Source organism: Neisseria shayeganii 871, from assembly GCF_000226875.1.
Lineage (GTDB): Bacteria > Pseudomonadota > Gammaproteobacteria > Burkholderiales > Neisseriaceae > Eikenella > Eikenella shayeganii.
In genome coordinates, this window is record NZ_JH164926.1 from 1,944,780 (window position 1) to 2,002,450 (window position 57,671).

The window sequence follows — 57,671 nt, forward strand, 5'->3', positions numbered from 1 at the left end:
GCAAAACAGAATCAAGGCTACCTGAAACCGTTTCAGGTAGCCTTGATTTCGCTGTGTCGCGCACCCTACGCATGAGTCTGAGACCTTTGCAAAACCTCCAGATGTGGATGCAGTTCAAGGCGTAGCAGCACAGCGAGTGCAGACATATCACATAGATAGGCAAGCGAGCGAGCAGCGCACAACGCAGAAATGCGCCGCAGATGGGGGTTTTGCAAAGGTCTCAACCTGCTCTCAGCACACATTCCCGCCGCGCCGGTGCACGCTCCATTGTTCTTCCCGCGCTTGCAAAGCCGCATACAGATGCGCCCGCGCCGCTTCCAGCTGCAAGGTACCGCAGAGAAAAACATCAACAGCGGCAAAACCGTATTCCGGCCATGTGTGGATGCTGAGATGGGATTCCGCCAACAGCAGCACGCCGGTGACGCCGCCCCCTTCGCCGAAGGTATGGAAGTGGCCGCCGAGTATGGTGGCGCCGGCGGCTTGTGCCGCGCCCTGCAGCGCGGTTTTCAGGTAGCCTTCGTCACGCAGCAGATGCGCGGGGCAGCCGTAAACATCCAGCAGGCCGTGCCCGCCCGGACGGTGGCTCATTTGTGTCCGCCCGTATAACCGCCGACAAAGCCGCCGCCGTGGGAACGGCTGCCGCCCTGCCCGTCGCTCACCAGACTGTAATTGGTCACGGTGCCGATGAACATCGCCGCAATCGCGCAGACTAAATACATACCTTTAGACATGGTTCCACCTTCCTGGAAAAACGGCCGACAAGGGCAGTTTACGCTTCATCATCTTGATTCGGCTCGTTCATCAAACCGGCAAACCGGCCGGCGCGGATAATAAACCAAGCCACGGCGGCCGTGATCCCAGCCACCAAGGCAAACCCTGTGAAGCCGTCTCTGTCCAGCGCGGTCAATATCGCCGGCAAATTGATGAGGACAAAGACATACTTCAGCAGCTTGGGCCAGCTGAAGGCTTGCCGGTCGGGCGTCATCTTGGCCTGATAAGCCGGCGCATCGGCCTTCAAACCGAACCACTCGCGGATATGCGCGTAGCTTACCGGCGTGCTCTTGCTCCACGCCACTTCGGACGGCGAGCGCTCGATGCACAACTTGCTCTGGCCTTGGTCGTAATCGGTATAGTAGTTCACGTCGTCGGCGCGGATGTGCCAGTAGAAAGCACCGACGGCATAACGCACCCGCCCGCCGTAGTCATACAGCTTGCGGCCGTTGCGCGGCACCAGCGACTGCCCCTGCAGAGTCGGCCAGCGGTTTAAGGTTTCCGACACGCTCCATTCGCCTTGGCGGGTTTCCACCAACCACAAAAAACCGCTTTGCGGTTCGAACAGCAGGTATTCCGTCCACTGCCCTTCGGGATAGAGCTCTTCTACATAGCCGCCGTGCAGCATCCGCCAAGCATCGTCGGGATCCAGCTCGTCTTTGCACACCGCACCGATCACGGTATAGGTTTTGCCGTTGATGCGGCCTTGCGCGCCCAAAGGCAGGGTCAGCCGCCGCTGTTGTTCCTGCCGCATTCCGTTTTGCCGCACCAGCTCGGCTTTGCCGCCGTCGGTGCTCAAATCGCTGTGGCAGCTGGGGCAGATGACGGTGGGCGTAAGGCCGGCAATCCACTGCACTTCCGAGCCGCAGTTGGGACAGCTTTCCGCGCGGCGCGTACCCTTCAGCCGGCCCGCGCTGTCGGCAATGGTCTCGCTGCTGCGGGTGTGGCCGAGTTTGAGCTCTTCCAGCGTCACGCCGCGGCCGACAAAGATTTCCGGCGGTTCGGCGGCGTAGTCGGTGGTCAGAAACAGGTGTTCGCAGCGCCAGTCGGCCACGCGGTTGGTCATTTGCGGCGGCAGGGCAAAGGGCAGCTCGCCTTCGGCCGCCGCCTGCGAAAGGGTGATGTGGCGCACATCGGAAGCGACAAACGCTTTGTCGCGGTACACCAAACGGCTCTCGCCGGCCGCCAATGCATCAAACGGCGGCGGTTCGGCGGCCGGACGCTCGGCAGCGGGCACGGTGAACACATATTGGTCGCCCGCTTCGGCCAGCCAGCCGCTGCTGCCGTCGTCGAACAGGACATACCATTCGTTCCACACGCCCACGTCGTAACGCGCCTGCAGGCGGCCGACCAAAGTGAAGTTTTGCGTGCCGAAGGTGCCGGTGGTGCCGATTTGCAGCGGGCTGAAGTCTTCCAGCAAGGCGGAGTCGCGGCCGGTGTCCACCACGCCGTCGTCCTGCCGCAGCAGCAGGCTGTTGCAGTAACCGCACACCAGCGTGACCGCCGTGGCCGAATGGGCGTGGACGGGGGCGCCGCAACTGGGGCAGTCGGTCTTGAAGAAGGGTTCGCTCATGGGGAAAATCCGTTTGTCGGCACGCCGTCTCACGGCGGCTCGGGCGGCACAGAGGCTACCTGAAACCGCCGGCAGCCAACATTTGCTCATGCTGCGGAGGCGGTTGGTTTTCAGGTAGCCTTTTGTTTAGCCGATCAGCTGTTTCAACACTTCGGCTTTAGCTTTTTCATAATCTTCGGCAGAAATCAAACCGCCGTCCAACAGGCTTTTCAGCTTGCCCAATTTGGCTTGCGGATCGTCCGCCGCCGGGGCGGGCGAAGTCACTTCGGCGACCGCAGCAGCAGCCGGGGCGGCAGGCGCGGCTTGTGTGGCGGGCTGCGGCGCTTGGCCGAAGCCGGCGGCCATCGCACCGGCCATCGCTTGCCCGATGCCGGCACCCACGCCCACACCGGCGCCGAGACCGGCCAGGCCGCCTTCGTTCTGTGCCGCCATCGGAATGGCGGTGGCGGTTTGGTATTGGGTGAACTTGCCCATGTCGCCGATGATGCCCATCGACATTTTGCTGTCCAGCGCCTTCTGCACGTTTTCCGGCAGGGTCACGCTTTCCACGGTGAAGCTTTCCAGCGTCAAGCCCAGCTTGGCAAATTCGGGCAGCAGCAGCTCGGTCATTTTTTGCGACAACAGCACTTGGTTGGCCGCCATGTCCAAAAACGGAATACCGGAAGTGCCGAAAGCGGCGGCCAGCTGAGTCATCGCGATATTGCGCAGCTGCTGTTCGAGCTGTTCGCCGCTGTAAGACGACACCACGCCGCTTACCTCTTTAAAGAAGGCGGCCGGATCGCTGATGCGGTAGGCATACATGCCGAAAGAGCGCAGCTGGATCACGCCGAAATCGCTGTCGCGCACGGTAACCGGTTGGGTAGTGCCCCAACGGCGGGCCAGCTGTTGGCGGGTATTGAAGAAATACACGTCCGACTTGAAAGGCGATTGGAACAGCTTGTCCCAGTTTTTCAGGTTGGTCAGCAACGGCAGGGTTTGCGTGGTCAGGGTGTAGCGGCCGGGCGCAAACACGTCGGCAGTCACGCCTTCGTCCACGAACATCGCCATCTGCGCTTCGCGCACCGTGAGGCTGGCGCCGTTTTGGATTTCCTGATCGGCCACCGGGAAACGCCACACCAAGGTGGCCGGATCCGGATCCGGCCATTGGATCACATCGATAAACTGCTTCTTGATAAAGTTGCCCAGCATCTTCTTTTCCTTTTTTGTCAAACGTGTTCAGGTAGCCTCAAGTGGCGCCGACGCGCCGAAACTCAACCCACCAGACAGGCCGCGTTCAGCAGCCCGACCGACACCGACACCGCCGCACACAAAGTGCCCACCGCCACATTATTGGCGGCCAACTCGCCCGAAGCATCCGGCACCAGGCGGGTAGCGGCAAAATACACGATGATTTGAATCACTGCGGCGGCGGCCCCCCACAGCATGAAATCCAGCAAGTGGATGTTGTTGGCAATGCTGGTGGCCAGCGGCAGGCAAAATCCCACCAGCGCCCCGCCGAACGAGAGGGCGCAAGCCAAATTGCCCTCCTTAATCAGGCGCAGCTCGGCCGCCGGCGTGCAGCGCAGATAGACGGCGGCGAACACCACCACCATCACGATGCCGACGGCCAGATATTGCAGATACAGCACATATTGGCTCAGGGAAATACTCACGGTTTGCTCCCACAAAACTCTGTTGCAGATGCGGTTGATTATGCCATATCCGTCCGCCGCCTGCAGAATGGATGTGGCCAGAGACCTTTGCAAAACCTCCAGATGTGGATGCAGTTCAAGGCGTAGCAGCGCAGCGAGCGTGAACGTCAGGAATCCCCGTGGGAAAGACATATCACATAGATAGGCAAGCGAGCGAGCAGCGCACAACGCAGAAATGCGCCGCAGATGGGGGTGTTGCAAAGGTCTCGGCCGGGTGGAGACCGCCACGCGCCGCATCCAAACACAAAAAAAGCCGAAACTGCCTGAATCAAGCAGTTTCGGCCCGTTTAAGCCGGCCTCAGTCGCGGCGGGTTTCCACTTGCTGCAGCGCCTCGGCCAACGGCGGTTCGACGGCGGCGGGCGGCAAATCGCAGCGGCGCAGACCGCGCGACGGCTCAGGCACGGCTTCAAGCGGCGGCAGATCGGTTCTGGTCTGCACCCACACCAAACTGCCCAAATCCAAGCTGTCCACGGTTTCTTCCACCTTGGCCGCCACCGCATGACGCGATACGGGCTGCTGGCGGGACAGAAACTCGGTGCTGGCCCAGCTGCGCGGCTTGTCGGCTTCGGCAGGCGACACCGCTGCGGCTGCCGGCTCCGCTGTCGTCGCCCGGGTGGCGGCAGCAGGCACTTCAGTCTCCGGCACCAATGGCTCGGCGGCCACCGCGGTTTGTGCGCCAACAGTCGGCTCATCGGCCGGCGTTGATTCAGGCTGCGCCGCTGGCTCAGCTTCAGCGGCCGGGGCCTCCTCTGGCGCGGCGGCAAACACAAATGTCGGCTGCGCTTCGGCGGCTTCGTCCTCATGCATCACCGGCAGGCTGATGATTAAGGGCGCTTCGCTGTCCGCCGATGCAGATGCCGGGTTTTCAGGTAGCCCGGCCGGCTCGACAGACGGCTCGGCCACCTGAGGATGGATGCCGAAGACGTGATCGGCAGCGGCGCGGACCAAATCGGCCTGCAAGCGGATGTCCAAATACTGGATGATTTTTTGTGCCGAAGCGATATTCCGCTGACGGCCTCTGCCTTTTTGGTTGCGCCGTTCGTTGCCGCCGGAGCGATCCTGACGCTCGCGGTTGCCGGAGCGGCGCTCACCGTTGCGGCCTTTGGCCTGGCCGCCCTCTTGGGCAGCCGGTGCAACTGCCGGATTCGGCTCGGAAGCGGCGGGCGCATCGACTTGAGAAACGGCTGGTGTCTCACCCTGTGACAAGGTAAGCGCCGCTTCAGGGGCTACCTGAACAGCTTCGTCCTTGCGCTGCTGACGGCGTTGGCGGCGGCGGTTGCCTTCCTGCTGATTGCCCCCTGCTTCGGCGCGGTTTTCCGCTGCTCGTTCGCGGCGGTTTTGCTCTTGCGGACGGCCGCGGCCGTTATGGTCGGCTTGCGCCTTGTTGTCGCGCTTGGGCGCACGGTTTTCGCCGCCTTCTGCCGAAGGCTGCACACGGTTTTCCGCTTCCGCTGCTGGACGGGGCGGCTGCTGGCGGCTGCGTTGGCGCTGATGCGGCGCTTTACGCGAACGGTTGCCGCCCAGATGGCGGTTGCCGTTGCGCTCGATTTTCGGCTCTTCAGCAGCACCGCCGAATACTCGGCCGAACCAAGCACAGATTTTGTCCCATAAGCCGATGGTTTTCTCTTCCACCACCGGCGCAGGCTGGCTGTGTTTCACGCCTTTCACCGCCGGCTCGGGCTTGGCCGGTTTGGCCTGACGGCCCACCTCCAAAGTCGGCTCGCCGTTTTCCGGCTCTTCCACCCGTTGGTAGCTCGGTTCGGGATCGTCTTCCACATTGTCGGGGCGCACACGGGTAACGGTGTAGTGCGGATTTTCCAAGCGCGGATTCGGAATCATCAGAATCGACACGTCCAGGCGCTCTTCCAAACCGAACAGCTCGGCGCGTTTTTCATTCAGCAGGAAGGTGGCCACGTCCACCGGCACTTGGGCATGCACCTCCTCGGTGTTGTCCTTCATCGCCTCTTCCTGAATGATGCGCAGCACATGCAGGGCGGTGGATTCGATGCCGCGGATAAAGCCGGTGCCGGCGCAACGCGGGCAGGCGGTGTGGCTGCTTTCGCCCAAAGAGGGCTTCAGGCGCTGGCGGCTCAATTCGAGCAGACCGAAGCGGGACAACTTACCCATCTGCACGCGGGCGCGGTCTTTCTTCAAGGCATCGCGCAGGGTGTTTTCCACATCGCGCTGATGCTTGGGGTTTTCCATATCGATGAAGTCGATCACGATCAGGCCGCCCAAATCGCGCAAACGCATTTGGCGTGCCAGCTCTTCGGCCGCTTCCATATTGGTTTTGAAGGCGGTGTCCTCGATATCGGCACCGCGGGTGGCGCGTGCGGAGTTCACGTCCACCGACACCAAAGCCTCGGTGTGGTCGATCACAATCGCGCCGCCGGAAGGCAGGCTGACCGAGCGCGAAAACGCGCTTTCGATCTGATGTTCGATCTGGAAACGGGAAAACAGCGGGATGTGGTCGTCGTAGTGTTTGAGCTTGCCCACATTATTGGGCATCACATAGCTCATAAACTCCTGAACCTGCTCATAGACTTCTTGATTGTCAATCAGGATTTCGCCGATATCGGGGCGGAAATAATCGCGGATGGCCCGAATCAGCAAGGAGCTTTCCATAAACAGCAGGTAGGGCTCGTGGTGGGCTTGGCCGGCGGCCTCGATATTTTGCCAAAGTTGAAGCAGGTAATTGAAATCCCATTGCAATTCTTCCACGCTGCGGCCGATGCCGGCAGTGCGCGCAATCAGGCTCATGCCGCGCGGCACGTCCAATTCGGCCATCGCCGCCTTCAGCTCTTGCCGCTCCTCGCCTTCGATGCGGCGCGACACGCCGCCGCCGCGCGGATTGTTCGGCATCAACACCAGATAACGGCCGGCCAGGCTGATGAAGGTGGTCAGCGCGGCGCCTTTATTGCCGCGCTCGTCTTTTTCCACCTGCACGATGACTTCCATGCCCTCGCGCAGCACGTCCTGAATGCGGGCGCGGCCGCCGTCATAATCTTGAAAATAAGAACGGGACACTTCTTTGAACGGCAAAAAGCCGTGGCGGTCGGTACCGTAATCGACAAAGCACGCCTCCAAAGAGGGCTCGATGCGGGTAATCACGCCTTTATAGATATTGCCTTTGCGCTGTTCTTTGCCCAGCGTTTCGATATCGAGATCGAGCAGGGTTTGCCCGTCCACGATCGCCACGCGCAGCTCTTCGGCCTGCGTGGCATTGAATAACATACGTTTCATTGGTGTTCACCTTCAATTGGCAGACACCCGAACGGTAATCAGTTTTTGAGCTTTTGAAGAAGCTGTTCCAAATCGGCCCCTGACCGCGCCCAAGGCTGGCCCGGCAAACCCATCGGTGGAAGGGCCTCAGGCTACCTGAAGCGTCTTATGCCGCCGACAACAGCCCAAACGGCATGGCGGCAAACCGCAGCCAACCGCCTGAGCGGGCAGAAATGAAACATGGTTTCCGTATGGAAAGAAAGAATAAAGAACAATGCCGCCTGCGGCCCGGGCCGCAGGCAAAAAATCGGTGCCGTATCTTCTCATATCGTCCGCCGCCGCAAGACGGAACCGGCGGCACAGGCAAAGCTTGCGTCTTAGGCCGGCGCGGCAGGGCGGATAAAGTCAAACTTAATTACCCGTTTCCCGGCAGGCTTTGGCGGGCCGGCCGAAGAATATCGTTGCGGGTGGTCTTTTTGCGCTAAAATATTTCAACAATACATCTTGTTTGCCGGCTACCGTTTTCTTGTTTTCAGGTAGCCTTTTCATCTTTGGTTCAACAGCCAAACAAGACCGCGCGGATTATAGAGAAAATGCCCACGATTAGCAAAGATTCAGTCAACTATTTCCACATCGGAGAAGCCGATGCCGGCCAGCGGCTCGACAACTACTTGGCCAAAATCCTCAAAGGCGTCCCCAAGAGCCACATCCAACGCATCATCCGCGCCGGCGAAGTGCGCATCAACAAAAAGCGCGCCAAACCCGAACAACGGCTGAATCCCGGCGACCAGGTGCGCATTCCGCCCGTCCGCACCGCCCGCAAAACAGCCGCCGCGCCGGCACCGGCGCGCGAATTCGATACCGTATTTGAAGACGACGCCCTGCTGGTGATCAACAAGCCCGGCGGCGTCGCCGTACACGGCGGCAGCGGGGTCAGCTTCGGCGTCATCGAACAACTGCGCCGCGCCCGCCCCGAAGCCCGCTATCTGGAATTGGTGCACCGTCTCGACCGCGACACCAGCGGCCTGTTGATGATTGCCAAAAAACGCAGCGCCCTAGTCAGGCTGCACGAAGCCCTGCGTCAAGACCACCCCAAGAAAATCTACCTCGCCCTAGGGGTAGGCCCTTGGCCGGCCGACAGCCGGCACGTCCGCCTGCCCCTGCTCAAATACACCGGCGCACAAGGCGAAAAAATGGTGCGCGTTTCCGAAGAAGGGCAAAGCGCGCACACCATTTTCCGCGAACTGCAACGCTTTTCAGGTAGCCTGCTGCACAGCATCGGCCTCTCCGAACTCAGCTATATGGAAGCCACCCTGAAAACCGGCCGCACCCACCAAATCCGCGTCCACATGCAGGCACAACAGTGCCCGATTGCCGGCGACGAACGTTACGGCGACTACACCGCCAACAAACGCCTGCAAAAACTCGGCCTGAAACGCATGTTTCTGCATGCCTACCGCCTAGAAATCCAGCACCCCCTCAGCAACGAGCCGCTCAAGCTGCAAGCACCGTTGCCGCAGGAGCTGCAAAATCTGTTGGATATACTGTCCGCACCAAATACCCCATAGCAACATAACCATAAGTGTCCGCACGCATTAGATCTTATGTCTTTACACCTTCCCCGCCTATCCCTGTTCGGCTGTATCTGCCTGCTCCCCGCCCTGCTGTACGCCCAAACGCCGCCGGCCCTGCCTAGGCCGCAACCGGAAACCCGTTTCGACATCAGCCCCGAAATCCGTTCCGACGCACCGCCTGCCGCACACACTACAGGTAGCCCGGACCCTCAACAGCCGCTCAACATCAGCCCCGAAGAGCTGCTGCAAAACCCTGAGTTGCTGCATCGCGCCCTGCAGTCTTCCGTACTGCTCAACAACCTCGAAGGCGTGCGTCTGCTGCTGCCGCTCTACCGCCAGCTGCCCCCGCCGCACGAAGAAATGCTGCTGGTGCTGGCCGATGCCATGATCGCCCGTGCAGATGGAAAATACAATCAAGCCGTTACCGCCTACCGCCGGGCCCTTTCGCTGGAGCCGGATATGCCCGCCGTGCGCCTGTCGCTGGCGCAATCCCTGTTTGAAAACCACGAAAACGAAGCCGCCCGCGACCAATTCACCCGCCTGCGCGCCGACGGACAACTGCCGCCCGAAATCCGCCAACTGGTCGACCATTACCTCACCGCCCTCGATCAACGCAACACTTGGTCTTTCTACGGCAGCCTCCACTATCTGCGCGACGGCAACATCAACAATGCCCCCGCCAACCGCACCTTCCGCACCGCCAACGGCGAATTCACCTTCCCCGAACCCGAATCCGCAGAAGGCCTGGCCTACCGCCTCGGCGGCGCACGCGACTGGCTGCTGGGCGGCCATTGGTCGCTGCGTACCGCTGCCGACGCTTCCGGCAAATGGTATTGGAACAACCGCCCATACGATGACGCCTCAGCCCGCCTGACCGTTGGCGGCGCCTACAAAACCGCCCGCGCCGAAGCCGCCCTGCTGCCCTATTTCGAACGCCGCTGGTTCGGCAACCGCGCCTATTTGCGCGAAGCCGGCCTGCGCGCCGAATGGCGCTACTGGCTCGCACCCGGCCACCAGCTTCTGCTGGCCGGCGAATGGGGGCAGCAGCAGCACGACCGCCGCACCTTTCTCGACGGCCCCAACCGCAATGTTTCCGCCACTTGGCTGTATATTCAAAACCCGCGCCAATACTGGATTTTGGGCACAGACTACGCCCGCAAGAGCGCCCGCGACCGCAGCGACACCTATCAGCGCAACAGCCTGCGTGCCGGCTGGACCAGGGAATGGTCGTACGGCCTCTCCACCGCCCTCACGGCCGAAGCCGGCTTGCGCCGATACGACGGCCCGGATTTCCTCAACATCCGCCGAGAAGACAAAGAATACGCCGCCAGCCTGTCTGTCTGGCACCGCCGCGTCCACTTCTGGGGCATCACCCCCCGCTTGGTGGGCACCTGGCAAAAGAGCGACAGCAACCACCCGCTTTACCGTTTCCAAAAAAGCAATCTGTTTATCCAAATCGGCAAAACCTTTTAGCCCGATACTCTATTTTTTCCACACACAAACTTTCAGGTAGCCTCTCAAAATCCATATGAAAAAACCCTACCAACTGCTGATATTCGATTGGGACGGCACACTGGCCGACTCCACCGCCCAAATTGTTGAGGGCGTGCAAAACGCCTTCCGCGAACACGGCCTCAACCAGCCGACAGAAGAAGACATTCGCCAAATCATCGGCTTAAGCTTAAACGAAGCGATTGCCCGCCTGCATCCCGGCTTGCCTGCCCGGCAAACCGAAGCCCTGATTGACGCCTACCGCCAACACTATTTCCACCGCCGCCCGCCCACCATACTGTTTGCCCAAGCCGCCGCCGCCCTGCCCAGGCTGCAGCAGCACTACTGGCTGGCCGTGGCCACCGGCAAAAGCCGGCGCGGACTGGACCTCGCCCTACAGGAAACCGCCAGCGCCCACTACTTTCTCAGCACCCGCACCGTAGATGAATGCGCCGCCAAACCGCAGCCCGAAATGGTGCTGTCGATCTGCGACGAACTGGGCGTAGCGCCGGCCGACGCCTTGGTGATCGGCGACACCACCCACGATTTGAATATGGCTTATAATGCCCGCTGCCACGCCGTCTCCGTCACCACCGGCGCCCACGCCGCCGCCCAGCTGCAAACCGTGCCCCATCAGGCCATGCTCGGTGGCATACAAGACCTGCTCCGCTGGCTCAACATCCCTAACGGCTAAACAAACGGCCGCCCCACCACAACATCAGGCTACCTGAAAGCCTTTTCAGGTAGCCTGATGCACACAATCCCCACATCGAGGAAACCCACCGTGAAATACACCGTCTCCCCTCCCGAAAAGCGCACCGAAAACTGGGAACGCGACACACTGGAAAAAGTACTGCTCGAAGCCTACCGCGAACAGCGGCGCGCCCGCATTTGGAAGCTCGTCTTCCGCCTCATCCTGCTTGCCTTCTTCGCCCTCTACCTCGTCGCCATCTTCGGCAAAGTCAACCAATTCAACCCGCACAGCCAACAGCCGCACACCGCCGTCATCCAGCTCGACGGCGTCATCACCAGCCAGGCCGACCAAGTGGCCAAACTGCGTGAAGGCTTGGCCGCCGCCTACAAAAACCCGCACGTCAAAGGCGTCATCATCCGCGCCAACAGCCCCGGCGGCTCGCCCGTGGTGTCCAACATCGCCTACCAGGAAATCCGCCGCCTCAAAGCCGAACATCCGAAAATCCCGCTGTATGTCGTGGCTGAAGACGTCTGCGCCTCCGGCTGCTACTACATCGCCGCCGCCGCCGACAAAATCTACGCCGACCCCACCAGCATCGTCGGCAGCATCGGCGTGGTCGGCAGCAGCTTCGACCTCACCGGTCTGATGGACCACCTCGGCATCAAACGCCGCAACCGCACCGCCGGCGAACACAAAGGCATGGGTGACCCCTTCAGCCCGGAAACCCCCGAACAAGCCGCCATGTGGCAAGCCATGCTCGACGACATCCACCGCCAATTCATTCACGCCGTACGCGAAGGCCGCGGCAACCGCCTGAAAGAAGCCGAACACCCCGATCTCTTCAGCGGTCGTGTTTACACCGGCGGCGAAGCCGTCAAAACCGGCCTCATCGACGCCACCGGCAACATCTACAGCGTTTCCCGCGACATCATCAAAGCCCCCGAGCTGGTGGACTACACCCCGCAAGACAGCCTGAGCCGCACCCTCAGCAAAAACTTCGGCGCCAGCATCCGTCAAAGCGTACAGGAAATCAGCCGCGACAGCGTGTGGTAGCCCGCTCGCAGCCCAAGATGTGCCATGGGAATCAAACCGGCAACAGTCCGCGCTCCACGCCAGATTCCACAGCATAAACTCGTTAGCCATACCGCCCGAGACCTTTGCCAAGGCTACCTGAAAAGATTGTCAGGTAGCCTTTGCCTCGGCATCCCAAACCATTTCCGCCATACGTAAAAATTAATTTCTTTTAAAATCATCAGCCCAAAACTCCATCAAACAAACCAACTTGACAGAACAACAGCCAACTGGTTTAATTACATTCTTTCAAAGCAAGGCCAGATAGCTCAGTTGGTAGAGCAACGGATTGAAAATCCGTGTGTCGGCGGTTCGATCCCGCCTCTGGCCACCACACTGCCGCATTTCGCGGCTTTTTTGTTGTCTAACGCCGTCTAATAAAATCTACCAAATCCATAACAGGCAAGGCTTTCAGAGAAAAATCCCCCCGTTTTGTCGTCTAATACCATCTACCGCCGTCTAATTGAATCTACCGTAAATTTACGGTATTTTTTACGGTATGGTATTTTTTACGGTATCCTGAAAGCACCACTGAAAAATACCGTAAAAATGCCCTTAAACAACCGCCGGATAAGGAATGCAAAGCCATCCGTCAAACCCTACAAACTGACTGACGGCGGCGGCCTGTATCTGCACGTTATCACGGTGGAGATAGGCTGAGACCCTTGAAAACCCCCATCTGCGGCGCATTTCTGCGTTGTGCGTTTATGCCCTATGGGTACTGCTCGCTCACTTGCCTATCTGTATGATATGTCTGTCCCATAGGGATTCCTAGCGTTCACGTTCGCTGCGCTGCTACGCCTTGAACTGCATCCACATCTGGAGGTTTTGCAAAGGTCTCAGGCTAGATGTAGAAAATGAGCCGGGTTGTTTACACCACAGGTTGAGAAAAATAGCTGTAGAAATTTGTAAAATGTCCCTATATCTTCTGAATGTCCGGGCGACAATTTAGGGAATATAAGGAATATTTTGCAAAGGTTTTAGCCTAAAAAGAAACGAGCCTAAGCATTTTGCTTAGGCTCGTAAAGCTGGTGGGTCGTGAAGGATTCGAACCTTCGACCAACGGATTAAAAGTCCGCTGCTCTACCGACTGAGCTAACGACCCGAATGTTGAATTATATCTATATATATAAATCCTGTCAAAGTCATCGGGAGAATCTGAATTTAATACAATGCAAAACTATCGGGGCGGCTTAGATAACTACTGTCTGAAAAACACTGAGGTGCCCAGTAAACAAAATAGCAATAGGAAACTTAATCGGGGCCAGACTCACAAAATAAGAAAGCAATATGGCATTTTGGGTACCATATTGCTTTCTTTTTGAATTAAAGATCATTGATTCTTACGAGAACGTAAGTAATCCAAAGCCTTCAACTCCGCGATTGCAGCTGCCAATGCAGCCTGTGCTTTGGCCAAAGATTCAGCATCTTCAGCATTAACCATTTTGGCTTCGGCGGCCTTTTTCGCCTCTTCTGCACGGGCCTGATCCATTTCCGCACTGCGTACGGCCACATCCGCCAGAATGGTTACTTTATTGGGTTGTACTTCCAGTACGCCACCAGAAATTGCCACCAACACTTCTTCAGCCTCACCGGGAACGCGTAAACGCAGCACACCCGGACGCACCAAGCTCATAATTGGAACGTGCTGAGGATAAATACCAAGCTCACCACTCACAGTCGGCACCACAGCAAACTCAGCTTGACCGGAATAGATGTTTTGCTCGTTACTTACCACTTCAACTTGCATGATACTCATGCCCGTCTCCTTAGCTTAAGGTCTTGGCTTTTTCCACAGCCTCTTCAATACCACCTACCATATAGAAAGCCTGTTCGGGCAAGTGGTCATATTCACCGCTCAAAATAGCTTTAAAGCCAGCAATGGTATCGCGCAGAGACACATATTTGCCAGGGGAACCAGTAAATACTTCGGCTACATGGAAAGGTTGTGACAGGAAGCGCTGAATCTTACGAGCGCGCATTACGGTCAACTTATCCTCATCAGACAATTCATCCATGCCCAAAATAGCAATAATGTCACGCAACTCTTTGTATTTTTGCAGTGTGGATTGCACGCCACGGGCCACATCGTAATGTTCTTGGCCCAATACCATGGGATCCAGCTGACGTGATGTGGAATCCAAAGGATCTACTGCAGGGTAGATACCCAATGATGCGATATCACGGCTCAATACCACCGTCGCATCCAAGTGTGCAAAAGTAGTTGCGGGAGAGGGGTCGGTCAAGTCATCCGCCGGTACATATACGGCCTGAATGGAAGTAATTGAACCAGTCTGAGTAGAGGTAATACGTTCTTGCAAGCGGCCCATTTCTTCCGCTAATGTCGGTTGGTAACCTACTGCAGAAGGCATACGGCCCAGCAATGCGGATACTTCTGTACCTGCCAAGGTATAACGGTAAATATTATCCACAAAGAACAAAACATCACGACCTTTGCCGCTGGCGTCTTTTTCATCACGGAAATGTTCAGCCATAGAAAGTCCTGTCAAGGCCACACGCAAGCGGTTGCCAGGAGGCTCATTCATCTGGCCATATACCATGGCCACTTTGTCCAAGACGTTGGAGTCTTTCATCTCATGGTAAAAGTCATTACCTTCACGAGTACGTTCACCAACACCCGCAAACACAGACAAACCACTGTGTGCTTTTGCAATGTTGTTGATCAATTCCATCATGTTTACGGTTTTGCCTACGCCGGCACCACCGAACAGGCCGACCTTACCGCCCTTGGCAAAGGGACAAAGCAAATCGATCACCTTAATACCGGTTTCCAGCAATTCGGTTGTACTGGACAACTCATCAAATTTGGGCGCCGGCTGGTGAATGGCGCGAGTTTGGTCGGCATTGATTGGACCAGCCTCATCAACCGGCTTGCCCAAGACGTCCATAATACGACCCAACGTTGCTTGTCCAACCGGAACCGTAATCGGGGCACCTGTATTTTGTACAGCTAAGCCGCGTTTTAGGCCGTCCGTACTGCCCATCGCAATGGTACGCACCACACCGTCGCCGAGCTGCTGTTGCACTTCTAATGTTAAATCGGTGTCAACCAATTTCAGAGCATCGTATACACGCGGGATAGCATTACGCGGAAATTCCACATCCACTACTGCGCCAATAATTTGTACGATCTTACCTTGGCTCATTATTGAATCCTATTTTAATCCGAGCAGTATGCAAGCTTATACGGCAGCTGCACCCGCCACAATTTCTGACAATTCTGTGGTAATAGCCGCTTGACGAGATTTGTTATAAACCAAACGCAGCTCTTTAATTGCATTACCGGCATTATCCGTAGCGGCTTTCATCGCCACCATACGGGCTGCCTGTTCGGAAGCCATATTTTCACATAATGCTTGATAAACCACAGACTCCAAATAACGGCGAACCAAATATTCGAGAACGACTGCCGGTTTGGGTTCATAAACATAATCCCAGCCATATTCTTTGCTCTCGGATACTTCGTGCAACACGTTCTGGCCAATCGGCAATAGAGTTTCCAAATGAGGTTCTTGCCTCATTGTATTAACAAACTCCGCATAAACCAAATGGATTACATCCAACTGACCTTCGGTATAACGTTGGAAAACTTCGGTAACTGCCCCCAAAAGCTTTTCCATTTTTGGGGTATCACCCAAGTTCACTGCACTGGCTACGACATTAATGCCTACGCGGTTACAGGCAGCCAAACCTTTGCTACCTAAACAAACAGCCTCAACCTCAACACCTTGCTGCTGGTATTCTTGCACTTTTGCAAAAAACCTTTTCAGCAAATTGGCATTCAAGCCTCCGCACAAGCCTTTATCTGTCGTAATCAAAATAAAACCGGCTCGCCTTACTGCTGTACGGCTCTCTAGGATTGGCAGATTATGCTCCGTTTCACTTTGAGCCAAATGACTCATCACCAAGCGGACTTTTTCTGCATAGGGCCGAGCCAAACGCATACGGTCTTGAGTCTTCCTCATTTTGGAAGTTGAAACCATCTGCATGGCTTTGGTAATTTTTTGAGTATTCTGAACACTACGAATCTTCGTCAGAATTTCTTTTCCTACCGCCATTTCAGACTCCTTTCTTCAACAACTTACGCTGTATAGTTGTAAGAGGTTTTGAAAGTTTTCATGGCTTCGGTCAAGACCTGTTCATTTTCATCAGACAATGCTCCAGAAGCATTAACGGCATCAAGCACAGCCGGATGCTGAACACGAATATAGTTCAAGAATTCAGCCTCAAAAGCCAGTGCTTTACTTACAGGCACATCGGCATAAGAACCGTTGTTAATGGCCCACAAAGTCAGCGCCATTTCAGCCGTATTCAAGGTGTTGAATTGTTTTTGCTTCATCAACTCAGTCACCACTTCGCCATGCTGCAATTGTTTGCGCGTCGCTTCGTCCAAATCGGATGCAAACTGCGAGAACGCAGCCAGTTCACGGTATTGGGCCAATGCCAAACGAATACCGCCACCTAATTTTTTAATGACTTTGGTTTGTGCCGCACCGCCGACTCGGGATACAGAAATACCGGCATTAATGGCAGGACGGATACCAGAGTTAAACAAATCAGTTTCCAAGAAGATCTGACCGTCAGTAATAGAAATAACGTTGGTCGGAACGAATGCAGAAACGTCGCCAGCTTGGGTTTCAATGATTGGCAAAGCAGTCAGAGAACCTGTTTTACCTTTTACTTCACCATTGGTCAGCTTTTCTACTTCATCTGCATTGATACGGGCAGCACGTTCCAACAAGCGGCTATGCAAATAGAAAACATCACCCGGATAGGCTTCACGACCGGGAGGACGACGCAGCAACAAAGAAATCTGACGATAGGCAACAGCTTGCTTGGACAAATCGTCGTAGACAATCAATGCATCTTCACCGCGGTCACGGAAAAATTCACCCATGGTACAGCCGGCATAAGGTGCAATAAACTGCAAGGCGGCAGCTTCCGATGCCGTGGCCGCCACGACAATGGTGTGCTCCATGGCACCATGCTCTTCCAATTTACGAACAACGTTCGCAATAGAAGAGGCTTTTTGGCCAACTGCCACGTAAATACAAACTACGCCCGTACCCTTTTGGTTCACAATCGCATCTAAAGCAACTGCCGTTTTACCGGTTTGCCGGTCACCAATGATCAACTCACGCTGACCACGGCCTACTGGCACCATTGAATCGATTGCTTTTAAGCCGGTTTGCATCGGTTGGTCTACAGATTGACGAGCAATCACACCGGGAGCAATTTTTTCAATCGGCGCAGTTTGCTGAGTGTCAATCGGACCTTTGCCATCAATCGGCTGTCCCAAGGCATTCACCACGCGACCGATCAAAGCACGGCCAATCGGCACTTCCAAAATACGACCAGTACACTTAACCTCATCACCTTCTTTGATGTGCTCATACTCACCCAGAACGATCGCACCTACTGAGTCGCGCTCCAAGTTCATGGCCAAACCAAAGGTGTTGCCGGGAAACTCCAGCATTTCGCCTTGCATTACGTCTGACAAGCCGTGTACGCGAACAATACCATCAGTCACAGAAATCACACTGCCTCGGGTGCGGACTTCTTGTTTGGCGTTTAAGTTCTCGATTTTGGCTTTCAGCAAATCACTAATCTCAGCAGGATTAATCTGCATGAAAACTCTCCTAATTCGTCATGGTCGCGTACAGTTTTTTCAATTTAGCCTGCACGGACAGATCCAATACTTGGTCACCCACTTCAACTTTAACCCCACCGATCAATTCCGGCACAATTTCCAAAGTCGCCTCTAAATTGCTGCCGAAGTGCTTTTGGCAGTCGGCCAAAACTTTAGCAAACTGACCTTCACTCATGGGGTAGGCACTATATACAATAGCTTTTTTCGTATCGTTGCGGGATAAAGCCAAATCTTGGTATTGAGCGTAAATTTCAGGTAGCACTTGCAACCGCTTTTCAACAGCCACCACCTGAACGAAATTTTGGAACTCGGCATCGTGCGTAGCCGAATTATCTGACAAAAGCGCCAATAAGCCATTTGCTTTTTGTGCCGCATCAGAATCGGACTCCTCGATCAGCAAAGCAACCTGAGGCTGCTGAACCGACCATGCCAGTTCTTTCAATCCGCCCAACCAAGACTCGATTTGATTTTTTTCAACAGCCAGATCAAACAATGCCTTGGCATAAGGTCTGGCTACGGTTGCGAACTCAGCCATAAATTACAGCTCCTGTTTCAGCATGCCTAACATTTGCGCATGTTTTTCAGCATTCACTTCGCTACGCAAAATTTGCTCGGCACCTTTCACGGCTAAAGCAGCCACCTGTTCACGCAATGCTTCTCGTGCGCGATTGGTTTCTTGTTCAACATCTGCTTTGGCCTGAGCGGTAATACGGGCAGCTTCCGAAGAGGCCTGTACTTTTGCCTCTTCTACTATTTGTGCTGCACGTTTTTCTGCATTAGCCACCATTTCGGTAACTTGGTTACGACCTTCGGCTAAGAGTTCTGCAACCCGCTTCTCAGCTTGCTCGAAATCGCTCTTGCCACGCTCGGCAGCAGCCAAGCCTTCAGCGATTTTACCGGCTCGCTCATCAAGCGCTTTCGCAATCGGCGGCCATACGAAACGCATGGTAAACCAAACCAATATAGCGAAAACAATGATTTGGACGATTAACGTTGCATTAATATTCACTTTACTTAACCTTCGTATTAGGGTTAATCAACAAACATTGACAAAGTTTGTGTGCGATTAGCCTGCGAAAGGATTAACGAAGGCAAACAGCAGAGCGATGGCAACGCCGATCAGGAAGGCAGCGTCAATCAAACCAGCAATCAGGAACAACTTGGTTTGCAGCGGGCCAATCAATTCAGGTTGGCGAGCAGAAGATTCCAAATATTTAGAACCCACCATGGCGATACCGATAGAGGCACCCAAAGCGCCCAAAGCAACAATCAAACCACAAGCGATAGCGATTAAACCACCCATTTCAAACTCCTTAAAAAAACAAGGTTAAAGAAAATTACAGCAAAAAATTTTAGTGTGCATCATGCGCTTGGCCGATGTAAACAAAAGCCAAAGCCATGAAAATAAATGCCTGCAAAGTGATCACCAAGATATGGAAAATCGCCCAGATGACACCAGCCAGAATATGGAACAGCACCATAATCGGATCCATCAAACTGAAACTTTCCCCAGGCAGGGCCCAAGCGCCGCCCAACAAGGCAATCAGCAAGAACACCAACTCACCGGCATACATATTACCGAACAACCGCATGCCGTGCGACACGGTTTTAGACAAAAACTCGACAATATTCAGAATAAAATTCGCCGGCGCCAACATCGGGCCAAACGGGGCGGTAAACATTTCATGCATCCAACCGCCGAAGCCTTTGATTTTGACATTGTAGAATAAGCAGACCAACAACACACCGATTGCCAAGGCCAATGTGGTATTCAAATCGGCAGTCGGCACCACGCGCAAGAGAGCATGATGATCACCGGTCACGCCCTGCCACAGCCAAGGCAGCAAATCCACCGGCAGCAAGTCCATGGCATTCATCAGGAAAATCCACACAAACAAAGTCAAACCCAAAGGGGCAACCACTTTGCGGGACTGCTCGTTGTGAATGATGCCTTTGCACATATCATCCACAAACTCATACAGAATCTCAATCGCAGCCTGGAAACGGCCAGGCACGCCGGCCGTCGCACGCTTAGCCCCCATCCACAACACAAATGAGCCTACCACGCCCAGCAGCACGGCAAAAAATATTGCGTCGATATTGATAAATGAGAAATCAGCAATATTTTTCAGGCCCTGCCCTTGGGTAACGTCCGACAAACTGGTCAAGCTTTGCAGGTGGTGCTTGATATAGTCGGCAGCGGTTATATTTTCACTTGCCATTTCTTTGCACTTTCCAAGATATCAAAAAAACCAAATGACTGACCGCAACCAATCCCGCAAAAAACGGAATAAAAACAATCTGCTGATGCCAAAAATAAAACAGCAGCAGCATAATGATCAAAGCCAGTACTATTTTTAAACCCTCTCCGATCAAGAAACCGACACCCGCCAAGAGCGGAAACGGTCTAAGAACGCTTAAAATCAGCACCGTAAAAATCGTAGGAATGATATAGGCCAAGCCGCCCATCACGGCAGACACAGCAAATTGCTGCCCGCCCCAAAACCAAGCAACAGCGGCAACAAGCAGCATAAACACAAACTGCAGACAGACGGTTACCGCCATTGCGCAAACCTCAAAGGGCAAAATTGAGCCGCGCTAATATAATCAAGTCGCCGTCCATCGTCAAGGCGAAGCGTTAAGCTTTGTCAAAAATAAAACCAAACCATTATTTTATCTATATATTCGCAAACCCGATTTATTAAGATACACACAGGCTACCTGAAAGCCCTTTAATCCGGGAGCTCCACACCCAAACGCTTCATCAGAGCGGCAAATGTTTCAGGATTATCGAAATGCAACACCACTTTGCCCTTGCGATTGTTGCCGGTTTGCACTTCCGCATTCACCCCCAACGCCTCAGTGAGCACTTCGTTCAAACGGCGGATATCGGGATTCACGGTTTTGGGCTTTTCCGTTTTTTTCTCCTGCTGCGCCAACTGGCTGCGGCGTTCCACTTCGCGCACCGACCAGCCGTTTTTCACCGCCTTCCGCGCCAACTCCAACTGTTCCACCACCGGCAGCGGCAGCAAAGCCCGTGCATGGCCCATTTCCAAATGACGGCTATAGAGCAAATCCTGCACCGGCTCCGGCAAAGCCAACAGGCGCAGGCTGTTGGACACCGCACTGCGGCTGCGCCCCACGGCCTTGGCCACGGTTTCGTGAGTCAAGCCGAACTCATCCACCAAGCGTTTCAAGCCCTGCGCTTCTTCAATCGGATTCAGGTTTTCGCGCTGGATGTTTTCAATCAAACCCATTGCCAGCGCGGCTTCGTCGCTGATGTTTTTCACCACCACCGGAATTTCGCTCAAGCCGGCCAACTGGCTGGCGCGCCAACGCCGTTCACCCGCAATCAGTTCGTACTGCGACAGGCCGTGTTCGCGCACAATCACCGGCTGGATAATGCCCTGCGCACGGATGGACTCGGCCAACTCCTGCAAGCTTTCGTCGTCCATTTGCGAGCGCGGCTGATAACGGCCCGGCTTAATGTCGTCCACCGCCACCGTGGTCAAACGGTCGCCCGCCGCATCTTCAATCGTGCCGGCCAGCAAAGAATCTAAACCGCGGCCGCCGAGGCCGCCTTTGGGTTTTGCCATATCACTGCTTTCTGTCTGACTACCGAAGCCCAGGCTCTGCAAAACAGCAGACCACAGCTCCCAATAATTGCTCAATGCGCTCATGAGGATCCGCTTTCGGATAAGAGCCGAACCATAAACGGCCGCCATTTTAGCCCATAATCGGCAGGCTGACGACCAAGCAACAGGCTACCTGAAAGCCCTCCGACTGCTTTCAGGTAGCCTGTTGGCCACCGTTAAAAATCGCCCCACAAAGTCTGCATCGCCGCCAACGCCGCCAACGAGGCCGTCTCCGTGCGCAGGATGCGCCGCCCCAGCAACACCGCTTGAAAACCGTGCTGCAAGGCCAGCTTTTCTTCTTTCTCGCTCAAACCGCCCTCGGGTCCCACCAGCAGCACGACCCGCTTTGGCGGCGGCAAATCGGCCAAGCGGCCGGCCCGATGCGGGCTCATCAGCAGACGAAGCCCTTCTTCAGGCAGCGCAGCGAAAGCCTGCGCCAAACTGCCCAGCGGGGCCACTTCCGGCACCTGATTACGCCCGCACTGCTCGCAAGCGGCAACCACAATCTCCTGCCAACGCTGCACCTTTTTTTCCGCCCGCTCGCCCTGCAAGCGCACCGTGGCGCGCTCCGTCAGCACCGGCACAATACGGCTGACGCCCAACTCGGTGCTTTTCTGCAGCGTAAAGTCCATGCGCTCGGCGGCCGACACCGCCTGCACCAGCACCACTTCCAAAGGCGATTCGCGCGACTGTGCCGATACCGCCAGCACGGTTGCCGCAACCTGTTTGCGGCCGATGTCGGCCAACACCGCCCGGGCGCACACGCCGCGGCCGTCGAACAACTCCACCTCATCGCCCGCCCGCAGGCGCAACACCTGCACATGACGGCACACATTCTCGGGCAGCATCACAGTTTCGCCGACAGCAAACGCTTGCGGCACATAAAAACGCGGCATTTGGTATTTAGGTAAAAAATGGTTACTATCGCGTTTTATCAGAAAATCCGCACAAAAGGAAAGAATTTGTTACCCGATCTGATGGCCTTGGTCCGAGAAGTGGCCCAAACCGAAGTGATGCCCCGTTTCCTGCAGGCGGCCGTCAGCAAAAAAAGCGACGGCTCGCAGCTGACCGAAGCGGACTTAGGCGCACAAGCCATGTTTGCCGCCCGCCTGCCGCAGATCATCAACTGCCCGATGCTGGGCGAAGAAATGGAAACGCCCGAACAGCTCGAATTGTGGCAACACTCCGAACACGGCCTGTGGGTGGTCGATCCCATAGACGGTACCAACAACTTCATCAACGGTCTGCCGCACTTCGCCCTCTCCGTGGCTTATATCCGCGCCGGCCTGCCGCAAGCCGGCGTCATCTACCAGCCCGTTACCCAAGAAATGTTTTACGCCACCCGCAACGGCGGCGCTTTTCTCAACGGCCAACGGCTGCCCTTGCGCAGCGTGCCGAAAAACCTCAGCGACGCCATCGCCGGCGTCGAAGTGAAATATTTGCGCTCCGGCAAACTCTCCAGCCGCATGCAAACCCTGGCTCCCTGCGGCTCCCAGCGCAGCATGGGCTGTAGCACCCTAGACTGGTGCTACCTGGCCGCCGGCCGCTACGACGTTTACGTGCACGGCGGCCAAAAACTGTGGGACTACGCCGCCGGCGCCCTGATTTACGAAGAAGCAGGCGGCCAGCTGGCCACCCTTGAAGGCGACGCCTTCTGGAGCGGCGAACACGTTTTCAAACGCTCCGTGATTGCCGGCCTGCAGCCCGCTCTGTTTGAGCGCTGGCTGAAATGGATACGCGCCAACCAATAATCTTCCCTTTTCAGGTAGCCTTTCCGCTGCTGCTTCTCCAAAAAGCACGCCATCCGGCTGCCTGCTTCCTTTCCCCATCCCATTCTTGATCAGATTAAAGGCTACCTGAAACCATGCGAGCCGTGATTCAAAAAGTCAGCTATGCCAACGTGGCCGCCGCAACCCAGGCCGACCACCCCTTCAGCCAAATCGAACACGGCCTGTGCGTGCTGCTCGGCGTCACCCACAACGACACCGAAACCGACGCCCGCTACATCGCCGACAAAACCGCCGGCCTGCGCATTTTCGAAGACGGCGACGGCAAGCTCAACCTTTCGGTCAAAGACACCGGCGGCAGCGTACTGCTGGTTTCCCAGTTCACCCTCTACGGCGACGCCCGCAACGGCCGCCGCCCCTCCTTCACCGAAGCGGCCAAACCCGAACAGGCCGAAGCCCTCTACCGCCGCACCGCCGAGCTGCTCCGCGCCCACGGCCTCACCGTGGCCGAAGGCCGCTTCCGCACCCACATGCTCGTAAGCCTGTGCAACGACGGCCCGGTCACCATATTGCTGGATTCGCAAAAACAGTTTTGACCTACCCCACTCTGCCGCCCAGGCTGAGACCTTTGCAAAACCCCATCTGCGGCGCATTTCTGCGTTGCGCGTTTATGCCCTATGGGTACTGCTCGCTCGCTTGCCTATCTATATGATATGTCTGTCCCACGGGGATTCCTGGCGTTCACACTCGCTGTGCTGCTACGCCTTGAACTGCATCCACATCTGGAGGTTTTGCAACGGTCTCAGGCTACCTGAAAGCGCTCTCCGCATTTTCAGGTAGCCCACTCTAAACAAAATCGGCAGCCCGTGCCGCACTGTGGCACAATCTGCCTTCCTCACAGAAGCCACGCCCATGCACACTTTGAAACAGAACATCATCGTCGGCCTCTCCGGCGGCGTCGATTCTTCCGTTACCGCCTATCTGCTCAAGCAGGCGGGTCATCACGTGCGCGGCATCTTCATGCAAAACTGGGAAGACGACGACAACGACGAATACTGCAGCATCAAGCAAGATTCGCTCGACGCCATTGCCGTGGCCGACCTCTTGGGCATCGACATCGACATCGTCAACTTCGCCGCCCAATACAAAGACAACGTCTTCGCCTACTTCCTGCGCGAATACCAGGCCGGCCGCACGCCCAACCCCGACGTGCTGTGCAATGCCGAAATCAAATTCAAATGCTTTTTGGAATACGCCATCGCCCAAGGCGCCGACGTCATCGCCACCGGCCACTACGCCCGTAAAGAAGAGCACAACGGCCTGCACTGCCTGCTCAAAGGCCGCGACAACAACAAAGACCAGAGCTACTTCCTCTACCGCCTGCAGCCGCACCAGCTCGAACGCGCCATTTTTCCGCTCGGCGACTTGGAAAAACCCGAAGTCCGCCGCCTCGCCGCCGAAGCCAAACTGCCCACCGCCGCCAAAAAAGACAGCACCGGCATCTGCTTCATCGGCGAACGCCCCTTCCGCGAATTCCTGCAGCAGTACCTGCCCACCAACCCCGGCGACATGGTTACCCCCGAAGGTAAAACCGTCGGCCAACACATGGGGCTGATGTATTACACCATCGGCCAGCGAAAAGGCTTGGGCATCGGCGGCCAAGGCGAGCCGTGGTTTGTCTGCGGCAAAGACTTGGGGCAAAACCGCCTGATCGTGGTACAGGGCCACGACCACCCCCTGCTGTTTTCGCGCCGCCTGAGCATGAACGACCTCAGCTTCACCCTGCCCGAACCGCCTCCGGCCGGGCGCTACCGCTGTAAAACCCGTTACCGCATGGCCGACACCGATTGCGAACTGGTTTACACCGGCAACGGCGAAGCCGAACTGCATTTCGACCAAGCACAATGGGCGGTTACCCCCGGCCAGTCTGCCGTGCTCTACGACGGCGACCTCTGCCTGGGCGGCGGCGTCATCACCGCCACCGACCAAGACATCATCCGTCTGTAAGCCGCAGACACCCCAATCAACACAGGCTACCTGAAAGCCTTTCAGGTAGCCCGCACACAAAGGAGACACACATGGAAAAAATCTGGCTGCAAAGTTACCCCGAAGGCGTGCGCCCCGAAATCGACGTGCGCCAATACGAATCCATCAGCGCGGTGTTCCGCGAAACCGTGAACCAGCACGGCAACAAGCCCGGCTTCACCAATATGGGCGTGGTGCAAACCTATGCCGAAACCGCCAAGCTGGCCGACCAATTCGCCTCCTATCTGCAAAACGTGCTGAAGCTGCAAAAAGGCGACCGCGTGGCCGTGATGATGCCCAACGTCTTGCAATACCCCGTGGCCGTGTTCGGCATCTTGCAAGCCGGCGGCGTGGTGGTCAACGTCAACCCGCTCTACACCCCGCGCGAACTCGAACACCAGCTCAACGACAGCGGCGCCACCACCATTGTGGTCTTGGAAAACTTCGCCAATACCTTGGAATTGGTACTGCGCCGCACGCCGGTGAAAAACGTCATCATCGCCTCCCTCGGCGACCTGCTGGGCGGCTTCAAAGGCATGCTGGTGAATTTCGTGGTGCGCAAAATCAAAAAAATGGTACCCAACTACCACCTGCCGCAAGCCGTCGGCTTCAAAGACGCCCTGCAGAAAGGCGCCGCCCACCCCTTCCGCGAAGTGCCGCTCACCCTGGAAGACCCGGCCTTCCTGCAATACACCGGCGGCACCACCGGCGTCGCCAAAGGCGCGGTGCTTTCCCACGGCAATATTTGCGCCAATATGCTGCAAGCCGGCGAGTGGATTAAGTCTAAACTGCAAGGCGGAGAAGAAGTCATCGTCACCGCCCTGCCCCTCTACCACATCTTCTCGCTGACGGTGAACCTGATGATTTTCACCCGCATCGGCGCGCAGAACATTCTCATCACCAACCCGCGCGACATCCCCGGCTTCGTGAAAGAGCTGAAAAAATACCGCGTCACCGTTTTCCCCGCCGTGAACACCCTGTTCAACGCCCTGCTGCACAACGAAGAGTTCAAAACCCTCGATTTCTCCAGCTGGAAAATCTGCCTCGGCGGCGGCATGGCAGTGCAAAAAGCCGTGGCCGACAAATGGAAAGCGCTCACCGGCCAGCCGATTGTGGAAGCCTACGGCCTCACCGAAACCAGCCCCGGCGCCTGCGTCAACCCGCTCACCATCACCGACTACACCGGCACCATCGGCCTGCCGATCTCCAACACCGAAGTCGAAATCCGCGATGCCGACAACAAGGCCCTGCCGGTGGGCGAAACCGGCGAATTGTGGATCAAAGGCCCGCAAGTGATGCAAGGTTATTGGAACCGCCCCGAAGAAACCGCCAAGGTGCTGGACGAGCGCGGCTTCCTCGCCACCGGCGATATCGCGGTGATGAACGAAAAAGGCTACATCAAGCTGGTTGACCGCAAAAAAGACATGATTGTGGTGTCCGGCTTCAATGTTTACCCCAACGAAGTGGAAGACGTGGTGGCGCAACACCCTGGCGTGCTGGAAGTGGCCTGCGTGGGCGTGAGCAGCGACAAAACCGGCGAAGCGCTGAAGCTGTTTGTGGTGAAAAAAGATGAGAATCTGACTGCCGAAGAGCTGATTGCCTTCTGCCGCAAAGAGCTGACCGCCTACAAAGTGCCCAAAGACATCGAATTCCGCAAAGAATTGCCCAAGTCGAACGTGGGCAAAATCCTGCGCCGCGAGCTGCGCGAGGAAAGTTAAATCCGAATGTTCCGGCCAAGCAAAAGGCTACCTGAAATCTTTTCAGGTAGCCTTTTGTGATTGGGTGACGGCCTAAAGACCTATTCAAAGTATCCGTTACGGCGATATTTTAAGTTTGCCAATCCACTTCGCTACGCGCGCAAAAAGCGACGCCTGCCGCCTTAAGGCTGACAAGGTATCCAAGCTTGTGCGCATTGCCGGCTGAGATACGCGGTTTGTACCGCGAAAAACCGCTTCACCCACCAACACCGCTGCACGGTCAATAACCCTCAGAGGCGTTGGGAAAATCCATCGCAAGCCGCTCTCTCGGGCGCGTCCGAATTGGGCAGCAAATGCCGGACTGGATGCTTATTTCTTAAAGCCTTCGGGTACCTCTGGTGCAGGCAGCCGTTTCAGCGGCGTGCCCGCCAAGTCAATCTCCCGGCCGAAACGCGGGCTGCCGGCATTCCAGTCTGCCACGGCACGGCAAAGCGCCTCCCGGCTGTCTGCCACAAAATTCCACCACATCACGGTAGGATGGGGCAAAGGCTCGCCGCCCAGCAACAGCAGATGGCTGCCGGCCTCGGCCTCAATACGGAACCGCTCAGCTTGGTCGGCCGCAATAAAGGCCAGTTCATCGGGACCGAATGTCTCACCGCCTATGACCGCCTTACCGGCCAGAACCAATACGCCGTATTCCCATGACTTCTCAGCCGGAATATCAAGAGCGGCGGCATGCGCACATCGAATATCCACCCCCAAAAGCGGGCTGTGTTGCGTGGTGGGGGCTGTTCGGCCTCGGTAGCTTCCGGTGGTCAGCAGATAGCGCACCCCATCCTCTTCCCATTCCGGCAATTCGGGATAGTGTTGGAAATCCGGCTCAATGACCTTGTTCATCGGCAAAGCAATCCAAAGCTGCACCGCATGGATTTCGCCCACACCCTCCGGCGTTTGTTCGGTATGGGCAATGCCCCGTTCGTCACCGGTACCTGCCGTCATCAGGTTCACTTGCTTGGGCCGGATCAATTGCCGGAAACCCAAGCTGTCCTGATGCCAAATCTCTCCCGCCAACATCCAAGTGAATGTTTGCAGATTGGTATGCGGATGCGCCCCTACCTGCATCCCCTTGGAACCGGCCTCGAAAGTTGCCGGACCAATATGGTCCAGAAAACACCAGGCACCAATGGTGCGCCGGCCGCCCTGCGGAATCAGGCGGGTAACAAACAACCCGCCCACATCTTGTTTTTTAGCCAACAACTTTTGCACAATCATAGAGCACCTCCCAATCGAACGGATCAATATATTCACTTTAGCTCCACACCAAACGCTTTCCACCACCATGTGTATTTCTTATTGCGACAGCTCATCAGTCTCTTCCTCCTAACTACATGATCTGAAATCAGAGATTCTTTGTATTCACGATCGTTGCACTGTTACACCCTGACCTACATCCATATTGGGGTTTTGCAAAAGTCTCAATCTGCCAACAAAACAGAGAATCATCAGGATGCGGTGCTATTATCCTACTACTCTCCTGTAAATCTCATAATTTTGGGCTTACCATGCTGCGTTTTGTGATATAAGGAGTGCGCTTGACTTCTAGGAAATAGGTAGCGGCGAGCTAAAGTTTTCATTCGCAAACTATCTCCGAACGGGGCAAACCAGTCGATGAGCCATATTCTGTTTCCACTTTGCCAATTGGCCGGAATATGTAAAACATTATCAGATTGCAAGTATTGTGCTTCCGTTTCTTGGTTGAATGCGGCCCATGATAGATAACCGAACACTCTTCCTTGTTCAGTAAATAAAGCAAACTGGCCGTTATCTAAAACAGGCAGTACATATTTATCCAACTCAGACAACGGTGCTTCTCTGTAAGGCGAGGTTCGTAGCCACAACCAAGTAATGGCACCCAAAGTTTCTGCTCGATTCCAGCTATCATGGGGGAACATGGCAGGAGCAGTGATATCAATACCTTCAAATTGCATCATGGCTAAAATGAATAATTTAAGTTAAAGCCGAAAATCAAGTTTTTCGCTGGGAAATATGTTGGCTTATGAAAAGGCCGCCCAGTAAACATATCATAATAAAGATTACCACCTAGATTAAACTGGCCTTTCAGCCCCAACACTCCACCGGCCAAGGTCTGTCCGAACAACCGCTCGGCCGACAGGCCTGATACATGACCAACATCAGTGCCGATATATATTTGGTGGCCATCTCGGTAGTGCCAAGCTAGAGTATTTTGCCAATACCAACCTCGCTCTGCAGATAAAGAAAGCTCACCATCGAAACCACGTACGGTATAGCGCCCTCCAATAGCCATTTTGTCTTGCGGAGTAAGCGTACTTTTATTCCACTGTGCGTGAATCGAAGTATCGTAGCTAAAAGCTTGCCTACCCAGCAGGAAAGGCAGATTTAAATCTGCGGATCCACTGATAATCTTCATACGGGAAGTACCTTCACCGAATTTCTCTTCCGGGGCCGGCAACGCACCTTGCATTCCGGTGCCACGCTTGTAGTTTACGACCAAATTTAAAATAGCATTTCCTAAATATTCCTTATGACTCAGGCTGGCGGACCATCCCGCAGTACGACGGCGTTGTACTTCAATTTCTGCATCATTAACAAAGCTCTGCGATTCTCGCCACCAGATTTTCATACCCAAATGTGTTTTACGACGGGCATCACGGTACAACAGCCGGGTAAAACCAATATCGACATTGCGACTTTTACCGTTGTAATCATAGTTTTCTGACAAACCGGCAACCGCCTGATGATAACGGTGGTAGTTGTGATTAATCGCCCAGAGCCAATTGCCAAAAGGAACGGAATAATGCAGGGCATAGTTATGAGTTCCGCTGTCGGTAGAAGTGCCGTTGTAGTCGGTTAATGTGCTTTTATGCCCCAAGTCATGGCCGTATGAAGCATAAAGCAAATCACTCAACCCAAGCGGATTATCGAGCGATAGAGCAACATTTCCTTGATATTTACCTGTAGATTTACTACCAGAATCATCTAGTCCGAGACTCAAACGAAGCGGTAATGCGCGTTGCCTCCACACAATAACGACGTCACTCTCGTGCGGTTGAGAACCCGGCTCAATCCGGATATCCGCCTCAGCAGTAGGTATCCGTTTGAGATTTTCTAACCCTTGCTCCAGATCACGCAAATTGAGAATATCCCCTGAAGTGGTTGGAAACTCATTCTGAAATGCCACAATTCTTTCGGCATGAGTGGCATTTTTATTGGCCAACTCGACTCGTATTCTGCCAATTTTCCCAACAATCACCGTTAACTCCAGCTTGCCAGATGTTAAATCTTGCGGCGCTGCCAAAATGCGAGTCGTGGTATAACCTTTACCGATTGCAGCATTTTGGGTGAAGGTCATTATCTGATTAATGTCTTGTGCATCCAAGCAGATTCCTGGCTGAAAATTAATTAACCTCAAAGCACTATCCAAGGCAAATTGAAATTTTGCTGCCGACTCACCTACTAAGGATATCTGCTGAATAGGAAAACATACCTCATCTCCGACAGCTGACTGCGTTATGCCTGATTGAACTTGACTATTTGGAACTGCATCTAAAAAAACATCCTGCAGATGCTGTTGCTGCTGCTGTAATTTTTGCTGTTGCTGCTGTTGCAAGAGATTTTGCTGAGCTTGCTGCTGTACTGAGCGGTCAATTACGTCTTGAGAAAAAGGAGCAGCAAGAATAGATGGGGTAGATAATACCGATAATGCAAAAAAGCAGGCTTTTTGATCAAAAGAAAAATACTTCATATATCAATTACTTGAAGGGAATGCAGGATAAATATGATAACAGTTGTGTCTGGAGAATTGTACTCAATTCCAGCGCAAGTAAACAATGTAGTAGCTGAAAGATATTAAACCCATTGTCAATATGAGACTTGAAGATTGATTAGAGTCCGTCAACAGCTCATAACGGTAGCCAAATAACGATGCCGCCCAAACCCGCCTTACTGTGAAATGGCCCTTGAGCTTTGTTTGGAGACGTGGCGGCTGCCGTCTGCCCGGGTGACTCTGTAGTAGCCGCTCGCTTCCCAGGTGGCGCCGAAGGTAAAGGCTACCTGAAAAATAAAGATCCCGATATTTTTCAGGTAGCCTATTTAATTGGCAAGCCTTGTTACTGGGTTCTGACTTTTCTCAGTAACTTGCGCACCTCTTCCAAAGCGTACCAACCTTCATCCTCCTCTCCAGCTTTATAGTGCTGATAAGCCTTATCAACTAGTTGTTTGCATTGCTCGAATACTGGCTTGGCTCCTTTTTCCTCCACGGCCATATTCAAGCCAAATCGTAAGCCTTCAAAACTTAAGTCTAAAGTCCAATTTTCTCTAGAGATAGTTGGTTCTTTAGGAAAGTTATCAGGAGCACACATTTGAACAAATGTAATGTAATCCTTAAATCCATGTAAATCATCAAAAGGGAAAATGTTCATTTTTATTTCCTTGAAATAATAAGGCTATCTATTGCCAAAATAAGCAACAGGCTACCTAAAAAAATAAAGATATATTTTTCAGGTAGCCTGGTCAATTTGCAAGCTTTATTATTGAGTTCTAACTTTTTTCAGTAATTTATGCACCTCTTCCAAAGTATACCATCCCTCGTCCTCCTCTCCAGCTTCGTAATGTTGATAAGCCTTATCAACTAGTTGTTTGCATTGCTCGAATACTGGCTTGGCTCCTTTTTCCTCTACAGCCATATCTAAGCCTAGACGAAGATCGTGAAAGGCCTTTTCAAATGTCCATCGATACTCTGGGGGCTCATCCTCATATACAGGAAAATTATTTGGCGCGCATAGTTGAACAAACACAACAAAATCTTTGAAACCATGCAAATCATTAAATGCCCACGGCTTATTCATTTCTATCTCCTTGGAGTAATACTATACGACCCTCTATCGCCAAAGCCAGATGGTACTATAATCGTAGTGTTTGCACCATTGCCAAATTTATAGAAGTCCCGAATTTGTGGGCTGCTATTGGTTTTAAAACCTAATGAACCATCTAGAATTAAATTTTCACTGGGTATATGCACATCAGGTACGCGATATCTCCCAGAACCAGATGGATCATATAACCTACGATTGATCCGAACAATTTCATTTGGACCTTCTGGAATCCCGTTTCTTTGTAACCATTTTCTTAACTCCACCCTAGCATAAGCATCTGTCTTATTACCGATAACACGATTATTATTAGGTAAACGACCTCTTTGTACCTCTCGCATGGTATTTGCATAGCCCTGATCATAGAACTCTTGATATTTACTACGTATCATATCTCCTAATGATTCGACTGGTTTGGCAGCTTGCTGAGTCTGTCCTAACGCTTGGCCAGTATTTGTTACGCGATTCGTGCTTGCAGCCGGAGACAGCGGATTAGTCGGCGAGGTAGCGGCGACTCCAACGTTTGTTGATATTGTGCTATTCCCTGTTTGTAAAGAAGCTTGGGATATCGCTCTTCCTGCTATCTGTCGGTCATTGGTTGTGCCGCTACTGCCTGAAGACGGATGCTGTGAACGACCAGAATTTGGTTTGCTTGTCGTTGAACCGACAGTATTGCTAGACGTAGCTGATGAGTTCGAAGCTATAAATCTTTCCCCTAACCGTTGAACAAGTCCGCCAAGATTTTGCGCTCCTTGTCTGACAGTATTTCCCGTCTGTCCGGAACGTGATGATGACTGGACTTCTCCTCTTACAGAAGTACGACCTCCTGTTCCCATGCGGCCTATATAGGCAGCTACATTATTTGTTGCGTGAATGCTATCTGCAGATACGCCTCGTTGCATAATTCTTTCATCGCGTAGCCCCCATTCAATACGCGCATCTGCAAGCCCAATAGAGTCTACTAAAAAGGATTTTAGCGGAAGTCAGTCTCTTCTTTCCACATTGATATATTTGGCTCTATCGTCATACGGCGGGATGCTTAAAAGAACATTTGGCATTTTAGCGGCAATGTTGTCTATTATTGTTCGATCTTTGCTTCCTAAAGGTAAGCTTGCAACAGCAGCCATCATCCTCCTGCTGGCTTCTTCGTGTTCTCTTTGCAGGGCTCTTTGCATTCTCCTTTTAGCGGCGTCACTACGCGGAGAATTAAGAATTTCTTGCTCCTTACGTATGAAGTACTCAATACTGGGAGCATTAGCTTCCCTGGACAATCTATCAGCTAATGCCTGTTCCTCGGCAGTCAACCACCCTTTGATTCGTGCTGTATCTGAAAAAAGAAAGTTATTCTCCACCGCATTCCTGCCCACCACACCGCCGGTTTACCCACCCAGCTGTCGCTGTAGCCGCCGCTGCCTTTGGTGCGGTCATAGGCGGTTTGGGCCGCAGTATAGGGGTCGTAGGTGATGCCGACGGCAAAACCGGATTGCTTGCTGCGCTGTTCGGTCTCGCGGCTGCCGCTGATATGCGAAGCATCGCCTGGTACAGTTTAACGGTGTGCCGAAGTATACGTTTTACCTGCATTTAAAAGAAACCGAGTTCCGCTTCAATCACAGGCATGGCGATTTGTATAAAGTGCTGTTGGGAATGTTGCGCGAGAATCCCTTAAAATGAATTTTGCTTCCTAAGCCCCTATATTTTTAGATACTTATATATTAAAAGAAAAAAAATAATCCAGTTTTCCTATCGATAGCAATTAAAGATAAAGCGTATATTTTTTTATATATAGAATAATTTTTATATTTAACTGAAAATAAATAAGACAGCTCCTTTATTCCGTATAACTCATTATTTCCAATGATTTCTTCATATTCAAAATCATCTATAATAACATTTAAGTTTTGATTAACCTTATCAACAAATCCACTATTAAAAAGATGATATATTTCTTTATCATCCACGTTTATTTTAAACAGATCTTCATCAGGAGCCTGATCAATATCCAATTTCTTCATCGTATCAAGATCTCTAGGTACTAAAATTGACTTCATTATTACTTAATCCTAAAGTGAGTTGCTTCATTATATTCGCCTTGACTTCTTCCTGATTGTGAACCATCGGAATTAATTTTATTATTAGGAACTCGCCCATCTAAATCCAAATATTTCCTTCTCCCCGTCAAACCTGTATGCTCTATTCGAAAATAACTTCCTCCAACATCATGAATAATACGGATCTGACCTTGTCCTTGATAGATAGCTTTACCAGAAGGTGTAAAAGAAACAGAAGGACTTGAACCAATAAATTTTCTAATAGCATCTTCCAAGCTAGCCTGCTGCCAATTTTGCTGGTAGCTCTGCGCTCTTATCGCTCCTCTTGGCGCAGATTGGGGTTTAAAAACCATCTCCCCATCCACCGGAGACGGCGTTCTGGCCGCAGGCGGTGTTCTGCCGCTCCCCCTGCCCGCTAGTCCGGGTATGCGGCCGCGGATGGCCGGCCGACCGGTAAACGCACCGACCGCCATACCCCCGGAACTGCCCAACAGCTCTTGCTTGGTGTTCAGTTCATAAGGGGCGGGACGCGCCCATTGGTTGTCGCCGAAAGCGCCTACCGGCGAGCCGTAAAGCAGTTCTCCCGGTATTTGTGCATTCCGGGCGGCACCGGCCAGAGATTTCAAGACGCCTGTCAGGTAGCCCATTTTGTCGCCGGATGGCAGGTGTTCGCCCTTCTGGCTGCTGACAATTACGCTGCCCATTCCCCGGTTGTAATCCGACCACCTAAATGATTTGACCTCCGGAATCCGGGGGAATCTGGCCAAATTATTGCCGGCTTCCCGCACTTGGTCGGGAAAGTAGTGCATGGCGTCGGGGTGGTTGACAACGGCCAGGGTATAGCGGGCAGCGTCCCACATCTTGTACTACCTTGGTTAAATCTATTCTTATTTTATTAGAAGAATGCCTATATTTAATAAGCTTTCAGGTAGCCTGATAAAAATATAGGCCACCTGAAGTATATAGCTACTCGAAAAATAAAAGGCTTGCAATCTGCTTATAGCTTACTCTAAAAAGAGTAAGTTAATCTTGCAACGGATAAACAGTTTCATTCAATTGTTCCTCCTCATCTTTTCCATGATAGTCTTCTGTAAATTTCCCATCCTTTATTGCCCAAAACCAGCCCGCATATAGCTCAAAAAAAGCCAAATCAACAAACTCCAATCGATCAGGAATACTTTCATGTCTACGTAGTGTAATCAAGGCATCAGAATATATCCACCATGGGCCGCCCACTCCTATTGGAGAATAATGTCCTATTCTATTGATATCAAAATCATTGACTTCCAGCTTAATATTTTTCCATCGTTCTTCTGAGAAAAATATTTCGAATAAGCTGGGCTTTGCTCTGCAGAGACAAGGTATATATTTTCTTTCAAAAATAAATTCGCTGAGTGGATACAATTGATTGTTAATTTTTTTTATAATATGCATATATCTAATCCTTATCTTGTAATAATGACATCACCAGTAAAACTCTGTCTGAATGTGTCAACAGGACTGAAGTATTGGATGCCATGAGGATCTCGTACAGCAACAACCCTTTTTCCGTTCCTCATAGTTACACCATCTACCACCACAAAATGTGAAAAATCATTTTTTTGAATACGTACGATAACTGACTCTCCACGAGCTGTATAGCGAGCCAAATCATCGACATTTCTCCGTGTAACAGATAAGGCATCAAGACCATTTTGTTTTAGAAGTGTTGCCACGTCATACCCATGAATTCCTCTATTGGAAGGAGGAATCGATTGAATCAAACTACCCACATCAACCGCCTTGCCGTGTTGATTGAGTATCAGAGTAGCGCAATTATGACCACACGTTGGCAAATTACCCTGATAAATAGTCGGTCGGCTCAATGTACCTGCTCTTTCAAGTGCGTCATCCAATAGGGGATGCCGTGCCAGATGTTCTGCCGCCTCCCGAGAGGGAGCCGCATTAATAGCAGATCTTTTCAAAGTGCTATTTACAAGTCCCCGAGCGCCACTGCGCACTCCTGAGCCAACTGCCCCCAAGGCTGGTAAATCATTCAATACACCAACAATGAATCGAGTGCTGCCTTTATCAAAGCTGTCCGCTGCCTCTGCGCTATATCTCCTAGCTGCTGCTAAAAGATCTTGGTGTGAGGCGTGAGGGTAATGTTTTCTCAGTTCCGCAACAACATTGTGAATACCTAAGGAATGAGCCCATTGCCGATTCATGGCATTCAATTCATCGCAGGAACCCCAAGCAGTACAACTGATTTTTGCCCATGTTAGGCGGGTATCTTGAGATTGGCTAAGTGTTTTGGCAGCATCAATCACTCTTTGTTTACAAACCTCATCAGAGCCACACGCTGCATGGGCTTTATCAAACTCTATGAGCTGCTTGGCAGACAACCAATTATTCTCCGCCGCATTCCTGCCCACCACCCCGCCGGTTTGTGCATCGGCCAATACACCGGCTGCAGTGTTATCGCTGTTGCTGTTGCTCACTACGCCGCCCACCACCGCCGCTACGGCGCTGCTCAGGCTGCGGATCTGTTCTTTCTCCCGTTCGGGCAGCAGGTCGGGGCGTTTTGCCGCTTCTTCTCCGTACAGGGTGCGGGTCAGCACCTGGGCGGCGGCTTCTGCGCCGGCGCCGGCTGCGGCTCCTGCTTTGGCGTCGCCGCCGTTGGCATAGGCCAGTGCGGCGCCGAGTATGGCGTGGCTCAGCAGTTGGGCGGCTTGGTTGGGCTGACTGCCGTTTTGCCCGAAGGTGTCGCCGATAACGGTGGCGGCATAGGGGGCGAGGGCATTAGAGGCTACCTGAAGGCCGTTTTGTCCGCCTAAGCTGCCGGTGAGGACGGTGGTGACGGCGTTGAGGGCGCGGCTTTTACCGCCGCCTACGCCCCAGGCGGCCAGGGTGTGTTCGGCTTGTTGTTTGCGTTGCTCGGCGGCGGCGTAGGCGGTGGCATCGCCGCTGTCTTTGGCCTGCTGCATTTCCTGCTCCGCCTGCTGCTTGTGCGCCTCGGCGGCTTTGGCGCGGTTGGCACTATAGGTTTGGGCGGCGCTGTAGATCTCGGCGCTGGCTTGGGCGACGGTGCGTTGGCGGTGGAGGATGCGCTGTAAATCGGGTAAGGCGGCAAGCTGTTCGTTGGCGCCGTCTGCTTGGCTGCGAATGCCGAGTTGGGCGGCGCTGCTTGGCTGCCCGCCGATGCGGATGTTGCCTTCGCTGAGAACGGCGTAGGTGGTGCTTTCGCTGCTGCCCTGTGCGCGTTGCGGCAGGCTGGGGTTGAATTGGGGGCCGTCGCTATAGCCGGCTTCGGGCCGGTAGCTGCCGTCGGGCTGCTTGACGCCGGGGTTGTGGCCGTAGCTACCGGAAATGGTGGCGCTTTGGGCGCTGTAGTGGCTGCGGTTGTGCAGGTTTTCAAAGGTGAGGCGCTGGGTGGTGAGTTCGTTTTGTGCGGCCGGGGCGGTGGAGGTAATGGCTCCGCCTTTGAGGTGCACTTGGCCGGCGTTGATGTGGTAGCCGCCCTCTCCGGCAAACAGGCCGCTTTGTTCGGCAACCCGGCTGCTGCTGCCGTCTGCGCGGGCAGTGCTGTAGTGGCCGCTCGCTTCCCAGGCGGTGCCGAAGGAGATTTGGACGCGGACGCCGCCTTGGCTTTGTTTGCTGTGTTGCTCGCTGTGTTCTTGTAGGCTTTCGATGTGCAGTTTGCCGCCGATGTCGGCGTCGATGCGTTCGGCTTGGGCGCGGGCGCCGGCGAGAATGGTGTCGCGGCGGCTGTTGAGGGTCAGCCGTTCGGCCTGCAGTTCGGTGTGGCCGTGGCTGCGGGCATCAAGGCGGTGTTCGCCTTTGCCGCCGCCGGCTTCGGCGTAGGCGTAAAAGCCGGTTTGGGCGCCTACCGATACGCCGACGCCTACGCTGAGACCGGCATGGCTGTTTTTACCTTCGGCGCGTTCGCGGTGGTGTCCGGCTTCGAGAATAATGTCGCGGGCGGAATCGAGGGTCAGGCTGTCCCCGGCTTTGGCGCGGGTGTTTTGCAGACGGATGTCGCCTTCGCTGCTGCCCAGACGCAGATTGCCGCCTGCGGTCAGGGCGTTGCTTTGGCTGTGTTCGTAGCTTTGCGCTTGTCTGCTGTTGGCGGTTTTGAAGCCGAAGCCGACTTCGGCTTTGAGTAGGGCGCCGTTGCCGGCAACGGTATTGTAGCCTTTGGCGGCGGCGGCCATGCCTTGCAAGGCACGGGTGCGGTCATCCTCCCGGCTCTTGACGGCGCCTTCGGCGGCGTTGATTAGATCAAGAATGGGGGAGGAAATCTTGGCGAAGTTGCCGATTTTGAGGTCGCGTTCGGAGGACAGCCGGCTGCCATGGTTGTGCCCGGTAAGGATGTCGATGTGTTTGGCATCGATTTCGATATCCTTGGCCGCCACCACGTCGGCCACCTGCTGCACGTAGTTTGCGCCGGCGCGTATGCGGACGTTGCCGCCCAAACTGCCGATCTGGCTGCGCACCTGCTCCACTTGCTGTTGTTCGTCGCGCCGGCTGTGCTTCATCCAGCCGTTGAAGTGTTCGGTGTCGGAAATGACGGCGGAGCCGATGCCGCTGCTGATTTCTTGCTCTTGGCTGCGGCTGCGGTTTTGGCTGGACAGCAGACGGACGTCGCCGCCGGCTTGGAGGGTAAGATCTTGTTCAGCAACGGCGCTGCCGCCGATCAGGCTGATGTCGCCGCGTTCGGCCTGCAGAAAGGCCTGTCCGCCGGCAGACAATTGGGTGCCGGTGATGCGGCTGCGCTCGGCGTCGCCCTGCGAATGGTCATTAAAGGTACCGCCGGGGGTGAGGTGGTCGCGGTTATCGATGGAGAAGCCGCTACGCCGGCTGTGGGCCTCTTGGCTGTGTTGATCGGCAGCGTAATCCAAACGGATGTGCTCTTGGGCATTCAGGTAGGCATCACCTTCGGCTCCCAGCTTGGCACCTTGGCTGGTCAGGCTGCCTTGTGTGGCCGCAATATGCAGGTTTTTACCGGCAGTGGCCGAAGTGACGACGGCTTCACTGTGTTGCCGGCTGTTTGCCGATAAGGAACGGCTGGCGCCACCGGTAATGACCAGTGGGGTGGCGGCGGCCATTGAGGCTTTGCTCATGGCACTTTCGTGCTGCATCCATTTACCCACCCAGCTGTCGCTGTAGCCGCCGCTGCCTTTGGTGCGGTCATAGGCGGTTTGGGCCGCAGTATAGGGGTCGTAGGTGATGCCGACGGCAAAACCGGATTGCTTGCTGCGCTGTTCGGTCTCGCGGCTGCCGCTGATATAGGCGGCATTCAGGTTGACCTCGCTGCCTTGCAGCTTGAGATCGCCGCCGGCGGCCAAACGGGCGGCCTGAACATTTAACGCCTGTCCGGCAAGGATGTCGGTATCTCCTCTGACACTGCCTACTTGGGATAAGGTCAAGCTGCTACGCTGTTCGGTTTGTTGCAAGCTGTTGTCGGATTTGCTGTAGCCGACGCTCGCTACACCGTCTTTGAAGCCGCCCGACAAACCGGATCGTTGTTCGCGGTCGTAAGTTCGGCTGGTGAACGTGTTTTCTTCGGCGCGGATATCGATACGTCCGGTGGCGGAAAGCCGGTTTTGTTCGGCAGCGCTCACTTGGCTACCTGAAACCGTCATGTCCCCTCCGGCATGCAGCCGGAGTTTGTCGGCGTGTATGTTGCTGCCAACAGCTGTTTTGGACTCGGTAAAGATTTGGTGGGTATTGCTCTGCTTGCGGCCTCCGCCGGTACGGCCGGTATGCTTGGCGGCGTCATCCACCTGCTCGGTTTGTCGGCCGCTGCCGATAAAGAGGTTCCGCCCTGCTTGCGCCCGTACGGTTTCGCCGCCAATTTCGGCCGCCTCTGCTTTCAAGTCCCGGTCGGCAGACAACAGCAGTTCGCCGCGGGTACGGATGGTGCTGCCGACATCCCGTTGCTGTGCGCGGATGATGCGGTTGTCACTATCAAAGTGATTGCCCTGTAATCGTTCGGTTGAAAGCGTACCGAGGGTGATGTCTTGTTCGGCATGCAGGGTGGTTCGGCCGTTTTCGGATTGATTGCCCAATTCGGAAGCATCCAAATGGATATTGCCTTGAGCGGCAGCCGTCAAGATGCCTTCTTTTTCGGCCGTCAGATAAATACCGGCAAGCCGGTCGATATGGGTCACGCTGCCCTGGGCATTGGTATTGCCGGCCAGTGTACTGCGGCTGGTAATGTCTCCTCCGGCCTTCAATAGCATAGTTTTGCCGGCATCCAATATACCGCCCGTATTATTGATGTCGCCAGCGGTGCGGATATCCAACTGATCGGCGCTGACCCGACCTGAGTTATCCAGCGAGCCGGCATTCAGATAGACGGCCCGCCGGCCGGCAATTGTGCCGCTGTTGCTCAGTGTTTTGGCGATGTTTAATTCGGTTACGTTGCCGCCGAGTAAAGCCCCGCCGCCGTTGACATCGCCCGGGCGCACCCGCAAATAAACTTGCGGCACCCATACTTTTTGGCTGTTGCCGTCGGGCAGGGAAACCGTCTGCTCCACCAACCACACGATATCGCTGGTCAAGCGGGCAACTTGGTCGTCACTGAGCGCAATACCGGGCGTCAGATTAAAGGATTTGGCAGCAGTCAGGCCATTATTCATTAACGCCTTAAACTGTTCCTCATCATTGCGGTAACCGTCTAGAAAACGATGGCCGGTTAGTTTGGCAATCTGCTCCCGCAACAGGCGTTGCTCATAAAAGCCGTCACCCAGCCGTTTCTGTATGTTTTCTTGGTTGATGCCCAACTCACGCAACATGTAGTCACTACCAAGCCATTTCCGGTAGTCGGCAAAACGGGGATCGGTTTCAACCAAATAGTCCGGGGAATTTGGATTCACAATGAAAAAACTGCTGCCCGGCAACCGGATACCGGCCGTATCCACCCGTACCGATACATCTGCTCGATTGACCGCCCGATCGCCAGGCGATGAAGTGGCGGGCAGGGAAGAAGCGAATTCACGATAGGCATGGGAGCCCAGAGACAACTGGCGGACTTGGGGAGCAGGGGTGTAGGCTTGAGCGCTATGCCCGGTACTGTCGCGGCCTTTCCTACGGTGCCGCCAGTAATGGTGCAGGGTTCCTTCATCGCTGACGGTAGTGGTGCCGAATGTTTCTTGCTGATGCAAATTGTCTTGAGCAGTAGAAACCACCAGTTGTCCGCCGGCAATAATCTGGCTGTCGGCATTGTGCAATTCGTCTGCATCAATCTCTAAGCGGCCGCCGGCAATGATTTTGGCCGGAGCGGTTTCTTTTACCTCAGTCTGTTGGATTACCCGCTCGTAGTCGTATTTGTGCCAACGTTCGTGGTCTCTGCCATCCGGGGTATGCAGATGATCGGATTCATCATTATAGACATGCCAGCCCAGCTCAGATTGCGTGCCTTCTTTGAGGCGTTCATTACGCCCTTGCGCTTCGTATTCGATATGCCGCTCGCGGCCGGTTTCGACAAGAGCGGTTACCAAATGCTCGTTGGTATTGCGCACCACTTGCGCAGCAATCCGTCCTTCTCCTGCCGCTTCAATGGTGGCGCTGCGGTTATTGACCTGTTCCGATTTGCCCTGCGCCACATTGTCTGCCGATAAGTTGCCGCCGATAGATAATCGGTCGGCACTGTACAGCACGGCCTGTTCTCGGTTGTTCAAATTGCGGACACCGATATCCAAACGCTCACGCGCCGCCACAACGGCAGCCTGAGTCTTCTGCCCTGCGGCTTCTTCTCGGTTAGTAAGCGTGTCGGCGGAAATTGCCACATGGTTGCCAAAAATTCGGCCCGTGCCGATATTGTCTACCGTTTTTTCGGCGCGAATTTTGGTCAAGCCGTTACTGTTGGCCAACCCTCGGTTACTTAGGGTTTGTATGACCGACAATTCCACAAGATTAAGCGCCTCCAACTGACCAGCCGCGGTATTGTCGATATGAGCGGCATGCATTTGAAGACGGTCGCCTGCCGACAAAGCGGCTGCATTCATTAGCCTCCCTTCGGTAGAAATCGTCAAATTACGCCCGCTTTGCAACGATTCGGCTAATGACAAATCTTGTTTTATTATCAAGCTCAAATCACGCCCGGCGGCCATATTGCCGCTTTTATCTATCCTGTTGGCTTGAATACGGATATCTTGTGCAGACCGTAACCGGCCATTTTGATTGCGTACCGTATCCCCGAAAACCGCCAACCGCTCTGCGGTTTCTACGCTACCGCTCCGATTGTCGAATAGCCGGCTGGAAATATCGGCTTGTACAGCACGAATCGTGCCGTTCTGATTGTTGAATAACTCGCCGTCGGCTGTGAGCTGGTGCAGAGCTAAGGTACCTTGGTTGCTTAAAGTTTTTCTGCTGGTCAGATCGGCTTGGCCGTTCGTTTCAATTTGCCCGTGATTGTCTAAATCTTCAGCAAGAATGCGCCCATTCGCCAATAAGAGAAGTGAGATTGTGCTATTCGGTTGCCGTACCAATTCTCCTGATCCCGCAGCCTGGCCAGGTAAAATACTGCTTCCGTTATTGCCATTGCTATGGCTACCTGAATGCTTGGCATCAGCTTGTATGACACCAATATGGGCATCTTTACGATTAACCAGATTATGGACGTCAATAGACAGGCCCTGTAAACCGGTTTGACTGAGACGTCCCTGGTTTACCAACTCTCGGGCATGGATGTCCAGTCTGGCTGCTTGCATTTGGCCGTTTTGTCGGTTGGTGACGGTGTCTGCATGATGGACAATCATTTGACCGGACGCAGTCAATAAACCTGTGTTAGTGATTTTCCCGGTTTGTAGGAGTAAGTCTTGATGTGCCGATACAGTACCGGAATTTTCCAGTGCATGCGCCTGAACATTGACTTCTGCCGGCACACTATTTTGTGCATTTGAGCGTGGATGTGCCGTAGCAATACTGCCTGTATTTTCCAGCTTGCCGTCTGCAGAAATCTTTACGCCCCCGGCAGTCGCAAAAATTTGTCCCGCATTATTGATCCCTACCCCACGATCGGTACTGACCAATGAAATTTTACCGGCATACATACCGCCTAGCTTACCGGTATCAATTGCGATGGTCCGAGCCGCGGCTTGGTTAGCTATCGGCTGGTAAACTCCTTTGGCAAAAGAATCATAATTACCGGCAGCCACCTCCAAATCGTTGGCCCATATCCCGGCTTGAATTTGACTGGTTTGTGACAAAATGCGGGTATAGTCTGCACCAAATGTATCCAAACCGTTACCCGCAATAGCAATATTACCTTGGCGTACCCGAAACCCCTCTAAACTGGGACCTTGGATAACTGGGGTACCAGTCGTCAACGTCACGCCGGACGCATTGATGAAACCGGCACCATTTACCTGTATCCCAGCCGGATTGGCAACAACTATTTCGGCACGCCGACCAGCCACTTCGATATGGCCATTCAATAGAGAAGGATTGCTGCTATTGACTTGATTAACAATAATTCGCGCCTCTCCCGTAGCCAATAGGGGATTGCCCTGTATCCATCCGGCCAATTGTGTAGGAGCGTTACGCCTGCTGTTATTAAGTACAGCACCGCGGCTGTCAACGTCAAAGCGGCGGTACTCGTTAACCGATACACCACCGGCAGATGGTGTTTGAATATTGATCTGAGGTAATCCGTTACCAGTTCGTAGAATAATTGCCTGGCGGGCTGCCGATGTGGTTTTATCCGCCTCTATGCCGCCGGCTGATGCCGGAGCAACGGGCACAGTAATGGATAAAGTTGCCACAAAGAGGGAGAATGCCAATAACGAACAGGTAAATCCATGGCCTGCTTGATCGCTTATGCCGGCTGCTCCGATACTGGAATCTCCTATACTTTTTCCGTCTCTCTTCGTGTTTTCAGCAACAACGACGAGACTGTTACGTTTCTTGTTGAAAATAACTTTGTATAGATTCTTATTCATAGGAGCTCTGCCGTAAAAATCAGACCAGTAAACTTAATAAGTTGAAGCAGATTAACCCTAAATTATGAAATTAAGTGTTTTTCTGCCTTCATCCTTACAACATACCAAATTATCTCAAATTATCGCCTCAGACCCCATAGTTTTTCAGTTCTAACAACAAGCGGCCCTAAAAGCAAACAGGCCTAAGCTTTTGCTTAGGCCTGCAATATCTGGTGGGTCGTGAAGGATTCGAACCTTCGACCAACGGATTAAAAGTCCGCTGCTCTACCGACTGAGCTAACGACCCTTTTTGGCTCCCCGACCTGGGCTCGAACCAGGGACCTGCGGATTAACAGTCCGTCGCTCTACCGACTGAGCTATCGGGGAAAGGAAGCGCGCATTATAGGTTTAGTTTTCCAGCCTGTCAAACCATCCGGGCAGATTTTTCTGATATTTCTAATAAGTGCTTCATATTAAAAATAAGATAAGCCAATCGGCGCTTATTTTTGCAGCTTCGCTTTGCGCTCAGCCAGCCAATGTTCCAAATAATGAATGCTCACGCCGCCTTGGGCGAAGCCTTCGTCACGGAACAAATCGGCATGCAGATCGGCATTGGTTTTGATGCCGCTGATGGTCAGTTCGGAAATGGCCACCCGCATTTTGGCCATCGCCTGCTCGCGGGTTTTGCCGTACACGCAGATCTTGCCGATCAGGCTGTCGTAATTTGGCGGAATGCGGTAGCCCTGATAAATGTGGCTGTCCACCCGCACGCCGAAGCCGCCGGGCAAGTGGCAGCTGGTGATGCAGCCGGGGCTGGGAATAAAGGTGTAAGGGTCTTCTGCATTGATGCGGCACTCGAAAGCGTGACCTTCGATCACGATGTCTGCCTGCGTATATTGCAGCGGCAAACCGGCGGCAATGCGGATCTGCTCCTGCACAATGTCCACGCCGGTCACCAGCTCGGTCACCGGATGCTCCACTTGTACGCGGGTGTTCATCTCGATAAAGAAGAATTCGCCGTCTTCATAAAGAAACTCAAATGTGCCGGCCCCACGATAGCCGATGCGTTTACAGGCCTCGACACAGGCTTGGCCGATTTTGTCGCGCTCTTGGGCGGTGATGCCGGGAGCCGGCGCTTCTTCAATCACTTTCTGGTGGCGGCGCTGCAAAGAACAGTCGCGCTCACCCAGATAAATGGCGTTGCCGTGTTCATCGGCCAGCACTTGAATTTCTACGTGGCGCGGCCGTTGCAGATAACGCTCCATATACACCATCGGATTGCCGAAGGCAGCATCGGCTTCGGTGCGGGTCATTTCCACCGATTTGAGCAGGTCTTCGCGCCGCTCTACCACGCGCATACCGCGACCGCCGCCGCCACCGGAGGCCTTGATGATGACCGGGAAGCCCACTTTATCCGCAATCTGGAGAATGGTTTCGGGATCCTCCGGCAAGGCGCCGTCAGAACCGGGCACGCAAGGCACGCCGGCTTCCAACATGGCGATTTTGGCCGACACTTTGTCACCCATCATGCGGATGGTATGGGCGCGCGGACCGATAAACACAAAGCCGGATTGCTCCACCTGCTCGGCAAACCGATCATTCTCGGCCAAAAAGCCGTAGCCGGGATGAATCGCATCGGCTCCGGTCACCTCGGCGGCGGCAATAATGGCAGGGATATTCAGGTAGCTTTGCGGCGAAGGCGCCGGGCCGATGCAGACGGATTCATCAGCCAGCTTCACATGCAGGCTGTCTTTATCTGCTTCGGAATGCACCGCCACGGTGGCGATGCCCATTTCACGGCAGGCGCGCAGTACGCGCAAGGCGATTTCGCCGCGGTTGGCGATGAGGACTTTTTTCAACATATCGTTTTCCTAACAGGGAAAATATTTTGCAGGCTACCTGAAAACCGAAGATTTCTGCGGAGCGAAAACCGCGCTTACCCAACAGCCAACAGAAGCTCGGCACATTTCACCCACAACGCGGCATCTTGAGCGGGACGGGAAAAGCCTTATGCGGGTTCGGCATCAACCGTTTGCGCCGACAGGCTATGGCTTTACCTAATCAATTCAATTACGTTGCGAAACTCTTCCATGGCTTCGGGGGATTTGAGCATTTCCTCAAAGGCGTCGCCGACTGCGCACGAGCCCGGTTGCAGATGGATGATTTCACGCACGGCGAATTGTTTGACGCCCCAGCTGCTGGTCGGATGGGGATCGCGGACGGATGCGGCGGCATTGTCGGTTTCGGATTGCTCATACTGCGGTTCTCCGAGAAGCCGTGCAACGAAGCGGGCATGGGGGCTGTCGCCGGAGACGGGCGGGTAACGCTTGATGTATTGCCGTACGGTTGCTTCGTCGGAGGCATGGCCAAATGTTGCCGGCCAAGCGGCGGTCAAGTCGGCACATGGTGATACAACCACGCGCCCGTCGCGCATTTGCACCATCACGTTATAGAGATCATCCATGGCCGCCGCCGTCTGTACGGTCAGCAGGCAGCTTGCCACAAGCAGCCAACGTTTCATCGACACAAGCCTTTATTCGATAATGAACAAGGGCTCGCCGTATTCGACCGGCTGGCCGTTTTCCACCAAAATTTCTTTTACTACGCCGGATTTTTCGGCTTCGATTTCGTTCATCAATTTCATGGCCTCAATAATGCACAGGGTATCGCCGGCATTCACGGTTTGGCCGACCTCCACGAAAGCCGGCGCATTCGGGCCGGGAGCTCGGTAGAAAGTGCCCACCATGGGGGACTTTTGGGCATGACCCAAATCACGGGCGGCGGGAGCGGCCTCGACAGGCGCCGCGGTAACGGCGGCGGGCGCGGCGGCAAGCGGAGCGGCGGCTGTTACCGCCGGCGCGGCCGGCGCATAAGCGGCTTGAGGCGCAGCCAAGGAGCGGGTAATACGCACTTTCTCCTCACCTTCGGTCACTTCGATTTCGGCAATGCCGGACTCCTCCACCAAGTCGATCAGTTTTTTCAGTTTGCGTAAATCCATGATGTTGATCCTTTGTTCGGAAATAAGGGGCCGGCCGCAATTTAGCGGCGGCTTAGATATTCGATGGCGAAGTCGGCGGCGGCATGATAGCCGTGTACGCCCAAGCCGCAAATCACACCTTGCGCCAAATCCGACAAATAAGAGTGGTGGCGGAAGGGCTCGCGGGCATGCACATTAGACAAGTGGACTTCGATAAAAGGTTTGCCGGCGGCGGCCAAGGCATCGCGCAGGGCGATACTGGTATGCGTGAAAGCGGCGGGATTGATGATGATGAAAGCGGTGCGGTCACCCAAAGCAGCCTGCACACGCTCGATTAAGATGTGTTCGGCATTGCTTTGCAACGCCTCGAAAGCCAGACCGGCAGCTTCCGCGCGTTGCCGTAGGGATTGGTTGATTTCCGCCAGCGTGGTGCGGCCGTAAATTTCCGGTTCGCGCTGGCCCAACAAGTTCAGATTGGGACCGTGCAAAACAAGCAGGGTGGGCTTCATAAGGGAAAACTGCCTCGCCAAGCAAGACAGCGCCAAAAATGGAAAATGGGATTTTCAGCGAATTTCGGCGAAATGTCCAGCTTTGTCGCCGAAATTCGCTGAAAATTAAAAACGACCACCCACTCAAACGGCGGATGGCCAATCAAAATACTGAAGAGCAATCGTTCTAAACAGAAGTTTAGCGAAAATGTAGGAATGTGTAAAGGTTTCAGGCTACCTGAAAATCTTTCAGGTAGCCTGATTGTACTTATTGCTGGCGCTCGGCATCCGCTTTACGCAGAATTACATACAGCTGATCCTTCAAAAACAGTTTTTTCTTTTTCAATTCTTCGATTTCATCCAAACCGCTGGTTACCGGGTTGTTTTCAAGGCCGGTGATTTTGTCGTCCAGCTCGTTGTGTTCGTTAAACAGGCGGGCGAAGTGGTTGTCGGTTTGTTTCAGTTCGCTGATCAAATCGCGATATTCGGGAAACATGATGGTCCTTTCTCAGGTCTGGTTTCAATACACAGGAATAACGTGGGGATACTATCACACCGCCCTGAAAAAAACGAGTTGGCCTGCTATCATGCGCCCTGCCCTAAGGCTACCTGAAAGCATAGTGTGATGAATCTTCTGCAAACCTTTTTTCTGTTTGTGCTGACTGCGCTGGCCGAAATCGTCGGCTGTTGGCTGCCCTATCTGTGGCTGAACAAGCAGTTCCCCGCCTGGGTACTGCTGCCGGCCGCCGCGAGTCTGGCCCTATTCGCCTGGTTGCTGAGCCTGCACCCCACGGAAGCCGGACGTACTTATGCGGCATACGGCGGAGTCTATATCGGCAGCGCCATGGTTTGGCTGTGGCTGGTAGAAGGCGTGCGGCCGCAATGGAGCGACTACTTGGGCGCGGCGCTCTGCCTGTGCGGCGCAGCAGTCATCCTGTTGGGCGCAAGCAAAACCGTTTAATAGCATGACCAAGCTACCTGAATTGACCACGCGGCATGGTAGAATCCACGCCGTTTTCCGTATTTCTACCCATTGGAATCCCATGCAAAACTATTCTTTTCCCGACGAGCGCGGCTTTTTCGGCGAACACGGCGGCGCTTATGTTTCCGAAACCCTGATTCCCGCCCTGCAAGAATTGGCCCAAGCCTACCGAGAAGCCAAAAACGATCCCGCATTTTGGGCCGCCTTCCGCCACGATTTGAAACACTACGTCGGCCGCCCCAGCCCGGTTTACCATGCCGCACGCTTGAGCGAACAACTCGGCGGCGCACAAATCTGGCTCAAGCGGGAAGACCTCAACCACACCGGCGCGCATAAAGTGAACAACACCATCGGTCAGGCCCTGTTGGCCAAGCGTATGGGTAAAAAGCGCGTGATTGCCGAAACCGGCGCCGGCCAGCACGGCGTGGCCAGCGCCACCGTGGCCGCACGTTTCGGCATGGAGTGCCACGTTTATATGGGCGCGGACGACATCCAACGCCAAGCGCCGAATGTATTCCGCATGAAGCTGTTGGGCGCCAACGTAGTGGGCGTGGACAGCGGCAGCCGCACCTTGAAAGACGCCATGAACGAAGCCATGCGCGAGTGGGTGGCACGAGTGGACGACACCTTCTACATCATCGGCACCGCCGCCGGCCCCGCACCTTACCCAGAAATGGTGCGCGACTTCCAATGCGTGATCGGCAACGAAGCCAAGGAGCAGATGCTGGAAGCCATCGGCCGCCAGCCCGACGTGGCCGTGGCCTGTGTGGGTGGCGGCTCCAATGCCATCGGTTTGTTCTTCCCCTATATCGACGAAAAAAACGTGCGCCTGGTCGGCGTGGAAGCAGGCGGCAAAGGCGTGGAGACAGACGAGCACGCCGCACCAATTAGCAGCAACGCCCCGATCGGCGTCTTGCACGGTTTCCGCAGCTACCTGATGCAGGACGAACACGGCCAAGTAGTCGGCACCCATTCCGTCTCCGCCGGTTTGGACTACCCGGGCATCGGCCCCGAACACAGCCACCTGGCCGATCTCGGCCGCGTCGAATACCAGGCCGCCAACGACGATGCCGCGCTGGAAGCCTTTGATTTGCTGTGCCGATACGAAGGCATCATCCCCGCGCTGGAAAGCAGCCACGCGTTGGCGTGGGCGGTGGCCGAAGCGCCGAAAATGGGCAAAGACCAAGTGATCTTGGTGAATTTGTCCGGCCGCGGCGACAAAGACATCAACACGGTAGCAAAGCTAAAAGGAATTGAATTGTAAAAGAAACAGCATTTCAGGTAGCCTACAAGGGCTACCTGAAAATATATGCTGAGACCTTTGCAAAACCTCCAGATGTGGATGCAGTTCAAGGCGTAGCAGCGCAGTGAGTGTGAACGCCAGGAATCCCCGTGGGACAGACATATCATCTAGATAGGCAAGCGAGCGAGCAGCACACAACGCAGAAATGCGCCGCAGGTAGGGGTTTTGCAAAGGTCTCAGGCTTCCAAATAAGAGGGCTCTGATGCCTGGCTACCTGAAAACAAAGCATCACAGCTCCAACCCACCAAAACAAACCGCACAGCCGATTTCAATCAGCTGTGCGGTTTGTCTGTAAGAAGCAGTAAGCGATCGGTTTAATCCACCAACAGCACTTCTACCCTGCGGGCTTCGGCATCGCTGCCGCTACCTTGCGCCACTTCAGGCTTGCGCAACTCAATGCTTTCTTGCGGCACGCCCAAAGCCAACAACGCGTTTTGTACCGCAATGGCGCGGTTTTTCGATACTTCTGCGTTCACTTCGGCATTACCGGTGTGGTCATGATAGCCGGAAATCACCGCACGACGGCCGTGCTTCACGCCGTCCACCACAACAGCCAGTACCTCTTCGGCATTCGGTGCCAGATTGCTGCTGCCGGTGGCGAAGTAGAATTTCACAATGCCGTTTTCCACCAAGGCATAATCGCCGGTTTGCGGCACCATGTTCACCTGGCCATTTTCCACTTGGGCGCGGCTGGGCACTTGTGCCTCAGGCTGACCGAAACCCAAGTCGCCATTTTTGTGCGCCTCCCACAAAGCCAAGGTCAGCACGCCGGCTACCACCAAGCCCACCAACACACCCAGCCAAGTCAGCAGACGGCGCAGTTTTTTATCTTCTTCATCTTGTGAAGCCATGTTGCGAATCCTCTGTTACTCATAAAAAAACGGCGGAATCTTAACATAAAAGCCCGGCCGGCGGTGGGTTTTGTTTCCCACCCAAACCAAGTAAAATGCCGGCCTTATTTATTTCCCAAATTCATTGTTTTCCCACCATGCTCACCTTCCAACAAATTATCTTCACATTGCAAAACTTTTGGGCCGAACGCGGCTGCACCATCATCCAACCTTTCGACATGGAAGTCGGCGCCGGCACCAGCCATCCCGCCACCTGTCTGCGCGCACTCGGCCCCGAGCCGTGGTATGCCGCTTATGTCCAACCCAGCCGCCGCCCCAAAGACGGCCGCTACGGCGACAACCCCAACCGCCTGCAACACTATTACCAATTTCAGGTGGCCTTAAAACCCGCCCCTGCCGACATTCAGGAACAATACCTTGATTCACTGCGCGAACTGGGCATCGACCCTCAAGTTCACGATATCCGCTTTGTCGAAGACGACTGGGAAAACCCCACCCTCGGCGCTTGGGGTTTGGGCTGGGAAGTATGGCTCAACGGCATGGAAGTCACCCAATTTACCTATTTCCAACAAGTCGGCGGCATCGACTGCACGCCTGTTTTGGGCGAAATCACCTACGGCATCGAACGCCTGGCCATGTATCTGCAAGGCGTAGAAAACGTATATGACTTGGTCTGGTCGAAAACCCCCGACGGCCAAACCGTTACCTACGGCGACGTGTACCACCAAAACGAAGTGGAACAATCCACCTACAACTTTGAATATTCCGATGCCGAATGGCTGTTGAAGCAATTTAACGACTACGAAGCCCAAGCCAAACGCCTGCTGGAAGTAGAAGACACTTCACTCGCCCTGCCCGCTTACGAACTGGTGCTCAAAGCCGGCCACACCTTCAACCTGCTCGATGCGCGCGGCGCCATTTCCGTTACCGAACGCGCCACCTATATCGGCCGCATCCGCACCTTAAGCCGGATTGTGGCGCAGAAGTTTGTGGAGAGCCGGGAGAAGTTGGGTTTTCCGTTGATGAAGCATCAGGCTACCTGAAAAACACCGACGCGGGCACGGCCATGAGCTTCCACGCGCAGCAAGCCAAGTTTAAGCGCCTGTTTCAGGAAAGCGCCGCTTGGCGTCTGCTGCGTGCCGACAATGCGCCCTATATCCTGGCCTTTGTAGCCGAATTGTTTGCCGAGAGCAGCGAAGTGCCGTACAGCCGGGCGCGGGTATTGCTGGACAGCGAAATCGAGCGCAGCCGCGATTTGGGCGTGTGGCAGACCGAAACGGCGGCGCTGAGTTATTTGAATCTGTGGATTAAAAACGGCTGGCTGCGCGAGATGGACGGTTTGCTGAGCAAGACCGACGCCATGGAAACCGCCCTGCGTTTTGCCCACGGCTTGGACGAGCGCAGCACCGGCGCCACCGCCTCACATTTGCGTATTGTGCAGGATGCGGTGCGCGATTTTGCCGTTTCCGTGAGCCGCGACCAGCCCGCACGCCTGGCCATGCTGCAACAAAAGCAGGCGGAAACCCAGGCCGAAATCGACCGGGTTAAGGCTGGGCTGTGGGATGCCCTGGATGAAAACCAGCAGCGCGAGCGCATCCGCGAAATCCACCAGCTGTCCATGCAGCTCACCGGCGACTTCCGTTATTTTGAAGACGAAATCCGCCGTCTCGACAAAACCCTGCGTGTGCAGATGATGGGTCATGAGGCCACGCGCGGCGAAGTTTTGCAGCAGCTGATGGCGCAGGAAGACCTGCTGGCGCAAACCGAGGCGGGCAGCGCGTTTAACGGCTTTTTCGAGCTTTTGGGCGATGTCAACCGTGCCACCGAGTTTCGCGCGCAATTGCGCACCGTGCTGGAGAGCGGCGCGGTGCAATATTTGTCGCACAAGCAGCAGCATGATTTGCAGCGCCTGGTGCCCACGCTGGTCACCGAGAGCGAGCGTGTGTTCCGTATCCGCCGCCGTACCGAGCAGGAATTGCGCAGCTATATCGAAAGCGGTGCGGCGCAGGAAGAGGGGGTCATCCGCCAGCTCATCGGCCGCCTGGAGCAAAGCGCCATGCAGTTGTTGGAAGATGGGGTGGATTTGAATACGGCCACCGGCCTGTCCTTGCCTACCGGCGCACTGTATTTTGCTTCCCCCGAGCGCTTGCGCCTGAGGCATCCGGACGATGATTTTCAGGCAGCGGATACCCAAGAGCACGCCAACAGCCGTCAGGCAGGCAGTGCGGTTTTGGCCAGTTTGGAAACCGTACGCACGAAGCAATTGGCGCACGAGATGCGGCACATCCTGCAACAGCACGGTCCTCTGACCTTGGCGGGCATTGCGGAATATGCGCCTTTGCGCATGGGGGTGGAAGAGCTGGTGGCCCGTTTCCGCGTTGCCCGTGCCGTGGGCGCGGCCGAACTGCCCGATCGGGAAAGCCTGTGGGTGCGGGACCGCCACGGCCAACTCATCCGTGCCCGTCTGCCCGTCTTATTGCTCAACGCCAAGCTGTTTCCCGACAATATCGACACACTGTCCCTATAGAAACCATCATGGATGCCGATTTCCACTCTGCTCACCCAAGCGCACCGGCCGAAGCTGTCCTGGCAGACAACCTGCCGCCGTCCGCCCTGAGCGACGAAGCGCGGCGGGCTTTGGTGTATCTGTTGCGTCACGGAGTGATTCTGGCCTCGGAAAAAGCGCGCCTGTTTGACACCGTGTGCCGCTATCAGGCGCCCATACGCGCGCATTTGGCCGATGTGTTTTTGCGTTTGGTCCTAGACGATCGCCAAGGCGTGGTCTTTGTAGCCGCTGCCGAGGCGGAGGCGGGCGATGGGGAAGAAGGGGCGGATGAAGGCGGCGCGGTGTCGCTGATTAACCGCCGCACGCTCACCCTGTACGACACCTTGTTGCTGTTGGTGTTGCGCAAGCATTATCAGGAACGCGAAAACGCAGGCGAGCAGAAAATCATCATCGATTTGGAACGCATCAGTGCGTCTCTGTCGCCGTTTCTGCCGCTCACCGACCATGCCGCGCTGGACAAAAAACGCCTGCTGGCGCGCATCGGCAAGATGCTGGAACACAAATTATTGCAGGCAGTGCGCGGCGAAGACGAGCGCTATGAAATCACCCCGCTGATCCGCTATGTGATCAATGCCGAAACCTTGCACCGCCTGCTGGCGGAATACCGGCGCCTGTTGCAGACACAGCTGGGCGGTACGGCGGCAGAGGAGAACGTATGAAAGCGGCACCGGAATCCGTGAGCTACAGCCCCATCCGCCTGGCCGAATTGTCGGTGTGCAACTGGGGCTCTTTCCACGGCCTGCACACGGGCACCATTCATCCCGACGGCACGCTGATTACCGGCGACAACGGCAGCGGCAAATCCACGTTTATCGACGGCCTGATGGCCTTGCTGTTGCCGGCGGGCAGGGCCGCGTTTAATGTGGCCGCCGCCCAGGGCGACCGCAGCGACCGTTCGCTGATATCCTATATGCGCGGCAGCTTCGGTTCCGACCACGACGGCAGCGCCACCCGCACCAAAAGCAAGCGCGAAAAGGCGGTGATTACCGGCCTGCGCGCTCTGTACCGTGCCGAAGACGGCGGCGAAACCACACTGCTGGCGCTGTTTTGGACCGCGCAGGCGGGCAATGCGCTGGCGGATGTTAAACGCCTGTATGTGGTGGCGCGCCACAATCTGAGCCTGAAAACCGTGCTCGACCGCTTCGGCAGCGGCAATGTGCGCGGCCTGAAGCAATGGCTGCGCGGCCAGCAGGACGTGTACGACTGCGATGACAATTTCGCCAATTACCAAGAGCTCTACCGCCGTTTCCTGCATCTTTACAACCCCAACGCCCCGGCCTTGCTGTCGCGGGCGCTGGGGCTGAAGAAAATCGACGACCTCACGCGGCTGATTCGCGAACTGGTATTGGAACCGGCAGACATCCGCAGCGATGCCCGCAGTCTGGTGGCCGAATTTGCCGATTTGGAAAGCATTTACGCGCGATTGAGCGATGCGCGTGCCCAAGTGCAGCATCTGCACGAGCTGCCCGCCATGGCGGAGCGCATGCGTGCTTACGGCGCAGCGCTTGCGGCTTTGCAGGCACAGCGCAGCGGTCTGGCGGTGTATTTCGCCCGCGCCCATACCCGCTTGTGGGAAGCGCGTCTGGTGGATTTGATGGACGGCCTGAAAACCCTGCTGGCGGAAACCGGGGTATTGCGGCAGCGGCAGCAGGATGCGGAGGAGGACGAAAAACGCCGCTATCGCACATTTTACGATTGCGGCGGCGCGCGCATTGAGGAGCTGAAACAGGAAATCGCGCGCATACGGCAATTGGAAGAGCATATGGCCGCCGTGGCCGCCGATTATCAGCAGGACTGCCGCCTGTTGGGGCTGCCTGCGGATTTGGATGCGGCGCTGTTCCGCAGCCACCAGCAGGAAGCGCGGCGCCAAACAGGACAGGCAGAGGCGGCCGTGGGTGCACAGCAAGACCGTTTCAGCCAGGCCGCCGCCGCATTGGGGCAAACCCAAAGCACCTTGGCGGCGCTGGAAGAAGAAATCCGCGCCGTGGAAGCTCGTCCCGATTCCAATATCCCTGCCCGCCAGCAGCAATGGCGCGACGAATTGCAGCAGGCGCTGGGTTTGGCGCACGGTGAGGCGGTGTTTGTGGGCGAAATGCTGGATGTGCGCCCGGAAGAGCATGAATGGCGCGGTGCCATCGAGCGCGCCTTGGGTGGGTTGCGTACCACCTTGCTGGTGCCCGAAGACGATTACCCGCGCATCACCCGCTGGCTCAACAGCCGCCATCTTAGCGCACACATCCGCGTGCAGCTGGCGCACACACAGCAGGCCGCCGCCCCGGCGTTTGCGCCGCAAGGGCTGATGGCTAAGCTGCTCTGGCGCGAGCACCCCTACCGCAACTGGCTGCAACAGCATCTGGCCAAGCGCGACCTGACCGCCGTCGCGTCCGCCGCCGAGCTGGACAAAACCCCGTTTTCGATTACCCGCGAGGGTTTGCAGCATTGGGAACACGGCCGCTTCGAGAAAAAAGACCACAACCGCATCGACGACCGCCGCCATTGGTATCTGGGTTTTTCCAACCGCCTGCAACTGGCGCAGCTGCAAGAAGAAGCGGGCGTCTTGCAGGCGCAAGTGCGACAACAGCAGCAGGCCGTGGCCAGAGAGCGTGAGGCGCTCAACCGCAGCGGCCGGGTGCAACAGGCTTGGCACAATCTGCAACGTTACCGCTGGCAGGACATCGATGTGCCGCACCAACAGGCGCGTTTGCAGCAATGTCAGGCCGATTTGCGCCAATTGGAAGCCGCCGACGGCGATTTGCAGGCAGCCAAACGGCAGTGGGAGGCGGCACAGGCCGCCCTGAAAGCGGTGCAGCAGCAGCTGGCCGAACTGGGACGCCGCCAGGGCAGGCTGGAGCAGGAACAGGAAAATGCGGAAGAGCGCATCCGCAGCCTGCGCGCCGTGGCCAAGCAAGACTTGGACGATACGGTGGCCGCGCAGCTGGCCGAACGCACCGGCACCGTCAGCCTGGCCGATGCGGCGCAGCAGCAGGCCGCCGAGCAGGCGCTGGAGCGCGAGGTGGTGCAGGCGCAGCAACGGCAGAAAAGCGAAGAAAACCGCGCCATCAATATCATCAGCAGCTTTAAAGGGCGGGAAAAATGGCAGCCGCTCACGGCGGAATGGGGTGTCGGCTTGGACGGCTTGGGCGATGCCATCGAACATGTGGAATTGCTGGAGCGCGAAGGTCTGCCCAAACTGGTGGAGCAGTTTCGCGAACGGCTCAACAAACACACCACCCAGTCGCTCACCCGTTTGCGCAACCGCTTGGACAACAAATACGACGAAATCCGCGAGCGCATCGCCAAAATCAACCGCGTGCTGGCGCAAACCGAATTCCGCCCCGGCACTTATCTCAAGCTGGGCAGCCGCCGCGAGAAATTCACCCATGTGCAGCTGTTTGAACACAAAGTCAAAGCGGTCTTGGGCAGCGGCATCCACGACGAAGACCCGGAACACCGCTTTATGCTGCTCAAGGAAGTCATCGACATCCTCGCCAAGGCCAGCAGCCGCGACAGCGCCTACACCCTAGAGAGCCTGCGCCTGCTCGACCCGCGCTACCAGCTGGCGTTTTTTGCCGAAGAAATCGACCACGGCGACAAGCGCGTGCGCGATGTGCTCAATTCTTCCAGCGGCAAATCCGGCGGCGAAAAAGAAGCTTTTGCCGGCATGGTGGTGGCCGCCAGCCTCGCCTATGTGCTCACCCCCGACGACCACGACAGCACGGTGTACCGCACCGTGTTTCTGGACGAAGCCTTTTCCAATACTGCCGAGACCGTCAGCCGCCGCGTGTTGCGGGTGTTTAAAGAGCTGAACATCCATGTGAATCTGATTACCCCGTTTAAAAACCTGAATTTGGCGCGCGAATCGGCGCGCAGCCTCCTGATTGCCGAGCGCGACGCCGACAGCCACGAGAGCCGTCTGTGCGAGATGACGTGGGAGGAAATCGATGCCCAGCAGGCCGAACATCTGCGCCGACAGCTGGCACAGGGAGAGACTCTGGGCATTGAGTGGGAGGGTGCATGAGCGCGCCGCATTGGGGCGTGCTGCCTGAAACACTGGCCGCCGAACTCTACCGGCGCGAGTGGGGCAGCGCCGCCAAGCGGCAAAGACTGTTGCGCGGCGAACGTCCGTTTCCCCTGAGTGTGAATTTGAAACCGCCCACCAGCAAACAGGCGTTGCAAAACCCGCAGCATTGCCAGGCTTTTGTGGCTGCCTGGAAGCAGGTTTTGCCGCAACAGGTGGTGTGGGAAACACGGCAATTGCAGCATTTCGGCAGCATTGCCCTGCCGCAGCGGCTGGTGCTGGCGGATGCCGACAGCCTGCTGGCGCTGATAGGCGAACAGGGTACATGGGCGCGCTGGCAGACACTGATTGCACGCGTGACCGAAGTCACCGGCTGCCGCGATGCGGTCACCGCGCAGGTGGAAGCATTGGACAGGCTGCCTGAACACGAATTGGCCATGCTGCTGCGGGTATGGCCGCAATTGCAGCCGGGCATGGGGCAGGGCGCTTATCTGCGCGCCTTGCCCTTGGCGGGCGCACACAGCAAATTTGTCGAACAGCACGAGCCACTGCTGCTGCCGCTGCTGGCCGCCTGTTACGGCGAAGCCGTGAGCGCGCAAGGTTTGGGCGCATGGTTGGGCTGTCAGGCACCGCCCAAAGACTGGCTCTTGGTACGCCCCTTGGATGCGGCCACACAGGCGGCCTTGGGCGGCTGGCAGGTACTGCGCCTGCCGACCGAACAGCTGCGCCGCCGCCCTCTGCCCGGTGTACGGGTGCTGATTGTGGAAAACGAGCAGTCCT

50 protein-coding genes, 4 tRNA genes and 4 pseudogenes (1 of these 58 only partly in view) are annotated in these 57,671 nt (G+C 55.2%); 20 read left to right on the forward strand and 38 right to left on the reverse strand.

Annotation, left to right across the window (positions count from 1 at the left end; genetic code table 11):
* Positions 1–65: 65 nt before the first annotated feature.
* The 7 genes from HMPREF9371_RS13615 to HMPREF9371_RS09070 all read right to left on the reverse strand — a co-directional run bounded on the left by HMPREF9371_RS13615 (position 66) and on the right by HMPREF9371_RS09070 (position 7,279).
* Positions 66–242 carry a lipoprotein signal peptidase gene (locus HMPREF9371_RS13615; protein ID WP_083814003.1) on the reverse strand — a complete coding sequence of 59 codons (177 nt, stop codon included), beginning with the start codon at positions 240–242 and terminating at the stop codon, positions 66–68.
* The gene (gene speD / locus HMPREF9371_RS09050) at positions 232–588 is read right to left on the reverse strand and encodes an adenosylmethionine decarboxylase (protein ID WP_009119774.1); all 357 of its coding nucleotides are present in this window, start codon (positions 586–588) and stop codon (positions 232–234) included. The genes HMPREF9371_RS13615 and speD overlap by 11 nt, the downstream gene beginning before the upstream one ends.
* Entirely contained in the window at positions 585–731 is a 147-nt protein-coding gene (locus tag HMPREF9371_RS12600) for a hypothetical protein (RefSeq protein ID WP_009119775.1), read from the reverse strand. The genes speD and HMPREF9371_RS12600 overlap by 4 nt, the downstream gene beginning before the upstream one ends.
* 38 nt (positions 732–769) lie before the next feature.
* Positions 770–2,434: a DUF4178 domain-containing protein gene (locus HMPREF9371_RS09055; protein ID WP_009119776.1), complete on the reverse strand. Its 1,665-nt coding sequence runs from the start codon at positions 2,432–2,434 to the stop codon at positions 770–772.
* A 36-nt stretch (positions 2,435–2,470) separates the two neighbouring features.
* On the reverse strand, positions 2,471–3,529 hold the full coding sequence (locus HMPREF9371_RS09060; RefSeq protein WP_040661055.1) for an SPFH domain-containing protein: 1,059 nt from the start codon (positions 3,527–3,529) through the stop codon (positions 2,471–2,473).
* 65 nt (positions 3,530–3,594) lie between these two features.
* On the reverse strand, positions 3,595–3,996 hold the full coding sequence (locus tag HMPREF9371_RS09065) for a DUF350 domain-containing protein (RefSeq protein ID WP_040661057.1): 402 nt from the start codon (positions 3,994–3,996) through the stop codon (positions 3,595–3,597).
* 337 nt (positions 3,997–4,333) lie between these two features.
* Entirely contained in the window at positions 4,334–7,279 is a 2,946-nt protein-coding gene (locus HMPREF9371_RS09070; RefSeq protein ID WP_009119779.1) for an Rne/Rng family ribonuclease, read from the reverse strand.
* Positions 7,280–7,851: 572 nt separating this feature from the next.
* Between HMPREF9371_RS09070 and HMPREF9371_RS09075 the strand changes: the two genes are divergently transcribed.
* From HMPREF9371_RS09075 to HMPREF9371_RS13935, 7 genes and pseudogenes are all read left to right on the forward strand, one after another.
* Positions 7,852–8,826 (forward strand): RluA family pseudouridine synthase, encoded by a 975-nt coding sequence (locus HMPREF9371_RS09075; RefSeq protein ID WP_040660440.1) that lies wholly within the window; start codon positions 7,852–7,854, stop codon positions 8,824–8,826.
* A 36-nt stretch (positions 8,827–8,862) separates the two neighbouring features.
* On the forward strand, positions 8,863–10,305 hold the full coding sequence (locus HMPREF9371_RS09080; protein ID WP_009119782.1) for a surface lipoprotein assembly modifier: 1,443 nt from the start codon (positions 8,863–8,865) through the stop codon (positions 10,303–10,305).
* 55 nt (positions 10,306–10,360) lie between these two features.
* Entirely contained in the window at positions 10,361–11,017 is a 657-nt protein-coding gene (locus HMPREF9371_RS09085) for an HAD-IA family hydrolase (protein WP_009119783.1), read from the forward strand.
* Positions 11,018–11,074: 57 nt separating this feature from the next.
* On the forward strand, positions 11,075–12,070 hold the full coding sequence (sppA, locus tag HMPREF9371_RS09090; RefSeq protein ID WP_083814004.1) for a signal peptide peptidase SppA: 996 nt from the start codon (positions 11,075–11,077) through the stop codon (positions 12,068–12,070).
* A gap of 276 nt (positions 12,071–12,346) precedes the next feature.
* Positions 12,347–12,422: transfer RNA gene (locus HMPREF9371_RS09095), tRNA-Phe, on the forward strand.
* 215 nt (positions 12,423–12,637) lie between these two features.
* Positions 12,638–12,727: pseudogene (locus HMPREF9371_RS14070) on the forward strand (integrase); the annotation flags it as partial.
* 40 nt (positions 12,728–12,767) lie between these two features.
* Positions 12,768–12,949: pseudogene (locus HMPREF9371_RS13935) on the forward strand (ATP-dependent exonuclease).
* Positions 12,950–13,117: 168 nt separating this feature from the next.
* On the opposite strand, the gene HMPREF9371_RS09100 reads toward HMPREF9371_RS13935, so the two are convergent.
* The 12 genes from HMPREF9371_RS09100 to HMPREF9371_RS09155 all read right to left on the reverse strand — a co-directional run bounded on the left by HMPREF9371_RS09100 (position 13,118) and on the right by HMPREF9371_RS09155 (position 22,290).
* A tRNA-Lys gene (locus tag HMPREF9371_RS09100) sits at positions 13,118–13,193 on the reverse strand.
* A gap of 228 nt (positions 13,194–13,421) precedes the next feature.
* Positions 13,422–13,847: a F0F1 ATP synthase subunit epsilon gene (locus HMPREF9371_RS09105; RefSeq protein WP_009119786.1), complete on the reverse strand. Its 426-nt coding sequence runs from the start codon at positions 13,845–13,847 to the stop codon at positions 13,422–13,424.
* Between the two features lie 10 nt (positions 13,848–13,857).
* A complete protein-coding gene (gene atpD, locus HMPREF9371_RS09110) occupies positions 13,858–15,255 on the reverse strand; it encodes a F0F1 ATP synthase subunit beta (protein ID WP_009119787.1) in 1,398 nt (465 codons plus the stop codon).
* 36 nt (positions 15,256–15,291) lie between these two features.
* A complete protein-coding gene (atpG, locus tag HMPREF9371_RS09115) occupies positions 15,292–16,167 on the reverse strand; it encodes a F0F1 ATP synthase subunit gamma (protein ID WP_009119788.1) in 876 nt (291 codons plus the stop codon).
* A gap of 23 nt (positions 16,168–16,190) precedes the next feature.
* Entirely contained in the window at positions 16,191–17,738 is a 1,548-nt protein-coding gene (gene atpA, locus HMPREF9371_RS09120) for a F0F1 ATP synthase subunit alpha (RefSeq protein WP_009119789.1), read from the reverse strand.
* Positions 17,739–17,748: 10 nt separating this feature from the next.
* Positions 17,749–18,294, reverse strand: coding sequence for a F0F1 ATP synthase subunit delta (locus tag HMPREF9371_RS09125; RefSeq protein WP_009119790.1), 546 nt, complete (start codon positions 18,292–18,294; stop codon positions 17,749–17,751).
* A gap of 3 nt (positions 18,295–18,297) precedes the next feature.
* Positions 18,298–18,768, reverse strand: a complete 471-nt coding sequence (locus HMPREF9371_RS09130) for a F0F1 ATP synthase subunit B (RefSeq protein ID WP_009119791.1) — start codon at positions 18,766–18,768, stop codon at positions 18,298–18,300.
* Positions 18,769–18,825: 57 nt separating this feature from the next.
* Entirely contained in the window at positions 18,826–19,062 is a 237-nt protein-coding gene (gene atpE / locus HMPREF9371_RS09135) for a F0F1 ATP synthase subunit C (protein ID WP_009119792.1), read from the reverse strand.
* A gap of 49 nt (positions 19,063–19,111) precedes the next feature.
* Positions 19,112–19,981, reverse strand: coding sequence for a F0F1 ATP synthase subunit A (gene atpB / locus HMPREF9371_RS09140; protein ID WP_009119793.1), 870 nt, complete (start codon positions 19,979–19,981; stop codon positions 19,112–19,114).
* Positions 19,971–20,324 (reverse strand): ATP synthase subunit I, encoded by a 354-nt coding sequence (locus HMPREF9371_RS09145; RefSeq protein ID WP_009119794.1) that lies wholly within the window; start codon positions 20,322–20,324, stop codon positions 19,971–19,973. Before HMPREF9371_RS09145 ends, atpB begins: the two co-directional genes overlap by 11 nt.
* Before the next feature lie 167 nt (positions 20,325–20,491).
* Entirely contained in the window at positions 20,492–21,355 is an 864-nt protein-coding gene (locus HMPREF9371_RS09150; RefSeq protein ID WP_040660443.1) for a ParB/RepB/Spo0J family partition protein, read from the reverse strand.
* Positions 21,356–21,570: 215 nt separating this feature from the next.
* Positions 21,571–22,290, reverse strand: coding sequence for a 16S rRNA (uracil(1498)-N(3))-methyltransferase (locus tag HMPREF9371_RS09155; protein ID WP_009119796.1), 720 nt, complete (start codon positions 22,288–22,290; stop codon positions 21,571–21,573).
* Positions 22,291–22,356: 66 nt separating this feature from the next.
* On the opposite strand from HMPREF9371_RS09155, the gene HMPREF9371_RS09160 reads away from it, so the two are divergent.
* The 5 genes and pseudogenes from HMPREF9371_RS09160 (at position 22,357) to HMPREF9371_RS09175 (ending at position 26,864) form a co-directional block, all read left to right on the forward strand.
* Complete coding sequence (locus HMPREF9371_RS09160) at positions 22,357–23,145, forward strand: inositol monophosphatase family protein (RefSeq protein WP_040660445.1); 789 nt, start codon at positions 22,357–22,359, stop codon at positions 23,143–23,145.
* Between the two features lie 113 nt (positions 23,146–23,258).
* The gene (gene dtd, locus HMPREF9371_RS09165) at positions 23,259–23,717 is read left to right on the forward strand and encodes a D-aminoacyl-tRNA deacylase (protein WP_009119798.1); all 459 of its coding nucleotides are present in this window, start codon (positions 23,259–23,261) and stop codon (positions 23,715–23,717) included.
* Positions 23,718–23,763: 46 nt separating this feature from the next.
* A pseudogene (locus HMPREF9371_RS13620) lies at positions 23,764–23,936 on the forward strand (ATP-dependent exonuclease).
* A gap of 97 nt (positions 23,937–24,033) precedes the next feature.
* Positions 24,034–25,128: a tRNA 2-thiouridine(34) synthase MnmA gene (gene mnmA / locus HMPREF9371_RS09170; RefSeq protein WP_040660447.1), complete on the forward strand. Its 1,095-nt coding sequence runs from the start codon at positions 24,034–24,036 to the stop codon at positions 25,126–25,128.
* A gap of 71 nt (positions 25,129–25,199) precedes the next feature.
* A complete protein-coding gene (locus tag HMPREF9371_RS09175; protein WP_009119801.1) occupies positions 25,200–26,864 on the forward strand; it encodes an AMP-binding protein in 1,665 nt (554 codons plus the stop codon).
* Between the two features lie 348 nt (positions 26,865–27,212).
* Here the strand turns inward: HMPREF9371_RS09175 and HMPREF9371_RS09180 are convergent, their stop codons facing one another.
* From HMPREF9371_RS09180 to HMPREF9371_RS09200, 7 genes are all read right to left on the reverse strand, one after another.
* Positions 27,213–28,115, reverse strand: a complete 903-nt coding sequence (locus HMPREF9371_RS09180) for a pirin family protein (protein WP_009119802.1) — start codon at positions 28,113–28,115, stop codon at positions 27,213–27,215.
* A 254-nt stretch (positions 28,116–28,369) separates the two neighbouring features.
* On the reverse strand, positions 28,370–28,834 hold the full coding sequence (locus HMPREF9371_RS12155; RefSeq protein ID WP_009119803.1) for a toxin-activating lysine-acyltransferase: 465 nt from the start codon (positions 28,832–28,834) through the stop codon (positions 28,370–28,372).
* A gap of 2 nt (positions 28,835–28,836) precedes the next feature.
* On the reverse strand, positions 28,837–30,627 hold the full coding sequence (locus HMPREF9371_RS09185) for a ShlB/FhaC/HecB family hemolysin secretion/activation protein (protein ID WP_009119804.1): 1,791 nt from the start codon (positions 30,625–30,627) through the stop codon (positions 28,837–28,839).
* A gap of 364 nt (positions 30,628–30,991) precedes the next feature.
* Positions 30,992–31,303 carry a hypothetical protein gene (locus HMPREF9371_RS09190; RefSeq protein ID WP_009119805.1) on the reverse strand — a complete coding sequence of 104 codons (312 nt, stop codon included), beginning with the start codon at positions 31,301–31,303 and terminating at the stop codon, positions 30,992–30,994.
* A gap of 108 nt (positions 31,304–31,411) precedes the next feature.
* Complete coding sequence (locus HMPREF9371_RS09195; RefSeq protein WP_009119806.1) at positions 31,412–31,729, reverse strand: hypothetical protein; 318 nt, start codon at positions 31,727–31,729, stop codon at positions 31,412–31,414.
* Positions 31,730–31,731: 2 nt separating this feature from the next.
* Entirely contained in the window at positions 31,732–32,655 is a 924-nt protein-coding gene (locus tag HMPREF9371_RS12605; RefSeq protein WP_009119807.1) for a hypothetical protein, read from the reverse strand.
* Between the two features lie 81 nt (positions 32,656–32,736).
* A complete protein-coding gene (locus HMPREF9371_RS09200) occupies positions 32,737–33,105 on the reverse strand; it encodes a hypothetical protein (protein WP_040660449.1) in 369 nt (122 codons plus the stop codon).
* A 169-nt stretch (positions 33,106–33,274) separates the two neighbouring features.
* Between HMPREF9371_RS09200 and HMPREF9371_RS12160 the strand changes: the two are divergent.
* Positions 33,275–33,424, forward strand: a pseudogene (locus tag HMPREF9371_RS12160) (IS1595 family transposase); the annotation flags it as partial.
* Positions 33,425–33,465: 41 nt separating this feature from the next.
* Here the strand turns inward: HMPREF9371_RS12160 and HMPREF9371_RS11080 are convergent.
* The 11 genes from HMPREF9371_RS11080 to HMPREF9371_RS09255 form a co-directional block, all read right to left on the reverse strand.
* Positions 33,466–33,801, reverse strand: a complete 336-nt coding sequence (locus tag HMPREF9371_RS11080; RefSeq protein WP_009119809.1) for a hypothetical protein — start codon at positions 33,799–33,801, stop codon at positions 33,466–33,468.
* 2 nt (positions 33,802–33,803) lie between these two features.
* A complete protein-coding gene (locus HMPREF9371_RS09210) occupies positions 33,804–34,661 on the reverse strand; it encodes a hypothetical protein (protein WP_009119810.1) in 858 nt (285 codons plus the stop codon).
* 163 nt (positions 34,662–34,824) lie between these two features.
* Positions 34,825–35,235, reverse strand: a complete 411-nt coding sequence (locus HMPREF9371_RS09215; RefSeq protein ID WP_009119811.1) for a hypothetical protein — start codon at positions 35,233–35,235, stop codon at positions 34,825–34,827.
* An 11-nt stretch (positions 35,236–35,246) separates the two neighbouring features.
* Positions 35,247–43,727, reverse strand: coding sequence for a hemagglutinin repeat-containing protein (locus tag HMPREF9371_RS09220; RefSeq protein WP_009119812.1), 8,481 nt, complete (start codon positions 43,725–43,727; stop codon positions 35,247–35,249).
* A gap of 210 nt (positions 43,728–43,937) precedes the next feature.
* Positions 43,938–44,013, reverse strand: a tRNA-Lys gene (locus tag HMPREF9371_RS09225).
* A 4-nt stretch (positions 44,014–44,017) separates the two neighbouring features.
* Positions 44,018–44,093: transfer RNA gene (locus HMPREF9371_RS09230), tRNA-Asn, on the reverse strand.
* A 113-nt stretch (positions 44,094–44,206) separates the two neighbouring features.
* Complete coding sequence (gene accC / locus HMPREF9371_RS09235; protein ID WP_009119813.1) at positions 44,207–45,568, reverse strand: acetyl-CoA carboxylase biotin carboxylase subunit; 1,362 nt, start codon at positions 45,566–45,568, stop codon at positions 44,207–44,209.
* 191 nt (positions 45,569–45,759) lie between these two features.
* A complete protein-coding gene (locus HMPREF9371_RS09240) occupies positions 45,760–46,227 on the reverse strand; it encodes a hypothetical protein (RefSeq protein ID WP_009119814.1) in 468 nt (155 codons plus the stop codon).
* A 12-nt stretch (positions 46,228–46,239) separates the two neighbouring features.
* Entirely contained in the window at positions 46,240–46,704 is a 465-nt protein-coding gene (accB, locus tag HMPREF9371_RS09245; RefSeq protein WP_009119815.1) for an acetyl-CoA carboxylase biotin carboxyl carrier protein, read from the reverse strand.
* Between the two features lie 41 nt (positions 46,705–46,745).
* Complete coding sequence (gene aroQ / locus HMPREF9371_RS09250) at positions 46,746–47,192, reverse strand: type II 3-dehydroquinate dehydratase (RefSeq protein ID WP_009119816.1); 447 nt, start codon at positions 47,190–47,192, stop codon at positions 46,746–46,748.
* A gap of 247 nt (positions 47,193–47,439) precedes the next feature.
* Positions 47,440–47,667, reverse strand: coding sequence for a YdcH family protein (locus HMPREF9371_RS09255; RefSeq protein WP_009119818.1), 228 nt, complete (start codon positions 47,665–47,667; stop codon positions 47,440–47,442).
* Between the two features lie 129 nt (positions 47,668–47,796).
* Here HMPREF9371_RS09255 and HMPREF9371_RS09260 point away from each other — a divergent pair, with 129 nt between their 5' ends.
* Both HMPREF9371_RS09260 and trpB read left to right on the forward strand, forming a co-directional pair.
* Positions 47,797–48,132, forward strand: a complete 336-nt coding sequence (locus HMPREF9371_RS09260; RefSeq protein WP_009119819.1) for a YnfA family protein — start codon at positions 47,797–47,799, stop codon at positions 48,130–48,132.
* Between the two features lie 82 nt (positions 48,133–48,214).
* On the forward strand, positions 48,215–49,417 hold the full coding sequence (gene trpB, locus HMPREF9371_RS09265) for a tryptophan synthase subunit beta (protein WP_040660451.1): 1,203 nt from the start codon (positions 48,215–48,217) through the stop codon (positions 49,415–49,417).
* 353 nt (positions 49,418–49,770) lie between these two features.
* Here trpB and HMPREF9371_RS09270 read toward each other — a convergent pair whose 3' ends face one another.
* The gene (locus HMPREF9371_RS09270; RefSeq protein ID WP_009119822.1) at positions 49,771–50,307 is read right to left on the reverse strand and encodes an OmpA family protein; all 537 of its coding nucleotides are present in this window, start codon (positions 50,305–50,307) and stop codon (positions 49,771–49,773) included.
* Between the two features lie 137 nt (positions 50,308–50,444).
* On the opposite strand from HMPREF9371_RS09270, the gene glyQ reads away from it, so the two are divergent.
* The 5 genes in view from glyQ to HMPREF9371_RS09295 are tightly spaced (at most 23 nt apart) and all read left to right on the forward strand, a layout consistent with a single transcriptional unit that may run on beyond the window.
* Positions 50,445–51,350 (forward strand): glycine--tRNA ligase subunit alpha, encoded by a 906-nt coding sequence (glyQ, locus tag HMPREF9371_RS09275; RefSeq protein WP_040661066.1) that lies wholly within the window; start codon positions 50,445–50,447, stop codon positions 51,348–51,350.
* Positions 51,351–51,373: 23 nt separating this feature from the next.
* On the forward strand, positions 51,374–52,834 hold the full coding sequence (locus HMPREF9371_RS09280) for a DUF3375 domain-containing protein (RefSeq protein ID WP_009119824.1): 1,461 nt from the start codon (positions 51,374–51,376) through the stop codon (positions 52,832–52,834).
* A gap of 8 nt (positions 52,835–52,842) precedes the next feature.
* Positions 52,843–53,532, forward strand: a complete 690-nt coding sequence (locus HMPREF9371_RS09285) for a DUF4194 domain-containing protein (protein ID WP_009119825.1) — start codon at positions 52,843–52,845, stop codon at positions 53,530–53,532.
* On the forward strand, positions 53,529–56,891 hold the full coding sequence (locus tag HMPREF9371_RS09290) for an ATP-binding protein (RefSeq protein WP_009119826.1): 3,363 nt from the start codon (positions 53,529–53,531) through the stop codon (positions 56,889–56,891). Before HMPREF9371_RS09285 ends, HMPREF9371_RS09290 begins: the two co-directional genes overlap by 4 nt.
* A protein-coding gene (locus tag HMPREF9371_RS09295; RefSeq protein ID WP_009119827.1) for a Wadjet anti-phage system protein JetD domain-containing protein crosses the window boundary here: on the forward strand, positions 56,888–57,671 show its 5' portion. 404 nt of this gene lie beyond the right edge of the window; 784 of the gene's 1,188 nt are visible here — the first part of the coding sequence; it begins with the start codon at positions 56,888–56,890; the stop codon falls past the right edge of the window. The genes HMPREF9371_RS09290 and HMPREF9371_RS09295 overlap by 4 nt, the downstream gene beginning before the upstream one ends.

Excerpts from the sequence above, each read along its gene's own strand:
- HMPREF9371_RS09270 (WP_009119822.1), bottom strand. The coding sequence starts at position 50,307 with ATGGCTTCACAAGATGAAGAAGATAAAAAACTGCGCCGTCTGCTGACT.
- atpD (WP_009119787.1), bottom strand. The coding sequence starts at position 15,255 with ATGAGCCAAGGTAAGATCGTACAAATTATTGGCGCAGTAGTGGATGTG.
- accC (WP_009119813.1), bottom strand. The coding sequence starts at position 45,568 with ATGTTGAAAAAAGTCCTCATCGCCAACCGCGGCGAAATCGCCTTGCGC.
- HMPREF9371_RS09185 (WP_009119804.1), bottom strand. The coding sequence starts at position 30,627 with ATGAAGTATTTTTCTTTTGATCAAAAAGCCTGCTTTTTTGCATTATCG.
- speD (WP_009119774.1), bottom strand. The coding sequence starts at position 588 with ATGAGCCACCGTCCGGGCGGGCACGGCCTGCTGGATGTTTACGGCTGC.
- HMPREF9371_RS09190 (WP_009119805.1), bottom strand. The coding sequence starts at position 31,303 with ATGAACATTTTCCCTTTTGATGATTTACATGGATTTAAGGATTACATT.
- aroQ (WP_009119816.1), bottom strand. The coding sequence starts at position 47,192 with ATGAAGCCCACCCTGCTTGTTTTGCACGGTCCCAATCTGAACTTGTTG.
- HMPREF9371_RS13615 (WP_083814003.1), bottom strand. The coding sequence starts at position 242 with ATGTGTGCTGAGAGCAGGTTGAGACCTTTGCAAAACCCCCATCTGCGG.
- sppA (WP_083814004.1), top strand. The coding sequence starts at position 11,075 with ATGCACACAATCCCCACATCGAGGAAACCCACCGTGAAATACACCGTC.
- HMPREF9371_RS09125 (WP_009119790.1), bottom strand. The coding sequence starts at position 18,294 with ATGGCTGAGTTCGCAACCGTAGCCAGACCTTATGCCAAGGCATTGTTT.
- accB (WP_009119815.1), bottom strand. The coding sequence starts at position 46,704 with ATGGATTTACGCAAACTGAAAAAACTGATCGACTTGGTGGAGGAGTCC.
- HMPREF9371_RS12155 (WP_009119803.1), bottom strand. The coding sequence starts at position 28,834 with ATGATGCAATTTGAAGGTATTGATATCACTGCTCCTGCCATGTTCCCC.
- HMPREF9371_RS09280 (WP_009119824.1), top strand. The coding sequence starts at position 51,374 with ATGAGCTTCCACGCGCAGCAAGCCAAGTTTAAGCGCCTGTTTCAGGAA.
- HMPREF9371_RS09220 (WP_009119812.1), bottom strand. The coding sequence starts at position 43,727 with ATGAATAAGAATCTATACAAAGTTATTTTCAACAAGAAACGTAACAGT.
- HMPREF9371_RS09105 (WP_009119786.1), bottom strand. The coding sequence starts at position 13,847 with ATGAGTATCATGCAAGTTGAAGTGGTAAGTAACGAGCAAAACATCTAT.
- HMPREF9371_RS09175 (WP_009119801.1), top strand. The coding sequence starts at position 25,200 with ATGGAAAAAATCTGGCTGCAAAGTTACCCCGAAGGCGTGCGCCCCGAA.
- glyQ (WP_040661066.1), top strand. The coding sequence starts at position 50,445 with ATGCTCACCTTCCAACAAATTATCTTCACATTGCAAAACTTTTGGGCC.
- HMPREF9371_RS09150 (WP_040660443.1), bottom strand. The coding sequence starts at position 21,355 with ATGGCAAAACCCAAAGGCGGCCTCGGCGGCCGCGGTTTAGATTCTTTG.
- HMPREF9371_RS12600 (WP_009119775.1), bottom strand. The coding sequence starts at position 731 with ATGTCTAAAGGTATGTATTTAGTCTGCGCGATTGCGGCGATGTTCATC.
- atpE (WP_009119792.1), bottom strand. The coding sequence starts at position 19,062 with ATGGGTGGTTTAATCGCTATCGCTTGTGGTTTGATTGTTGCTTTGGGC.
- dtd (WP_009119798.1), top strand. The coding sequence starts at position 23,259 with ATGCGAGCCGTGATTCAAAAAGTCAGCTATGCCAACGTGGCCGCCGCA.
- HMPREF9371_RS09155 (WP_009119796.1), bottom strand. The coding sequence starts at position 22,290 with ATGCCGCGTTTTTATGTGCCGCAAGCGTTTGCTGTCGGCGAAACTGTG.
- HMPREF9371_RS09255 (WP_009119818.1), bottom strand. The coding sequence starts at position 47,667 with ATGTTTCCCGAATATCGCGATTTGATCAGCGAACTGAAACAAACCGAC.
- trpB (WP_040660451.1), top strand. The coding sequence starts at position 48,215 with ATGCAAAACTATTCTTTTCCCGACGAGCGCGGCTTTTTCGGCGAACAC.
- HMPREF9371_RS09210 (WP_009119810.1), bottom strand. The coding sequence starts at position 34,661 with ATGTGGGACGCTGCCCGCTATACCCTGGCCGTTGTCAACCACCCCGAC.
- HMPREF9371_RS09290 (WP_009119826.1), top strand. The coding sequence starts at position 53,529 with ATGAAAGCGGCACCGGAATCCGTGAGCTACAGCCCCATCCGCCTGGCC.
- atpB (WP_009119793.1), bottom strand. The coding sequence starts at position 19,981 with ATGGCAAGTGAAAATATAACCGCTGCCGACTATATCAAGCACCACCTG.
- HMPREF9371_RS09080 (WP_009119782.1), top strand. The coding sequence starts at position 8,863 with ATGTCTTTACACCTTCCCCGCCTATCCCTGTTCGGCTGTATCTGCCTG.
- HMPREF9371_RS12605 (WP_009119807.1), bottom strand. The coding sequence starts at position 32,655 with ATGCAACGAGGCGTATCTGCAGATAGCATTCACGCAACAAATAATGTA.
- atpG (WP_009119788.1), bottom strand. The coding sequence starts at position 16,167 with ATGGCGGTAGGAAAAGAAATTCTGACGAAGATTCGTAGTGTTCAGAAT.
- HMPREF9371_RS09075 (WP_040660440.1), top strand. The coding sequence starts at position 7,852 with ATGCCCACGATTAGCAAAGATTCAGTCAACTATTTCCACATCGGAGAA.
- HMPREF9371_RS09145 (WP_009119794.1), bottom strand. The coding sequence starts at position 20,324 with ATGGCGGTAACCGTCTGTCTGCAGTTTGTGTTTATGCTGCTTGTTGCC.
- HMPREF9371_RS09215 (WP_009119811.1), bottom strand. The coding sequence starts at position 35,235 with ATGCATATTATAAAAAAAATTAACAATCAATTGTATCCACTCAGCGAA.
- mnmA (WP_040660447.1), top strand. The coding sequence starts at position 24,034 with ATGCACACTTTGAAACAGAACATCATCGTCGGCCTCTCCGGCGGCGTC.
- atpA (WP_009119789.1), bottom strand. The coding sequence starts at position 17,738 with ATGCAGATTAATCCTGCTGAGATTAGTGATTTGCTGAAAGCCAAAATC.
- HMPREF9371_RS09195 (WP_009119806.1), bottom strand. The coding sequence starts at position 31,729 with ATGAATAAGCCGTGGGCATTTAATGATTTGCATGGTTTCAAAGATTTT.
- HMPREF9371_RS09260 (WP_009119819.1), top strand. The coding sequence starts at position 47,797 with ATGAATCTTCTGCAAACCTTTTTTCTGTTTGTGCTGACTGCGCTGGCC.
- HMPREF9371_RS09070 (WP_009119779.1), bottom strand. The coding sequence starts at position 7,279 with ATGAAACGTATGTTATTCAATGCCACGCAGGCCGAAGAGCTGCGCGTG.
- HMPREF9371_RS09240 (WP_009119814.1), bottom strand. The coding sequence starts at position 46,227 with ATGAAACGTTGGCTGCTTGTGGCAAGCTGCCTGCTGACCGTACAGACG.
- HMPREF9371_RS11080 (WP_009119809.1), bottom strand. The coding sequence starts at position 33,801 with ATGAAGTCAATTTTAGTACCTAGAGATCTTGATACGATGAAGAAATTG.
- HMPREF9371_RS09055 (WP_009119776.1), bottom strand. The coding sequence starts at position 2,434 with ATGAGCAAATGTTGGCTGCCGGCGGTTTCAGGTAGCCTCTGTGCCGCC.
- HMPREF9371_RS09085 (WP_009119783.1), top strand. The coding sequence starts at position 10,361 with ATGAAAAAACCCTACCAACTGCTGATATTCGATTGGGACGGCACACTG.
- HMPREF9371_RS09285 (WP_009119825.1), top strand. The coding sequence starts at position 52,843 with ATGGATGCCGATTTCCACTCTGCTCACCCAAGCGCACCGGCCGAAGCT.
- HMPREF9371_RS09180 (WP_009119802.1), bottom strand. The coding sequence starts at position 28,115 with ATGATTGTGCAAAAGTTGTTGGCTAAAAAACAAGATGTGGGCGGGTTG.